General features: G+C 64.2%; 49 protein-coding genes and 1 tRNA gene (2 of these 50 cut by a window edge). 10 read left to right on the top strand and 40 right to left on the bottom strand.

The window, feature by feature from the left end; genetic code table 11:
• From metG to L284_RS28400, 5 genes are all read right to left on the bottom strand, one after another.
• Window positions 1–554, bottom strand: partial view of a methionine--tRNA ligase gene (metG, locus tag L284_RS28420; RefSeq protein ID WP_021232677.1) — the start only. It extends 1,021 nt beyond the left edge of the window; only the first 554 of its 1,575 coding nucleotides appear in the window; the start codon lies at window positions 552–554; the stop codon falls past the left edge of the window.
• Between the two features lie 30 nt (window positions 555–584).
• Window positions 585–1,559: an AAA family ATPase gene (locus L284_RS28415; protein ID WP_021232676.1), complete on the bottom strand. Its 975-nt coding sequence runs from the start codon at window positions 1,557–1,559 to the stop codon at window positions 585–587.
• The gene (gene tmk / locus L284_RS28410) at window positions 1,556–2,191 is read right to left on the bottom strand and encodes a dTMP kinase (protein ID WP_021232675.1); all 636 of its coding nucleotides are present in this window, start codon (window positions 2,189–2,191) and stop codon (window positions 1,556–1,558) included. The genes L284_RS28415 and tmk overlap by 4 nt, the downstream gene beginning before the upstream one ends.
• Window positions 2,188–3,360 carry a D-alanyl-D-alanine carboxypeptidase family protein gene (locus L284_RS28405; RefSeq protein ID WP_021232674.1) on the bottom strand — a complete coding sequence of 391 codons (1,173 nt, stop codon included), beginning with the start codon at window positions 3,358–3,360 and terminating at the stop codon, window positions 2,188–2,190. Before L284_RS28405 ends, tmk begins: the two co-directional genes overlap by 4 nt.
• A gap of 243 nt (window positions 3,361–3,603) precedes the next feature.
• Window positions 3,604–4,587 carry a lytic murein transglycosylase gene (locus L284_RS28400; RefSeq protein ID WP_407635831.1) on the bottom strand — a complete coding sequence of 328 codons (984 nt, stop codon included), beginning with the start codon at window positions 4,585–4,587 and terminating at the stop codon, window positions 3,604–3,606.
• A 292-nt stretch (window positions 4,588–4,879) separates the two neighbouring features.
• Here L284_RS28400 and L284_RS28395 point away from each other — a divergent pair.
• Window positions 4,880–4,969: transfer RNA gene (locus L284_RS28395), tRNA-Ser, on the top strand.
• Window positions 4,970–5,295: 326 nt separating this feature from the next.
• A complete protein-coding gene (locus L284_RS28390; protein WP_021232672.1) occupies window positions 5,296–6,810 on the top strand; it encodes a two-component system sensor histidine kinase NtrB in 1,515 nt (504 codons plus the stop codon).
• Between the two features lie 6 nt (window positions 6,811–6,816).
• Here the strand turns inward: L284_RS28390 and L284_RS28385 are convergent, their stop codons facing one another.
• The 7 genes from L284_RS28385 to L284_RS28355 all read right to left on the bottom strand — a co-directional run bounded on the left by L284_RS28385 (window position 6,817) and on the right by L284_RS28355 (window position 14,342).
• Entirely contained in the window at window positions 6,817–9,069 is a 2,253-nt protein-coding gene (locus L284_RS28385) for a xanthine dehydrogenase family protein molybdopterin-binding subunit (protein ID WP_021232671.1), read from the bottom strand.
• On the bottom strand, window positions 9,066–9,539 hold the full coding sequence (locus L284_RS28380) for a (2Fe-2S)-binding protein (RefSeq protein ID WP_021232670.1): 474 nt from the start codon (window positions 9,537–9,539) through the stop codon (window positions 9,066–9,068). Before L284_RS28380 ends, L284_RS28385 begins: the two co-directional genes overlap by 4 nt.
• Window positions 9,536–10,819: a c-type cytochrome gene (locus L284_RS28375; protein WP_021232669.1), complete on the bottom strand. Its 1,284-nt coding sequence runs from the start codon at window positions 10,817–10,819 to the stop codon at window positions 9,536–9,538. Before L284_RS28375 ends, L284_RS28380 begins: the two co-directional genes overlap by 4 nt.
• A 192-nt stretch (window positions 10,820–11,011) precedes the next feature.
• Entirely contained in the window at window positions 11,012–11,392 is a 381-nt protein-coding gene (locus tag L284_RS28370) for an XdhC family protein (protein ID WP_021232668.1), read from the bottom strand.
• Window positions 11,393–11,464: 72 nt separating this feature from the next.
• Complete coding sequence (locus tag L284_RS28365) at window positions 11,465–12,586, bottom strand: alkene reductase (protein ID WP_021232667.1); 1,122 nt, start codon at window positions 12,584–12,586, stop codon at window positions 11,465–11,467.
• A gap of 194 nt (window positions 12,587–12,780) precedes the next feature.
• Window positions 12,781–13,803 (bottom strand): FecR family protein, encoded by a 1,023-nt coding sequence (locus L284_RS28360; RefSeq protein WP_021232666.1) that lies wholly within the window; start codon window positions 13,801–13,803, stop codon window positions 12,781–12,783.
• On the bottom strand, window positions 13,800–14,342 hold the full coding sequence (locus L284_RS28355) for an RNA polymerase sigma factor (RefSeq protein ID WP_021232665.1): 543 nt from the start codon (window positions 14,340–14,342) through the stop codon (window positions 13,800–13,802). The genes L284_RS28360 and L284_RS28355 overlap by 4 nt, the downstream gene beginning before the upstream one ends.
• Window positions 14,343–14,598: 256 nt before the next feature.
• Between L284_RS28355 and L284_RS28350 the strand changes: the two genes are divergently transcribed.
• A complete protein-coding gene (locus L284_RS28350) occupies window positions 14,599–14,931 on the top strand; it encodes a hypothetical protein (RefSeq protein WP_021232664.1) in 333 nt (110 codons plus the stop codon).
• Between the two features lie 246 nt (window positions 14,932–15,177).
• On the opposite strand, the gene L284_RS28345 is transcribed toward L284_RS28350, so the two are convergent.
• Window positions 15,178–17,961 (bottom strand): TonB-dependent receptor plug domain-containing protein, encoded by a 2,784-nt coding sequence (locus L284_RS28345; protein ID WP_160172089.1) that lies wholly within the window; start codon window positions 17,959–17,961, stop codon window positions 15,178–15,180.
• A gap of 649 nt (window positions 17,962–18,610) precedes the next feature.
• On the opposite strand from L284_RS28345, the gene L284_RS28340 reads away from it, so the two are divergent.
• The 5 genes from L284_RS28340 to L284_RS28320 all read left to right on the top strand — a co-directional run bounded on the left by L284_RS28340 (window position 18,611) and on the right by L284_RS28320 (window position 23,322).
• On the top strand, window positions 18,611–19,456 hold the full coding sequence (locus tag L284_RS28340; RefSeq protein WP_021232662.1) for an alpha/beta fold hydrolase: 846 nt from the start codon (window positions 18,611–18,613) through the stop codon (window positions 19,454–19,456).
• A 412-nt stretch (window positions 19,457–19,868) separates the two neighbouring features.
• Window positions 19,869–20,438 carry a helix-turn-helix transcriptional regulator gene (locus L284_RS28335; RefSeq protein ID WP_021232661.1) on the top strand — a complete coding sequence of 190 codons (570 nt, stop codon included), beginning with the start codon at window positions 19,869–19,871 and terminating at the stop codon, window positions 20,436–20,438.
• Window positions 20,439–20,761: 323 nt separating this feature from the next.
• Window positions 20,762–21,412, top strand: coding sequence for a response regulator transcription factor (locus tag L284_RS28330; RefSeq protein WP_040712452.1), 651 nt, complete (start codon window positions 20,762–20,764; stop codon window positions 21,410–21,412).
• 46 nt (window positions 21,413–21,458) lie between these two features.
• A complete protein-coding gene (locus tag L284_RS28325; RefSeq protein WP_152524600.1) occupies window positions 21,459–21,854 on the top strand; it encodes a response regulator transcription factor in 396 nt (131 codons plus the stop codon).
• Window positions 21,855–21,993: 139 nt separating this feature from the next.
• Complete coding sequence (locus L284_RS28320) at window positions 21,994–23,322, top strand: sensor histidine kinase (RefSeq protein WP_081673877.1); 1,329 nt, start codon at window positions 21,994–21,996, stop codon at window positions 23,320–23,322.
• A gap of 243 nt (window positions 23,323–23,565) precedes the next feature.
• Here L284_RS28320 and L284_RS28315 read toward each other — a convergent pair whose 3' ends face one another.
• The 13 genes from L284_RS28315 to acs form a co-directional block, all read right to left on the bottom strand.
• The gene (locus tag L284_RS28315) at window positions 23,566–24,681 is read right to left on the bottom strand and encodes an FAD binding domain-containing protein (protein ID WP_021232657.1); all 1,116 of its coding nucleotides are present in this window, start codon (window positions 24,679–24,681) and stop codon (window positions 23,566–23,568) included.
• Window positions 24,678–25,373 (bottom strand): DsbA family oxidoreductase, encoded by a 696-nt coding sequence (locus L284_RS0123710; protein WP_152524599.1) that lies wholly within the window; start codon window positions 25,371–25,373, stop codon window positions 24,678–24,680. The genes L284_RS28315 and L284_RS0123710 overlap by 4 nt, the downstream gene beginning before the upstream one ends.
• A 91-nt stretch (window positions 25,374–25,464) precedes the next feature.
• Window positions 25,465–26,658: an MFS transporter gene (locus tag L284_RS28310; RefSeq protein ID WP_021232655.1), complete on the bottom strand. Its 1,194-nt coding sequence runs from the start codon at window positions 26,656–26,658 to the stop codon at window positions 25,465–25,467.
• Window positions 26,659–27,001: 343 nt separating this feature from the next.
• Entirely contained in the window at window positions 27,002–27,820 is an 819-nt protein-coding gene (locus L284_RS28305) for a TorF family putative porin (protein ID WP_031341500.1), read from the bottom strand.
• A gap of 123 nt (window positions 27,821–27,943) precedes the next feature.
• A complete protein-coding gene (locus tag L284_RS28300) occupies window positions 27,944–28,648 on the bottom strand; it encodes a response regulator (protein WP_021232653.1) in 705 nt (234 codons plus the stop codon).
• Window positions 28,645–31,338 (bottom strand): sensor histidine kinase, encoded by a 2,694-nt coding sequence (locus L284_RS28295; RefSeq protein ID WP_031341499.1) that lies wholly within the window; start codon window positions 31,336–31,338, stop codon window positions 28,645–28,647. The genes L284_RS28300 and L284_RS28295 overlap by 4 nt, the downstream gene beginning before the upstream one ends.
• 72 nt (window positions 31,339–31,410) lie before the next feature.
• On the bottom strand, window positions 31,411–32,049 hold the full coding sequence (gene kdpC / locus L284_RS28290) for a potassium-transporting ATPase subunit KdpC (protein WP_052018315.1): 639 nt from the start codon (window positions 32,047–32,049) through the stop codon (window positions 31,411–31,413).
• Window positions 32,050–32,132: 83 nt separating this feature from the next.
• A complete protein-coding gene (gene kdpB / locus L284_RS28285) occupies window positions 32,133–34,178 on the bottom strand; it encodes a potassium-transporting ATPase subunit KdpB (protein WP_021232650.1) in 2,046 nt (681 codons plus the stop codon).
• A gap of 12 nt (window positions 34,179–34,190) precedes the next feature.
• Complete coding sequence (kdpA, locus tag L284_RS28280) at window positions 34,191–35,894, bottom strand: potassium-transporting ATPase subunit KdpA (RefSeq protein WP_031341497.1); 1,704 nt, start codon at window positions 35,892–35,894, stop codon at window positions 34,191–34,193.
• 13 nt (window positions 35,895–35,907) lie between these two features.
• The gene (locus L284_RS28275) at window positions 35,908–35,997 is read right to left on the bottom strand and encodes a potassium-transporting ATPase subunit F (protein WP_021232648.1); all 90 of its coding nucleotides are present in this window, start codon (window positions 35,995–35,997) and stop codon (window positions 35,908–35,910) included.
• 405 nt (window positions 35,998–36,402) lie between these two features.
• Window positions 36,403–36,696: a hypothetical protein gene (locus L284_RS28270; protein WP_021232647.1), complete on the bottom strand. Its 294-nt coding sequence runs from the start codon at window positions 36,694–36,696 to the stop codon at window positions 36,403–36,405.
• 88 nt (window positions 36,697–36,784) lie between these two features.
• Window positions 36,785–38,413, bottom strand: coding sequence for an inorganic phosphate transporter (locus L284_RS28265; protein ID WP_021232646.1), 1,629 nt, complete (start codon window positions 38,411–38,413; stop codon window positions 36,785–36,787).
• Between the two features lie 142 nt (window positions 38,414–38,555).
• The gene (acs, locus tag L284_RS28260) at window positions 38,556–40,505 is read right to left on the bottom strand and encodes an acetate--CoA ligase (protein ID WP_021232645.1); all 1,950 of its coding nucleotides are present in this window, start codon (window positions 40,503–40,505) and stop codon (window positions 38,556–38,558) included.
• A 259-nt stretch (window positions 40,506–40,764) separates the two neighbouring features.
• On the opposite strand from acs, the gene L284_RS28255 reads away from it, so the two are divergent.
• A complete protein-coding gene (locus tag L284_RS28255; RefSeq protein ID WP_021232644.1) occupies window positions 40,765–41,274 on the top strand; it encodes a GNAT family N-acetyltransferase in 510 nt (169 codons plus the stop codon).
• A 97-nt stretch (window positions 41,275–41,371) separates the two neighbouring features.
• Here L284_RS28255 and lpdA read toward each other — a convergent pair whose 3' ends face one another.
• Genes lpdA through L284_RS28240 form a run of 3 tightly spaced genes read right to left on the bottom strand, consistent with a single transcriptional unit; the run spans window position 41,372 to window position 44,477 of the window.
• On the bottom strand, window positions 41,372–42,787 hold the full coding sequence (gene lpdA, locus L284_RS28250; protein WP_021232643.1) for a dihydrolipoyl dehydrogenase: 1,416 nt from the start codon (window positions 42,785–42,787) through the stop codon (window positions 41,372–41,374).
• A gap of 4 nt (window positions 42,788–42,791) precedes the next feature.
• The gene (locus tag L284_RS28245; RefSeq protein ID WP_081673882.1) at window positions 42,792–43,130 is read right to left on the bottom strand and encodes an acyl-CoA thioesterase; all 339 of its coding nucleotides are present in this window, start codon (window positions 43,128–43,130) and stop codon (window positions 42,792–42,794) included.
• A 42-nt stretch (window positions 43,131–43,172) separates the two neighbouring features.
• On the bottom strand, window positions 43,173–44,477 hold the full coding sequence (locus L284_RS28240) for a pyruvate dehydrogenase complex dihydrolipoamide acetyltransferase (RefSeq protein WP_031341495.1): 1,305 nt from the start codon (window positions 44,475–44,477) through the stop codon (window positions 43,173–43,175).
• Between the two features lie 165 nt (window positions 44,478–44,642).
• Between L284_RS28240 and L284_RS28235 the strand changes: the two genes are divergently transcribed.
• Entirely contained in the window at window positions 44,643–45,098 is a 456-nt protein-coding gene (locus tag L284_RS28235) for a universal stress protein (RefSeq protein ID WP_021232639.1), read from the top strand.
• 144 nt (window positions 45,099–45,242) lie between these two features.
• Here L284_RS28235 and rnr read toward each other — a convergent pair whose 3' ends face one another.
• The 11 genes from rnr to radA all read right to left on the bottom strand — a co-directional run.
• Window positions 45,243–47,495 carry a ribonuclease R gene (gene rnr / locus L284_RS28230; protein WP_031341494.1) on the bottom strand — a complete coding sequence of 751 codons (2,253 nt, stop codon included), beginning with the start codon at window positions 47,493–47,495 and terminating at the stop codon, window positions 45,243–45,245.
• A gap of 67 nt (window positions 47,496–47,562) precedes the next feature.
• Entirely contained in the window at window positions 47,563–48,438 is an 876-nt protein-coding gene (locus L284_RS28225; protein WP_021232637.1) for a sulfite exporter TauE/SafE family protein, read from the bottom strand.
• Window positions 48,439–48,616: 178 nt separating this feature from the next.
• Window positions 48,617–49,969: a M28 family peptidase gene (locus L284_RS28220; RefSeq protein WP_031341491.1), complete on the bottom strand. Its 1,353-nt coding sequence runs from the start codon at window positions 49,967–49,969 to the stop codon at window positions 48,617–48,619.
• 41 nt (window positions 49,970–50,010) lie between these two features.
• A complete protein-coding gene (locus tag L284_RS28215; RefSeq protein WP_021232635.1) occupies window positions 50,011–50,595 on the bottom strand; it encodes a DUF805 domain-containing protein in 585 nt (194 codons plus the stop codon).
• Window positions 50,596–50,615: 20 nt separating this feature from the next.
• Entirely contained in the window at window positions 50,616–52,154 is a 1,539-nt protein-coding gene (gene proS / locus L284_RS28210) for a proline--tRNA ligase (RefSeq protein WP_021232634.1), read from the bottom strand.
• Window positions 52,155–52,254: 100 nt separating this feature from the next.
• On the bottom strand, window positions 52,255–52,812 hold the full coding sequence (phaR, locus tag L284_RS28205; RefSeq protein ID WP_021232633.1) for a polyhydroxyalkanoate synthesis repressor PhaR: 558 nt from the start codon (window positions 52,810–52,812) through the stop codon (window positions 52,255–52,257).
• 123 nt (window positions 52,813–52,935) lie between these two features.
• Window positions 52,936–53,979: an alanine racemase gene (alr, locus tag L284_RS28200; RefSeq protein ID WP_021232632.1), complete on the bottom strand. Its 1,044-nt coding sequence runs from the start codon at window positions 53,977–53,979 to the stop codon at window positions 52,936–52,938.
• Complete coding sequence (locus L284_RS28195; protein ID WP_031341490.1) at window positions 53,969–55,597, bottom strand: MFS transporter; 1,629 nt, start codon at window positions 55,595–55,597, stop codon at window positions 53,969–53,971. The genes alr and L284_RS28195 overlap by 11 nt, the downstream gene beginning before the upstream one ends.
• Before the next feature lie 45 nt (window positions 55,598–55,642).
• On the bottom strand, window positions 55,643–56,074 hold the full coding sequence (locus tag L284_RS28190; protein ID WP_031341489.1) for an iron-sulfur cluster assembly scaffold protein: 432 nt from the start codon (window positions 56,072–56,074) through the stop codon (window positions 55,643–55,645).
• Window positions 56,074–56,598 carry a CvpA family protein gene (locus L284_RS28185; protein WP_021232629.1) on the bottom strand — a complete coding sequence of 175 codons (525 nt, stop codon included), beginning with the start codon at window positions 56,596–56,598 and terminating at the stop codon, window positions 56,074–56,076. Before L284_RS28185 ends, L284_RS28190 begins: the two co-directional genes overlap by 1 nt.
• 11 nt (window positions 56,599–56,609) lie before the next feature.
• Window positions 56,610–57,671: the 3' portion of a DNA repair protein RadA gene (gene radA / locus L284_RS28180; RefSeq protein ID WP_031341488.1), read on the bottom strand. The gene runs 315 nt beyond the window's last position; the window shows 1,062 of its 1,377 coding nt (coding positions 316–1,377); its start codon lies beyond the right edge, outside the window; it ends in the stop codon at window positions 56,610–56,612.

Genomic DNA, 57,671 nt, shown 5'->3' with positions numbered 1-57,671 from the left:
CGGATGAAGTCCGCCGTGGTGTAGAGTTCGACCAGCTTGTCCTGATACCTAGAAAGGCGGAAGAACCACGATTCCTCTACGGTCCACTCCACCGGCGTGCCTTGCGGCGATAGCTTTTCCCCGCCCTCGCCCGCGACCAGTTCGCCTTCGTCGTAGTAGGCTTCGTCCCGAATCGAGTACCAGCCCTCGTAACGATCGAGATAGAGATCGCCGTTCGCTTCCATGCGGCGCCACAGTTCCTGCGAAGCGACGTGGTGACGCGGCTCGGTCGTGCGGATGAAGACATCGTAGTCGATATCAAGAGCGTCGCACATCGCCTTGAAATGCGATGACATTTCGGTTGCCAGATCAGCCGGTGTAGTGCCGAGGTCACGCGCCTTCTGCGCCATCTTCAGCCCATGTTCGTCGGTGCCGGTCTGGAACCGGACGTCGAAGCCCTCGGCCTTCTTGAAGCGGGCGATGACGTCTGCGGCGATCGCTTCGTAGGCATGGCCGATATGCGGCTTGCCGTTCGGATAGCTGATCGCGGTCGTGATATAATAGGGCTCGCCCATGCGGCGTCGCGCTTTCTTTTTCTGGAGGTCCTAGCGAGCCGTCTCTCTAGGCATCGCAGCCGACGCCAGCAACCCGCCAATTTCCATTATGAGGAGGCCCGCGTCGAAATTGTAGGTCGGAGCCTGGGCTGATAGCGTGACGAGCGCACCATGGGCATCGATCAACCGCCGCTGCTGCGCAGTGCTTGCATGAGGCAGATCGTTCGCAAGCGCCGCTCGCGCCATTTCGAGGGCAGCCAACTGGCGCTCCCGAGCCGGCCTTGCACCCATCTCTTCGGCAAGGCTGCCACGCAGCCGATAGTCGGCATCCCCCTCGTGCAGGATCTGCATCATCAGTCGGTGGATGCCGCCGAGGTCATGCTGGATGAAATTGAGCGCTATCCCCGGCGATCCCTGCGCCGCTGCGATGGCGGCCCGGCGTGTCTCTGCATCCGCCTCCGGCAGATCGCGGCGGATGACTTCCTCCAGTTCAGCCTCGTCGAGAGAGGCGAAGCGCAAGACGCGGCAGCGCGACCGGATGGTCGGCAGAAGCCGCCCGGGCTGGTGCGCAAGAAGCAGAAAGTAAGTGCCGGCCGGTGGCTCTTCCAAGGCTTTCAGAAGGGCGTTGACGGCGCCTTTCTCCATATCGTCGGCAGGGTCGATGATGATGGCGCGGCGATCGCCCATGGTCGGTTTCGTCGCCAGGCGGCGGATCATCTCGCGGACCTGATCGACGGAGATGTTCCGTTTCGTCTGGAACGGTTTGCCTTCCGCCTTCTTCTTGGCCTCATCGTCGTTGGCGGGCAGGTGCTCGAGGACATGAATGTCCGGATGCATCGCCGGATCGGGCCGCTGCTCGCCGGGTGCACGCACGAGCTCCGCCGCGGCCACCCGCGCGAATGCGGCTTTGCCCAGCCCCTTCCCGCCCGCGAGAAGCCAGGCGTGATGCATGCGATCCGAGCCGATCGCGGCGAGCCACTCCTGCCACGCAGCCCTCTGACCGACGAACGGCAGATCCTCGCTCATGAAAGCGTGCCGAGCGCCGCGACGATCAGGGCGCTGGTCTCTTCCAGCGTGCCATTGCCGCAAACGCGAGCAAACCGTTCCGGCTCGGCCTGCGCGAAACTGGCGAAGGCCTGTGCGACGCGGGCATGATAGGCGGCGTCGCGGCTGCCGATGCGGTCAGTTCCGCCCAGGTCGCGCCGGGCGAGCCGGGCTGCGGCAACCTCGGGAGCGACTTCGATGAGCACCGTCAGGTCGGGCAGCATCCCGGCGCTGCCGATCTCGTGAAGCTTACGCAGTTCCTCGTCCGTCAGACCGCCGCCCCCGCCCTGGTAGGCGCGGCTCGAATCCAGGAATCGGTCGCAGATCACCCACGCGCCCCGTTCGAGCGCGGGGCGGATCAGCTTCTCGACATGATCCGAACGGGCGGCAGCAAACAGCAGGGCTTCGGCGCGCGGACTCCATCCGGCCGCGTCCTCGCCGACGCCGTGGAGCACGAGCGCGCGGATCGCCTCGGCCCCGGCCGTGCCGCCCGGCTCCCGTGTGGTGACCACCTCCAGACCGCGTTCCCGCAGCGCCGCTGCCAGAAGGCGCGATTGAGTGGACTTGCCTGCCCCCTCGCCCCCTTCGAGCGCGATGAACTTTCCTCTGGTCATGCGAAGAAGCTGATAAGGCCGTTCATCAGTCTGTCCAGCGGTCCTGCGACGCCTACGTCCTTGCCTGCGTAGAGAGGAACCCGTCCGGGTGCCAGGCCTTCGACCTTGATCTCCAGTTCGCCGACCTGATCCCCCTTGCGGATGGGCGCGACCAGCGGTCCCCTGTAATGCACGGCAAGCGCGACTTTCTCGTGCCCGCCCTTGGGCAGCGTGGCATGAACCTCGCGATTGGCGACCAGCGGAACGGATCGTGCGTCCCCGCCCTGCACCTTGGCCTGGCTGACCGGTTGCCCCTGGTCGAACAGGTGGCGAGCCTCCCAGGCGGAGAATCCCCATTCCAACAGCGCTTTGGCGGCGTCGTCCCGGACCTTCGGCTTGGGCGAAGCGGCGAGCATCATCACGAGGCGCCGGCCGCCCCGCTCTGCCGTGCCGAGGAAATTATACCCTGCCTCGCGCGTGTAGCCGGTCTTGATGCCGTCCGCTCCGGGGACGACGCCCACCGTCGGGTCGTGGCTGCGCATGGCGACATCACGCCACATGTACCGCTTCACGCCGGAAAACTCGTGGTAGAGTTGAGGATGCCGCGTGATCATGGCGTCAGCCAGCTTCACCATGTCGCTGGCGGTGATGTAGGTCTGACCGTCGTCCATCCACCCGTTCGGGGTGTGATAACGGCTTCCGGTCATCCCGATGCGGCGCGCCGCTGCGTTCATCATATCCGCCCAGGCGGCGACGCTGCCGGCATAACCCTCGGCCAGCACCACGGCGCCGTCGTTGGAGGATGCCGTCATGACACCGTGCAGCAAGTCCCGGACGGTAGGTTGATCCTTTTCCGTCAGATACATGGAGGTACCTTTGGCGAACCATTCCTTGGCCGTTTCCGGTCGGACCGGCATGCGGCGATCCAGGCTGAGGCGCCCGGCGTCGATTTCTTCGAAAGCGACGAAGGCGGTCATGACCTTCGTGACCGAAGCCGGCAGGAACGGCACGTTGGGACGCCGCTGCACGAGCACCTGACCCGAGCCGATATCGACCAGGATGCTGACGGGGATCGGCGCCAGTTCCGGCGGCGGCGCGGGTATCGCGGCTTGTACCGGGCTTGAGATCGTGGCGGCAACGAGGCTTGCCGAGGCGGCGAGCGAGAGGGCAGACTTAAGACAGGATTTCAAGACGCGGCTTCTCCCCGCGAGCCGGAACGGCTGCGTTGGTGCGCGCGAAACGACCCTTTATCTCTCCGCGCGCTGGATTCGTGCGTCGCTATACCCTGCTGTCCGGGCCTTCTCCAGCGCTGCGGCAGCTTGTGCACGATTTGCGAAGGGCGCCGTCCACGCGGGCGTGATCATGCCCTGGAGACGCTCGCATCCCAAGTCGCCCTTCCCTGCTCCGCCCGCCAGCGATCAGCAAGGGCTCGGTCAGCGAGCAATCTCGTCTGCCAACAGTCCGACGGACAAGGCATAATAGTTCGAGCAATTGTATTGAAGGATCACACGATAGTTACCGGTCAGCAGGTAGGCCGAGGTTCCAGGGCCATCGGGCTGGAACAAGGAAGTGAGCACCGAGTCTCCGATCGGCTGCTGCGCTATCACGCCCAGAGCGCGCCATTCGGAAACCGTCTTCCACTGCCCGTGACGCGCATGGACCCGGTCGCAACTGGGAGCTGCCAGCTTGGTGGCGTAGGCATTGGCGTTGAACCCGGCCGGCACGGTGGCGCGAACGCCCCAGGGCTCCCCTTGCCGCCATCCTGCATCGCGAAAGTAATTTGCGATCGAAGCGATCGTGTCGGCCGGACTGGTGAAGATGTCGCGCGTACCATTGCCGTCGCCGTCGACGGCAAGGCGCAAGTAGACGCTCGGCAAGAACTGCGGATAGCCGAAGGCGCCGGCCCAACTGCCCTTCAGGCGATAGGTCGGCACACCTTGATCCACCATTTTGAGCAGCGCGATCAACTCTCCCTCGAACAAGGCGCGGCGGCGCCCTTCCCAGGCGAGAGTCGCGAGCGAGCGGGCAAGATCGAAGTCCCCGACGTAGCTTCCGTAGTTCGTTTCGTGCCCCCAGATCGCGAAGAGCACCGGTGCCGGCACGCCGTAGCGTCGCTCGATCGCGGGAAGCATGCTGGAAAGCTCGCCATAGCGCGAGCGGCCGCGGGCGATGATGCTGGAGCCGACATGTTGGGCGATGTAGGGCGCGATCGGCGGCGGCGTGGTGGAGCGGCTCGGTTGCGCCGAATCGAGTTCGATGACGCGCTGGTTGGGAGTAAGCCCAGTCAGCACGCGCGCGATCGTCGCCTCGCTCACGCTTTCGCGGCGCGCCCGCGCGCCTACGCTTTGCAGATAGCCCTGGAACGTCTGGCCCGCCACAGTCTGCGGCGCCGAGGTCTGGGCGGTGCTCTGGACCACCGGCTGCGCCTGCACCGAGGCGGCGGGAACGGCAAGGGCAACGGCGGCGAGAGGCGCAGCGACCGTTACGGCGAGGTTCTGATGCAGGGAACGCAGCTTCAAGGAGAAAGTCATCCTTGTAAATCTTGCACAATGCGGCCTCCTTGCAAATGGCTGGCGTGCATCGGCCGTGGACAGTCGCCGCAAGCCAGTGGCTTTCCGTCCGATCTCTCGCTCGGCCCAGCGCTGTGGATCGGCAGCGACAGTCCGCGCTTGCAAGCCGCCACGATTTGTCTATGCGCTCTTCCGACAAGGACAGGTGGCCGAGTGGTTTAAGGCAGCGGTCTTGAAAACCGCCGTGGGTGGAAGCTCACCGTGGGTTCGAATCCCACCCTGTCCGCCAGTTTCTGGAATGTCGTGACGACTCGCATCCGGTACGGGCGGACGACCTGATATCAGCCTAGCGTTCAGGGTAGGCTGCAATAGAAAAGTCAAAGCCTATAGCCGGGCCTCCAGTCACACCTGCTTGGTTCGCTGGCAGAGACTTTTGCGTCACCGCTCTGAATTGCTTGTTTGCAGGGCTTTATATCTCCTTGGTATCGTAGTATTTCATCACCTGGTCAGGCGCCAGGCATCCGATAAGCGAGTGACAGGCAGCTGCTCCGCGGAAGGATCTTGGCTTGGTTAGGTGGAAGAATGGGTCGGCTTAAGGTACTAAGCTCAGCCGGATTGGCGGCCGGCGTGTTTCTTCTGGACACCTACACCAACTTGGGCAGCGCGTTCGCTACGCTGTATTGCCTGGTCATCGTGATCGCCAGCACTACCGGCAGCGGCAGGTCTTCGCTCAAAACCTGGCCGATCTTATGCGTTGCGCTGACAATTCTTTCTTTTGCGGTCGTCCATGGTCGTCACCCTGACATAGCCGCGTTGCTGAGAATGGTGATCAGCCTGGCCGCGATCGGAGTCACCACTGCCCTGATGCGTCATCGAAAGATCATGGACGATCGCCTGCGGCGGGAGGAACTACATTACGAGGCGGTTTTCAACAGTCTGTCGATGGCGATCTGGGAGCACGACTTCCGGCCGGTGGCGGCAGAACTGAAGCGCCTGCGCGACAGCGGTGTCACGGACTTGCGAACCTACCTCAGGAACAACCCCGATTTCGTGATCAGGACCCGGCGGATGGTGCGCATAACCGACGCCAACCGGTCTGCCATCAGCATGATGGGCTTCAGCGGCAAGGACTCCTTCTTCGGGCGCCTGAGCGACTTTCTTCCCGAGTCCGACGAAAGCTTCGCCGACTGCCTTCTGGCAATCGACGAGCGAAGGGAGGTCTTCGAGACGGAAACGACCGTCCGCACAGCCAGCGGTGAACCGATCGATATCATCGTCACTTTCAGTCTGGCGCCGCACTTCCCTCTCGATCGCGTACCCGGCAGTATTCTCGACATCACCAAGCGAGGGCAACTGGAAAGGATCGTCGCGAGCACCCGGGCGCAGCTCGAGCGGGCGCAGCGAAGCGCCTCGGTGGCTGCCATGTCGGCGGCCATCGCGCATGAGATCAACCAACCCCTCGCCGCGATCCAGAATTTCGTCGACACGGCGACACGCTGGCTGCAACGCACGCCCCCGAACGTCGCAGAGGCTCTGGAAGCCTTGGGCAGTCTTCGGGGCTGCGCGCAACATGCTCATGAAGTCGTCAAGCGCGTGCGGGGCCTGGTGCGGGATTCAAGCGGCGAGATGCGAGAACTGGCTCTTCGCCCACTGATCGAAGAAATCGCCAAGGTCGCCCGGCTGGGCTTGCAACCGGGAAGCCGCATCGTCGTAGGACCGCTGTCGGATGCCTGCACGATCCTCGGCGACAGGATCCTCCTCCAGCAATTGTTTCTGAACCTGATCAACAACGCTTTCCAGGCCATGGAGAGCGACGCCGATATCGAGCGAGGCGTTCACATCATGGCTGAAAACGTCGGCCCGGACAAAGTCGTCTTGCGCGTTCGAGATCATGGCCCCGGTTGGGACCGTTCCCTGCGCGAACGGGCGTTCGAAAGCTTCTATTCCACGAAAACGGACGGAATGGGCCTGGGTCTGGCTATCTGCCAATCGATCGTGGAAGCCCACGGCGGCGAAATCCGATTGGACAATGACGTGGACCGGGGTGCGATCGTCGAGATCACACTCCCCACGATATTGCGAACGGCGCAGGCCGCAGTGCTCGACAGTCCTGCCGCAGTGGAGCCCTGAACGGCCTTAGCCGGCGTTGCCGATTGCAGCCTTCACTTTCGCGGGGGTCAGCGGCATGTCGCACAATCGAACGCCTGCGGCATCGGCGATGGCGTTCGCCAGAGCCGCCGAGGTCGGCCCCTGAGCGGCTTCGCCCGCGCCGAGAAACGGCAAGCCGGCGCTCTCGACGATATCGACGTCTATCGAACCGGGAACCTGGTCGAAGCGCAGGATTGGGTAAGTTCCCCAGTCGAAGCCGGTGCGCTTCGACGTGTCATACGTCATGTCCTCGTGGATCGCCCAGCTGAGTGACTGGATGATGCCGCCTTCGATCTGGTTGCGGATCCCGTTCGGGTTCGCCGGTTGGCCCGCATCGACAGCGGCGTTGACCCGGTGGATGGTGATTGCTCCCGTTTCGCGCTCGATCTCGATTTCCAGCGCGATGGCGCAGTAGGCGCCGCGATTCTTGTACCGCGCGAAGGCCATTCCGCATCCGCGCCGCCCGTCGCCGCGCAGCCGCTTGCTCCAACCGAACGCATCGGTGGCGCGCAGCATGACCGCGCGCGCGCGTTCGTCCTGCATGTGGGCGAGGCGGAATGCCAAAGGATCCACGCCGCCGGCTTTCGCCAGTTCGTCGAGCGCCGCTTCCATCGTGAAGATGTTGAGGTGAGCGCCCAGGGATCGCAGCGCCGAGACGCGCATGGGCATTTCGGGAACGAAGTGATAGCGGATGTCCATGTTGTTGAAGACATAGAGCGGATTGGCGTTCCGGTCTCCATCGCCTTCCGGCATGGGGATCGGCGCGGGAACCTGCATCGGGAAGCCCGGCACGATCTCCTGCGCGACCGCATAGCCCCCGGCCCCTACGGCCCGGTTGTTATGCGAATTGCTCCAGACTTCGTACTTCCAATGGGCGATCTTGTTGTCCGGTCCTATGGAAGCCTCGATTTGCGTGACCATCCCGCATCCGCAGGGTTCCCATCCGAATTCCTGCTCGCGCATCCATTGCAGACGGACGGGCACGCCGGGCAACTGCATGGCGATGAGGCCGGCTTCCGCAGTCGCGTCGTCCGCGCCGTTATGGCCGTAGCACCCCGCCGAAGGGGTATGGATCACGCGTACCTTGTCCGGCGCGAGGCCGACGAGTTCAGCGGTGGCGCGGTGCATGTCGAACACGCCCTGGCTGTGGGACCAGATGGTGAGTTCGCCGCCGTGAAGATGCGCCACCGCGCAGGACGGTCCGATCGAACCATGGCTATACCATGGCCGCGAGAAGGAGCCCTTGAACGTCCTGGTCGAGGCTTTGGGGCCGTCGTCGCTCTGCTCGACGATTATCTCGCGGCTCGCGAGCGACTGCAGCCGCCGAGGCCCCTGCTCGCCGGGCAGATCCGGCCCCGTTTTCACGTAGTCGCTCGTCTGCGCCACGCGCATGGCCTGGATCGCCTGCCACTCCTTGCGGGCGACGATGGCCAGGAACTGACCGTTCTGGATGATCCTGAGCACGCCGGGCATCTTCCGCGCCGCAGCGATGTCGGGCGCGGTGAGCCGGGTTCCGTAACTCGGCCCGCGAACCACGCGGGCATGCACCATGCCGGGAAGCCGCATATCCTGGACATAGGCCTCCCCGCCCGTGAGCTTCGCGGGTATATCGACGCGGCGGAAGTCGCGGTTCATCGTCCGGTAGCTCTGCGGCGACCGGCGCGGCGCATCGGCCACGGCCTCGACGTGAAGCGACAGCGCGCGCGCCGCTTCACCGTAGCTCACACGCCGCCCATCGCGCGCGGCGATGTGCCCGTCACCGGTCGTGTCGAGCTCTCGTACCGGAATCCCCAGGCGTTTCGCCGCAGCGCCGATGAGCAGCATCCGCACATTGGCGCCGGCATTTGCCAGGGCCGTGCCGCTGTCTTGCATCGAGTGGCTCCCCGCGGTCAGGCCTTCGTCGGGAGTCCGCCCGGTATCGGCGGTGATGAACGTGATGGCTGCCGGCGGCATGTCGAGTTCTTCCGCCACCACCTGCAACAGGGCCGTGCGGATGCCCTGCCCCAGTTCGGCCTTGCCCGAACAGACGGTGGCCTGTCCCTCGGCATCGATGCGGATCCAGGCATCGAGCCAGGGGTCGGTCTTGAGGCTGCCCTCCAGGTCGGGGCGCACCACCTTGGGACCCGCGCCGCCCTCGCCTCCGCCGACCGCATCGCCGAGAAGGCGCGACGTCATCGCGAAGGCGACGACCAGGGCGCCGCCGCTCAGGACCTTGCGGCGATCGAGAACCGGCGCGTTCATGCTGCCGCTCCCGCCGGTACGGCCGCGACGCGGCGAATGGCCCGAAGGATGCGCATATGAGTGCCGCACCGGCACAAGTTCGGCTGCATATGAGAGCGGATCTCCGCTTCGGTGGGGTGAGGATTTTCATCGAGCAGCGCCTGGGCGCGCATGATCATGCCCGCGATGCAGTAGCCGCACTGGGCCGCCTGCTCGTCCGCGAAGGCCTGCTGGAGCGGGTTCATCGAGTCCACCCCGCCGAGGCCTTCCACGGTACGGACCTCACGCTCGCCCACGGTGATCAGGGGCGTAAGACACGAATAGACCGCCTTGCCGCCCAGCTGCACCGTGCAGGCGCCGCATTGACCGAGGCCGCAGCCATATTTGGGACCGTTGAGGCCCAGTTCGCCTCGCAGCACATAAAGAAGCGGGGTCTCGGCCTCCGCATCGACGATGTGGGTCTTGTCGTTTACGGTGAGTTCGAAAGTCATGGCTGACCACCTTCCTTGCGGGCCTGGCGAACGTCGTGCTCAAGGTGGTTCCAGGCCGGTTTATGCGTGTAGCGGGTGCGGACGTAGCCGAGCACCGCCGCCACCTGACCGTCGGTCAGGCTGGGCGCGAATGCGGGCATCTTGGGGCCGCGGCCTTCCACGGGGGGCTCGATGCCTTGCAGGACGGCCTGAATGGCGCTGGTCGGCTCGCTGTCCGTCAGGTCGGTCGAAAGGCCGAGCGCAGGCCGTCCCTGCGACATCATCGGCGCACCGGGACCGTGGCAGCCAGCGCATGCGCCGGCGAAGATCCTGGCGCCTTCCGGAAAGGCCGCTACCGCCTCGGCCGGACGATCGACCGGTTCCGCCTCAGCCTTCGCAGGCGCGGCCTTCCCCATCTTTGCCGCGAAGTAGACGGAAAGCGCGCGCACTTCCTCCTCGGGGACGGAGGAAAGGCTTTCCACCACCGGTCCCATCGGACCGCCGGCGGCGCTGTGGTCCGGGGAAACGCCGGTGCGCAGGAACGTGTAGAGGCTATCGGCCGTCCATTTGCGGGCCGCCGGATTCTCTGCGTTCAGCGGGGGAGCCCGCCAGCCCTCGGCGATGCCGCCGGCATAGGCCTTCGAGGCCACTTCCGCACCCATGAGGTTTCGCGGCGTATGGCAACCGCCGCAGTGGCCCAGACCTTCTGCCAGATAGGCCCCCCGGTTGTATCGGGCCGACTGCCCGCTGTCGTAAGGGACGTCGCCGTGGCGAAGATAGAGAAACTTCCATCCGGCCAGAAGCGGGCGGAATCCCAGGGGGAAGATGAGCTTGTTGTCAGGCTTCGGTGCATGGACCGGGCGGCGCGTCATCAGATAGGCATAGATGGCCTGCAAGTCGCCTTCGGTGACATGGGTATAATGGTCGTAGGGAAGCGCTGGATAGAGATGGGATCCCGTTCGCGACACCCCGTCCCGCATCGCCCGCCGGAACGCCTCGTAGGACCAGTTGCCAATCCCGGTTTCCGCATCCGGGGTGATGTTGCTGGCGAACAGCGTCCCGAAGGGCGTCGCCAGCGGCCTGCCGCCGGCCAGCGCGCGTCCACCGGTAGCGGTATGGCACACCGCGCAATCGCCCAGCTTGGCAAGAATGGCGCCCTGGTTCACCTGAGCGGCCGGGAAGGAGCCAGCCTGCGGCCGATCGATCGCCGAAATCGTCGGCCTCCAGGTCAGGCCGAGCGCCAGGACACCTGCTGCCATGGCGGCCAGCATCGCCGTGCCTGCGAGACGTTTCCGGTTCATCGTACCTTGTCTTCCGATTGAGGGCGACCGGAGAATGTCCCCCGTCAGCATAACCACCGGCTACCGGACGGTTGCCGTCGTTCCAATAATATGAAGATATAGCTTGGAAGAACGCCGGGCTTATACTTCGGTATGGGGTGCGGCTTGACTGGTCAGAACTGCGCCCCCTAAGTTCAGCCTCGTGCGGTGAACTTAAAACGCCGCGCGCGCGAAGCGATTGTCGGCCTGTGGCGTCCGCGCCATCCTCACGGCCGGCGTGCGCCTGAAGTCCAGCATGCGTGCGCTCCCGAGCTTCTTCTGATAAGCCTCCGCCACTTCGGCAAGGACCGGGAGCGCGAGGGTCTCTGGGTCGCGCGATGCGACAATGAGGCCGATGGGCCGACGGATCCGCCCGATCTGCGCCGCCGTCACGCCCCGAGCCTGGAGACTTTCGGACCGTTCAAAATGGGTGCGACGGCTACCTATCGCCCCGATGTACAAGCAGTCCTGGTGAACGGCCTCGAGCAGGAGCGACGTTTCCCAATCGTGCTGGTGGAAGAGCAGGATCAGCGCAGAGTGGGGATCGAGTGCCACAGCGATGCCGGCGGACTGGATGAAGTCGAGCGGCGCCGCGGAGAGGTCGGCCGCGGCGCCGCCGAGGACTGTTCAGGCGTTTGCCGGCTCGAGGCTCGGATAGTCGATATAGCCAAGCTCGGTGCCGCCGAAGAATGTGGCCCTTTCAGGCTCATTGAGCGGGGCGCTTTCCAGGAACCGTCGCGGCAGGTCGGGATTGGCGATGAAGAGCTTGCCGAAGGCAATGAGGTCGCCCCGGCCGTTTTCGAGAGCGGCTTCAGCCGACCGGGCATCGTATCCGCCCGCCAGCATCAGCGTTCCCTTGAAGGTATTGCGGATCTTCCAGACGATCTCGTCCCACCGGGGATCGGCCTCGGCATCCAGTTCCGTTCCCAGCGTCGAAGGTTCCACGACATGGAGATAGGCGATGGAGCGGCGGTCGAGTTCCGCCGCGATGTACCTGATCGTCTCTTCGGGAGTGTCGTCCGACATTCCGAACAGTCGTCCGAGCGGCGTAAGACGGACCGCGACGCGGCCCATGCCGATGGCCTCCGCAATTCCGTCCACGACTTCCAGCAGCAGTCTCACCCGGTTTTCGATCGAGCCGCCGTAGCGGTCGCTCCGCAGGTTGCTGCCGCTGTTGATGAACTGGTCGATGAGGTAGCCGTTGGCGGCGTGGATCTCGACGCCATCCATGCCGGCTTCGATCGCATGGCGCGCGGCGCGAACATAGTCGGCGATGACCGCTTCGATGCCGGGGATGTCGAGTTCCTGGGGCACGGGAATATCGGCCCAGACGCCGCTGCCCTCCTCATCCGCGATGAAGGCCTTTCCGGGCACCGGCAGGGCGCTGGGCGCGACCGGAAGCTGGCCGCCGGGCTGGAAGACCTGGTGGGACACGCGCCCGACGTGCCACAGCTGCATGAAGATCTTGCCGCCTTCCGCATGGACTGCCTCCGCAACGCGCCGCCATCCGGCGACTTGCTCCTTAGTGTAGATGCCGGGGGTCCAGGCATACCCCTGCCCCTGCTGCGAGATCTGGGTCGCTTCCGTGATGATCAGGCCTGCGCTGGCGCGCTGGCGGTAATACTCGACGTTCATGACTCCCGGCACGCCTTCCACACCGGCCCTGGAGCGGGTCAGCGGGGCCATGACGATACGATTGCGCAGCAGCATATCGCCCAGGACTATGGGTTCGAACAGGACATTGCTCATGGCTTCTCACTCAGACTTGGAAGATACTGCCAGCATGACTGCCGGATACCGACAGGAAGGCCGCGCGCTTCGGACCGAACGTCCTCCGTCCGATCCGATATAAAAGGACGGCGCGCAGATCGGTACACCTGCGAAAGGTTAGGCCGGCATATCACTGAGTGTGGTACTGCCCACTGCGCAGCGTCCAAACGGCCTCAACGCAGCGATCGAATCTCGATCTTCTCGGCGTCCACGCGCGACACCCTGACCGGAAGGAGCTGCGACAGCAGCGCCGAGAACCGGGCGGGATCGCGGAGACGGAACAGCCCGGTGATGCGCAGATTCGTAGCCCGCCGGTCGGCGATCACCAGTTGGACCTCGTTCACGGCATTGAAGCGCTGTACCGCTTCGCCGAGCGTGGCGTTCTCGAATTGCGCCATGCCATCCGCATCCTGCGATCCGTCCGCAGCGCCGATATCCGAAATCCTGTCCGACGCGCCTGCCTGGGCGATGAGTTGCTTGCCCGGCTGCAGCCGCGTGGGAGCATTGCCGTTGCCGGTCACCTCCACTGAACCTTCGAACAGGGCGACGCGTAGCCCGTCCTTCTGGACCTCCACGTCGAACCGTGTGCCGTAGTCCACGATCGACCAGGCCCCGGCGACGACTTCAAATCGGTGTTCCCGATCATGGCGGACGGAAAAGCGCGCCCGACCTTCATCGAGGAGCACGCGGCGGGTGCCGTCCGCAAAGGCAGTGCGCGCACGCGCGCCCTTGGCCAGGATCATTTCCGTGCCATCGGCCAGCTCGATCCGCTGGCTGGCGTCCTGCGCAAAATAGCTCTGCTCTGCGGGCCCGCCATCGTTATGCGCCAACGTCGCGGATCGCCCCCCGCGCCCATCACCATCGGCGCGAACGAAGGCCAGCGTCCCGACCAATGCCAGAATGAGGCATGCGGCGAGCGCGAGCAGCCCGTTCCTGCGGTGGGTGCTGCGCGCCGGACCGGCGGCCAGCGCGTCCTGGCGCAAGGCGGCGAAGACAGGATCGTCGGCATCGTCGAACAGCGACCAGGCGTGATTCAGGCTGTCCCAGGCCGCCGCGTTTGCCGCGCTTTCATCGCGCCATCGCTCGAACAGATGCACATCGTAAGGCGCGCCGCTATCGCGCTTAATTTTCCACAGTGCCGCCGCATCGCCCGGCGAGAGTTCAGCGAGCGCCGCTCTCGTGACCTTCACCGTCATGGAAGGTCTCCCAGGCTTGCCAGCCGTTCCGCCGCGCGGACCATATGCTTCTCCACCGCGCTGACCGAAAGGCCGAGGCGCTTGGCGATCTCCTTGTAGGACATCTGCTCCAGTCGCCGCAGTACGAAGACGCTCCGCGTTCGCTCCGGCATTTGTTCGACGGCAAACATCAGCATTCTCAACGCTTCGCGTCCGGCGACGATGCGATCGGGGCCGATATCCGCCTCTGCGGAGCGCTGAGGATCGAATTGCACGTGATCGTCATGATGCCGAACGCTTCGCCGCCGGCTACGATCGACCAGAACGCTGGCGGCGATCTGCAGGACGTAGCTGTTCAGGTGCTCGATATTCGCTTCGCCTCCGCGCCCGAGCAGGCGAACGAAAACGTCCTGGATGAGGTCTGGAATGTCCTCGCGTTCCTTGACGCGCCTCTGGAAAAAACGCTCGAGCGTGTAGCGTAAGTTCTCGAGCTGGGCCGCCCGCAGACCTTCCTCTCTGGACGGAATCTCTTCGTCGGCCATGACGGGCGTCTGCGTCATCTCGATCCTAAAATCCAGTCCCACCTGACACATAGTTTCTTACGCCTGTTGGAAGTTCTTGCAGGACCGGTAATGTGTTGAACGCACGCGCTGTCCGGATCCGCACTTTCTCACCCGAGTTTTTCGAGGATTGCAGACTTTCTTCGAGGCAGCTTCAGCGGAGACCTTGGTGTGCCTCAAAAAAACGTGGGTGCGGGATGTGGATTTTCGGAAGAGGTGCGTTTCTTCTCAACGATGTCCAAATTCCATAAGCAAGGTGGCCAAGGTGGTTGAACGTGTCCGGCGCACAGCGAAGCCCCAAAGGAACCTGCACGGAGACGAAATCCCTTTCGGCGGCGCGGGACCGGATGGGCTTGACCGGCTGCGGGAACCGGTGATCGGCATGGTCACGATCGCCCGCGCATGCCATCACTGGATCGAGCGCGGCACGCCGGACCTTGACGAAGTCTGCAAGCTGCTCGGGATGCTCGACGCCTGCGGCCAGGAGATCCTGCAGATTATCCATCGGACGAAGAGCGCAGCGGAGATGCAGAACATCAACCCGTCCGAAAGAGCTGCACTGCGAAGCGACCAGGGCGTAAACTCATAAATGCCACCCTCGAGGTTTGAGGCATGATGGTTCAGCGCCACGACGGAAGCGGCCGGAATACGTCCGTATTTTTGAAGGTTTCCTGACGAAGCGATGGACCATTTTGCGTTGATCCGAAGGATGCCCAAATCGCGTCCATCTCGAACCTAAGCAACCTTGAACGGGCAACCGGCCCGCGCGGCGGCCGCTTCGGCCCAAGCCGTTCGCCATTTGCACGCCTCAATGGTGCATTCATGAGTTTACGCCCTAGACCCCGAGCGTGAGGGCTAGTTCGAAGCGGCGGCGATAGGGATTTGCATAAATGCTGTAACCGGGCTCTCCCACCACATCGATGGCCGGCCGATGGTCGAAGATGTCGGAAATGCCGAAACGCAAATCCATGGAACGGGGCTGCAAGCCGCCGCTACGCTGCAGCTCCCATCGATAAGCGGCCGCGAGATCGAACGTCAGCTGGGAAGAGACCCAAACCCGCCCTTGCTGCGCGAGGACGCTTTCAGCGTAGGACGGGCTTCCTGTTGCACTCGTGACGCGATAGGGACCGTAGTACTGGCCGCTGAGCGAGATGCTTGCCGGACCGCTGACCCAGTCGATGCCGCCGTTTCCGCGCCATTTCAACACCCCGTCCGAATGATCCACATAGCTTGCGGCAGGTGCGTCCAAACCGATGTAGCGCGTAAACCGCGGCTGCCAGGTCAGGCTGCCGCGCACGACGAAATCGCCGAATGTTGCAGTGCCGATCGGGAACGAGAGGTGAGCGTCGACGGCATCGACCTTGGTCCAACCCGTGTTCAGGTAGGAAGTGTCGATTTGCGTGATCACACCTCCGGTATAGCCCAGAGCCGCATCCTCAACCGAGAGCGGCAAGCGCGTCACCCGCCCGGGAAAAGCGGCTTCGTTATAAACGAAGTAATTTGCATCGCCGATCACGCGGCCATCGACCTCCCGCGTGCGATGGATGTGTGTGTAATCCAGGCTGAAGACCGCGCCATCGGCGCCGAGCGGGGTCAGTACGAGGCCGGCAGAAAAGGACTTGGCGCGTTCTGGCGTGATCTTGCCCTTGCCGTATACCGATAGGTCGACAGGGGTGGTGGTGACTTTGTTTCCCCGTCTGGGATCGAATATGGGAGAGATCAGCACGCCGGTTTGGCCAAGCTCGCTGAGAGGAGGAGTTTGTTCGCCTGTCGCGACGCTGGCGCGGACTAAGAGCCATGGAACCGGCAGGGCCTTGGCACCGACGGTGTAGGTGATAGCGGCGCGGCCTGCACTGTCGAACCCGTCGGGCGCGCCGATTACATTGCGAAGATACCCGCTTTGCAGCCTCGCCCGAGTCGCGTCACGTCTGGCGGCAAGCTGCAGTTCGAGCCCGCGAAAGGGAACGATAGCGCTGCTCCGGTCGATGAGCGGGGCGTGCAACTCCGCATAAGCCGACCGTATTCTTTCAGAGAACCCCGGAACGGCGCTGCCGTATGGCATGCCGAACGGCTCGGAGAGCGCATCGTAGCGACTTGGCCGGACCTTCTCCAGGCGCTGCTCGAGCAGAAAGGTCGCCGTGACCGGACCCCCTCCAAGCCTGGCCAGCGGGCCAGCGATTCGCAGGGCACCATCGGACATGCGGTTGACTTGCGCAAACCGGAAGCTGGACTGCACCTGGTAATCGGCAAGAGCGGCGTTGAAGTCTGCCGCGCTCGAAAACGGATCCAGCGCCGGGCGTCCCGCAAGCGGAACTCCGTAAAGAGCGTATAACGCATCAAGCCCATACGTCCGGCCCGCCACGGCATAGAGCTGACGGACTTGCCCCAGGCTGACATCCAGATTCGCTTTCCACTCGTCGGCAAGCGACACGATCAGGCCGGCGTTCACCCGCGTGGTCCTCGTCTCGGTTCCTCCTTTCGTTCCAAGCCCTGGAGCCGGCATGACGAAGCCGATGTCCTGCTCGAAGGGATTGCGCGGATCGTCTGCGGACAGAGTTCCCGTCAAAGACGATCGCGAGTAGTTGATGATCCCTTTGTCGCTGAGCCTGATCAGGTCCAGGTAGGCCTCCAGTCGGCTTCCGAAGCGATGACGCAGGTTGGCCAGGAGCATGCTCGATCGCTGCGCGGCCACCAAGGTACTGCCGGTTCCGCCCTCGCCTGATGGCAGCCCCGTATCCAACCCACCCGCACGGCTGCTCAATGCCGCTCCCAGGTCGCCCGGCGATCGCCCGTCCTGAGGGGCCAGATAGGTGATGCTGCTGCCGAGTGCCTGTCCGCCGTAAGCGGCCCTCAGCGTCAACGGCGTACCGCCGATGCTGGCGATATTGACGGAGCTGGATAACGGCAACTCAACATAGAGAGACGGAAGACCGCCGGCGTATTTGCGCGCACGGGTGCGATCGGCATAGTCCCGTTCGCCATTCGAAAGCCCGTCGCTCATGATCCGGCTGTAGGCGATCATCACATCGGTGGCGCCGCCGTCCGGCGTAAAGCCCGCCCGAGCGTCCCATCGCCGGTAGGCGCCGTCGCCGCGCGAGGTCAGTCCGCTGGTGGCGGTGACCTCTGCGCCGCGATAATCCCGGCGAAGAACCAAGTTGATGACGCCGCCCATGGCTCCAGGCCCATAGATCCCGCCAGCCGTCGAGGTGAGCACTTCGGCACGTTCCAAAGCTCCGGTCGAGAGTGCGTTCACGTCGGCTTGCGCAAGGGCGAACTTCATCCCCGGCACGCGAGGCATGGGCCGCCCGTCGATCAACACCAGAGTCTCGTCCATGCCCAGGCCTCTCAAGTTGAAGTTCGAGCGAACGGACCCTTGGGAGCCTTGGGGCTTCTGGGCGGAGGAAAGACCGGCGGTGTTTTGCGACACGCGTTTGCCAAGAAGTTCATCGACCGTCCCCGCTTGCGCCATGCGGATGTCGCGCCGGGCCAGCACTTGGTAAGGCTGCACGTCGTTCGAGCGCCGCCGGATGTCCGCATTCTGGGTCTTGTGGCCGACGACCAGAATGTCCGGCATCCCTGCCGCGGGCGGAATGTCGCTTTGCGGCGCACGAACGATCATGAAGCCGCTTTCGCGAGAGCCTCGCACGGCAAGGCCGGAGCCGGTTAGCAGTGCGCTGAGAGCTTCCTGCGCCGTGAACGTTCCGGAAATCGCCAGCGCCCGGAAAGAACGCACAGTGTCGTTCGAGAAAAGAATCTCGACCTTGTAGCGGCGGGCGACTTCCAGCAGGGCCGACTTTAGCGGCTTCGATCGCATGGTCAGCCGCTGTGCAGCAGGTTCGGCCGCGGCCGACGTGGCCGCAAAAGGCGTGATGAGAATGGCAGCCGTCATCAGAGGACCGAAATCGCGCATGTGTGCCCCATCACACATTTCGCTCTTGCAGCATAGAGCAGCGCGCCCTGTCATGCGTGGAATACCCTGAGCCCTCCCTTGCCATGATCTATATCGTCCCTGGCTCATACATTGGTATGATCGGCATAGTGCCTATCAACGGATAGTTATGCCGCGTCTTCTCTGCGATCTCTCAATCCCGCGCTGCTCGGATCGTTCCATTTTCCGAGAGCGGGTTTCAGTAAACGGATGTCGATAGCGAACGGATTGCAGTGAACCGGCCCGGCAGTGGTAACCGACTGGCAGGTACGATCTCTTTTCTGCCTTCTGCAATCAGCCACTCTTCATCCGACCGTGACACATTTATGGAGATTCGATCATGACCAGCGGCTTTGTGAAGACTGCAGACGGCGCCGAAATTTTCTACAAGGACTGGGGTTCCAAGGGCGCTCAGCCGATCGTGTTCCACCATGGCTGGCCGCTGTCATCCGACGACTGGGATGCCCAGATGCTGCTCTTCCTGGCCCACGGCTACCGCGTGGTCGCGCATGACCGTCGCGGCCACGGCCGTTCGTCGCAGATCGATGTCGGCCATGACATGGACCACTACGCAGCCGACGCTTCGGCGGTCGCCGAACACCTCGACTTGCGCAACGCCGTCCATATCGGCCACTCGACCGGCGGCGGCGAAGTGGCGCGCTACGTCGCTCGCTTCGGTCAGCCGCAGGGCCGCGTCGCCAAGGCCGTGCTCGTCAGCGCCGTCCCGCCACTGATGGTCAAGACCGACAGCAATCCCGAAGGCACCCCGCTAGAGGTCTTCGACGGCTTCCGCGAAGCACTGGCCGCCAACCGCGCGCAGTTCTTCCGCGACGTTGCAGCCGGCCCGTTCTACGGTTTCAACCGCGAAGGCGCCAAAGTCTCGCAAGGCGTGATCGACAACTGGTGGCGTCAGGGCATGAACGGCAGCGCACTCGCACACCTGCAGGGTATCAAGGCCTTCTCGGAGACCGATCAGACGGACGATCTCAAGGCCATCACCGTCCCCACCCTCGTCCTTCAGGGGGATGACGACCAGATCGTTCCCTACAAGGACGCCGCGCTGCTCCAGGCCAAGCTGCTCCAGAATAGCGAGCTGAAGATCTATCCCGGCTTCCCCCACGGCATGCTGACCACAGAGGCCGAGACGATCAACGCCGATCTGCTCGCCTTTGTGAAGGGCGCTTGATCACGGCCACGTGAAGGCTCCGCCGCACCGAACTCCACCATGAGCTAAGGTCCGGCGGAAGCCCGCCGTTCTTGAAAGCCGGGGCCGATGACGATCGTCGACTCCGGCTTTTACGGTTCTGGGTCAGGCGCATCCTCATTGACAACTCGGTTGCTGACCGCTGGCCGTCGACGGACATTCCTGCCACCGGCCGGTGAAGGTCCGTCAGAACGTCGCTATCTGATCTCCTCGGACGCGTAGGCCGTTCCGCGCTTTGAGGGGACTCGATCCCGATCCGCCGGACTGCCACCCCATACCTTGGTATGAGATGGCTATGCTCCACGGTGCTCTGGCTGAACCAGCGTGCGATAGATGCAACCCTGGAGAGGCCGTAGATCCTCGAGAAACGCCCATCAGCACCAGGACGACGAAGATGCAGATGCAACAGCTTAGGCCGATCGTGCATGCGAGCCCATTCACTACAGCCCTTCCCCTGGCCGAGCGGCTGCTCCACCAGGCGGAAGGTGTGATCGAGAAGGATCCGGTGCTGGCCCGGCAGTACATCCGGCAGATCTCGGCCCTGCTTGGCTCGCAGGACGAGGCCACAGCCGCCGTTCAAGAAGAAACGTCCAGTGATCCGGCCGGCGTTTCAACCAAGAGCCAGTTCGCGCGCGGCGGCCTTGCCTCCTGGCAGTTGCGGGTAACCAAGGACCACATCCAGCGTCATCTCGCCGATTCCATTCTCATCCGCGACCTGGCCGCGCTGACCCGGCTAAGTGCCAGCCACTTCTGCCGTGCGTTCAAGGCGACGACCGGCGAGACACCCCATCGCCACATCATTCGGTGCCGACTTGAGCGAGCGCAGACCCTGATGCTGACGACCGAGGAGAACCTCAGCCAGGTCGCTTGTGCTTGCGGCTTTACCGATCATGCCCATCTCACTCGCCTGTTCCGGCAGCATTTCGGCGCGACCCCGTTCCTGTGGCGGCAGGCCTCGAAGTGAACCACGGACCAGCGCTTTTCCTCGCGGCCTTGCTGCCGGCAGCCAACAACCTGACCCGGCTGGCGTCAGTACCACCGGCACGGATCGCCCCTTGTGCGACTTGTATAATCTCGCCGAATTGCACGAGTTTCCCGCAAGATTGAGCGTCGGCACTCCTTATCGCGCGGCAAGAGTTTGACCCCTGGCGCTATTTCGGTCAGAGCCCATCAGATGGGCGGCTCAGGCGGGCCCATGACGCGAACGTCCCACATGCCAGAATGCCGCCCTCCAAGCTTGCTTGCGAACTGGCGGCAGATTGGCCGACGATCACACCGGTACGGAAGATGATTGGAACCAACTCCCCTCAGCCAGACGGTTCTCTCGAGCGGCAGCCCCTCGTCCTGATCGTCGACGACGATGAGATCGTGCGGCGAACGCTCGACAGCCTGTTGCGCTCCACGGGCCTTCGGACGGCAACCTATGCTTCCGCCCAGGAACTGCTGGACATGGAGGTTACCGATGACATCGGCTGCATCATCCTGGATGTGCGCCTTCCTCGCCTGAGCGGGCTCGAATTGCAGACCCGTCTGCGCGACAAGGGCGACGAGCGCCCGCTGATCTTCATCACCGGCCATGCCGATGTGCCCATGAGCGTGCGTGCCATGAAAGCCGGCGCAGTCGATTTCCTGCAGAAGCCGTTTCGCGATCAGGACCTTCTCGACGCTGTCGACGCCGCGCTTGCTCGGGATCGGGTGAACCGGGAACAACGCGCCACGATATCCAGCCTGCGTGCACGGTACGACTTGCTAACCCCCCGGGAGCGCCAAGTCATGGAACTCGTGTCATCCGGCCTGCTCAACAAACAGGCCGCCAACGAACTGGGTCTCAGCGAAATCACCGTCAAACTCCATCGTGCGAGCGTCATGAAGAAGATGGAGGCGAAAACGGTCGCCCAACTCGTCCGAATGGCCGAGATGCTGGAACGCTCGCTCTGACATTCCCGTTTCGCGCGCCGGGGCATGACAGGTCGCGACGATTGCATTGATTGAAAGGCCCGGAAATACAATGACTGGCGGGAAGCGCGTAGCCATCATCGATGACGATCCTCTGGTGAGATCTTCGGCGGCCAGTCTTCTGCGCTCCTATGGTGTCGTGCCAGAAACCTTCGAATCCGCGGAAAATTTTCTGAAGTCCGATCTGCTTTCGTTCGACTGCCTGATCTCCGACGTTCAGATGGGCGAGATGTCGGGGCTGGCTCTGCTGGAAAGGCTTCGTTCCCTGGATATCCAACTGCCGGTGATCCTCGTGACCGCCTACGCCAACGAGAAGATCGAAGGCCGTGCGCAAGCCGCGGGGGTAGAGGCGTTCCTGGAAAAACCATGGAACATCGACGATCTCGTGACGAGCCTGGAACGCGTTCTGGGCCCGCTGGACTGATCGATAAGCCGAGCCCCCTGCGGCAGAGGCGATATACTGAAGTCTGATTGGATCCGCTCCGGTCGTCCGGCAGAGACCTACCAAGTACCCAGGTCTGCCGCTATGAACCCGGCAGGCGAACGACGAAGGGCCGAGCATCATGGTTCCGATCACCGAGGCGAAACCTACCAGCGCACCCCACCGTACCGAGCGTCTAGATCCAGCCGTGACGGACGATGGCGCCGGTCGCGCGATGATAGCGCCAGATTTCGGGCTGTGTCTCGATATCCTCGAAAAGATCGCGCTGGAAACGAGTGTCGAGCGTGTCTCTTCTGCGATAGCGGAAAATCTGATCGCCTTGGGAAGTTTCACGCTAGGCCATGTGCTCCTGCACCGGGACGGAACTTTACAGCCCGCCGCCTTCGCGCGGCGCGGCGAGCCGGCTATTACGGATGCGGCTGAGATCCCCCGTCTATCCGCCGCGATACTCCGCAAGGCCGCGGAATTCCTCGCCACGAGGCAAGCCGGTGCCGATCTTGGGCGCGGCGACGGGGAAGGCGACATGTACCTGTGTCAGCCGCTCTACAAGGGCGACAATGCCGTGGGTGTCCTTGTGCTTCAGGAGGGCACCGCTCGCTCGGCGATGACGTCGTCGGACTTTGCGCTTGTTCACACCCTTGCTCCGCACCTCGCGAGCGCGCTGGCCGCTGCGATGGACTTCGACGAACTGGTCGAAGGAAATTCGCGGCGACGTGAAAGCGAAGAGCAGCTTCAATCCGCGCGTGCGGCCCTGACGCGCGCGTCTCAGCGGTCGGTGATGGAAGGCCTGGCCGCTTCAATCGCGCACGAAACCAACCAGCCTCTGCTCGGTATCGCCTCCTCCGCCGCCGCGAGCCTTCGCTGGCTCCGGCGACCTACGCCGAACATCGAGGAAGTGGTCGCCAATATCGAGGATATCAAGGCCGCTGCCGCGCGAATGGAAGAGATCATCCGTGCCGTGCGCGCACTGGCCAAACAGGTCCCGCCAATCTCGGGCCGCATCGATATCGACGATCTCATCAGCGAAGTCCTGCGCCTGACAGGACCGGAACTCGCGCTAGCGGGCGTCCTGGTCACCAAGCATCTCGCGGCATCCGGCCGGACTTTCGCGGGCGACCGGACACAGCTCCAGCAACTCGTCGTAAACCTGATCTACAATGCCATTCATGCTATGGCCTCGCGACCCGAGGATCGCCGACGCCTAGAGATCACTTCCTGGATCGTCGACGATGTAGCCTATGTCACCATTCGCGATACCGGCTCCGGCATCCCCGACGAGATCGCCGACAGGATTTTCGAGCCATTTTTCACCACGCGCCCGGAGGGCATGGGAATCGGCCTTTCCATTTCCCGGACCGTCGCAGAGCAACATGGTGGAAGCCTGGCGATCCGGCAAACCGGCCCCGAGGGCACCGAGTTCCTCTTCACCATTCCTGATGGCCCGAGATGATGAGCACTTGCTCCGTTAAGGCATGATCTTCGACTTTCAGCGCAGCCTGGCCGCCAGACACGCCAGAACGGCATGGGCTCTCGGGGCATTCCTCGCAGCCGCGCCTTACCATCCTCTCCGCATTCTTATCGTGCGGAAGCTCTCGCTTCTTTGCGGCTTCAGTAGACGCAGCACCACCTCGGGATGCACGCGCCTTATCGCCTGGTCGATCTCCGTAACCGCCTTCTCGCCGTTGCGCATCGCTCACAGTCTGGCCCACTGCCTGCCGAGCCTGATGCCGTAGTCCAGAAGGTCGCGGCCATAAGTCAGCTGCTCGCGCTCGAACCGCGCCAGCGCTTCATCGGTCGGGACGCGGGGGTCGGCGAGCAGGTCCGCGAGGGCCATCGCATCGCGCGCGGCCTTGGCTGCCCCGCCGGCAGTATGGGGCCGGACGATGACGGCGGCATCGCCGATCAGGACGGTTCGCCCGAAAACCGAGCGGGGAACGTCCAGGTCGACGATCGACTGAAGGAACGGCGCGTCCGTCGCCTCGACCAGGCGGGCGAACATGGGATGCAGTTCGCGCGGCGCGCGCCCCTTCAGATCTTCCACCACTGCGCCGCGCGCCATGCCCCGCTGAAGAGAGGCGCGGCGTCGGTGACCGTCCTTCGTGACGAGCAGGTCGTCCCGCTCCGCCGCGTCGGCGCCGACATACCACACCCAGTTCATGCGCCGCTCGCCGCGTGCGGTCGCCAGGCCCTCGCCCGGTATGAAGTAGGCCAAGGCATGGCCCCCGGAACGGGCGTCGGTAAAGGTGAAGGTATCGTCGAAGAACTCCGCGACCTGCGGCGGGAGATCGCGTTCGGGCACCGTTCCGCGCCATGCCACATATCCGGCGTAGCGCGCTTTGAGGTCAGGCAGCAGCGCGCGGCGGGTGGGCGATTGCGCTCCGTCCGCCGCGATCAGTAGGTCCGCGGGAAAGGTCCCCAGACCCTCGACAAGTATCTCGATGCCGTCGGCGCGGTTGTCGGCCTTCAGCACGGAAGCCCCGGCATGATAACGATCGCTCGGGAAGCTCCTGAGAAGCGTGGAATGCACCGCCTCCCAGGACGTGAACTGCTGCGGCATGGGCTGAAGATGGCCCACCCGGCCGTCGAACCCGAGATAGCGGCGCCCGCTGCACGCGGTCATCGGCAGGGTTCGACCGCCGACGGCTTCCGCGAGCCTGGAAAGCTCCGGCTGAACGACGAGGCCTGCTCCGGCGGCACTCAGGGAGCCGGCGTCGCGTTCGAAGACATGGACGTCGATGCCGGCAGCATGCAGCGCGACACCCGCGCCTAACCCGGCGATCGATCCGCCGGCCACGACGACGCTCGTCATGCGTCCCAACCCGAGAACGGCGCGTCGAAGGCGCCTGCCGCTGCCGCGCGGCGCAGCGCCTCGACGTGTGCCAGGGTCGGCTGCGCCCCGTTCAGGAGATAGCGGCCGTTGAACAGAAAGGTCGGGACACTGTTGAGGCCCGACTGGCGCAGGACATTCTCCTCCTCCTGCACGAACTCCCATAGTTCGGCGGTGACGTCGGGTCCGTGGTCGACGCCGGCCTCGAAGGAAATCTCGCGCAGCACGTCTGCCCGGCCGATGTCGCGCCCTTGCGTGAAATAGGCGGCGAACAGCGCATCGACGGCCTTGTTCTGCATCACCAGCCCGCCGGCGCGGCGGGCGTCGGCGATCAGGACGTGAGAAGCCAGGGTGTTCGGCGTCCGCTCGATCAGATCGAAACGAAAGTCGATGCCGGACTGGAGCCCGACCTGCTGGACATGTCGATCCAGTGCTTCGCTTTGGGCCGAACCGAACTTGGCCGCGCGGTAATCCCGCCGGTTCATGCCGCGATCGGGCAGGTCCGGATTGAGCTGGAAGGGCCGCCATTCGACGTCGAAGTCCAATCCTTCTTCGGACAGTATCTTCAGGGCGCCTTCAAGACGGCGCTTGCCGACATAGCACCAAGGGCAGATCGTGTCGGAGACTACGGTGATCAAACCCGCGGGGCGGGTCGTTTTCGGTTTTTCGTCCATGATGAAGGCGTCCTCCGGCGTTGGGTTTCGAAGCCCCATCCTGCCGCGATCATTCGGATGCGGCAGGAAAGGCGAGTATCGGCGGCCGTGCTCAGCGGCGACGCAAGGTGGCTGCGATCTGGATGAGCGTGGCGACCAGGGCCAGGCCCACACCGAAATAGGCGACACTGCTCCACCCGCCATGGTTCCAGGCGGCCGTGGCCCCTGCGGCGCCGGCGGCGCCGCCCAGGAACATCGAGCCCATGAAGATCGTGTTGAGCCGGGCGCGGGCCTCCGGGCGAAGCGCGTAGACGATGTGCTGGTTGGACACCAAGGCGCTCTGCACCGCGAAGTCGAGCAGGATGCAGCCCACGATCAGGCCCCCGATCGAGGACCAGATATCGAAGAGCGCCCAGGAGGCGACAGTCAGAATGGCACCGGCCAGGATTACCTTGTGCGGCCCGCTGCGGTCGGCGATGCGGCCGGCGATGGGCGCCGCGAAGATGCCCACGGCGCCGACGATCCCGAAGAGACCGGCGATCTCGGAACCGAGGGCGAACTTCGGCTCTTGCAGATGGAGCGCGAGAATGGTCCAGAACGCGGTGAAGGCCGCGAAGATCAGCGCCTGGGTGATGGCTGCCACGCGCAGTTCGTGGAACGCCTTCCAGAGATGGACCAGCGAACCCATGAGGCTGCCGTAAGTATGCTCGGTATCAGGCGCGCTCCTGGGCAGCGTCGCGGCCATCAAACCGCCAGCTCCCAGCGCGAGTGGCACGCCGAGCCAGAACATCTCGCGCCAACCGGCGTGGGCCGCGACGAACCCGGACAGGGTACGGCTGAGCAGGATGCCGCACAGGACGCCGGACATCACGGTGCCGACCACGGCACCTCGCCGCTCGGGCGAAGAAAGATGCACTGCGAAAGGCACGATCTGCTGCGCGACCGTGGAAGCCACGCCCAGAAGCAGCGATGCCGCCAGCAGCGTCACCGCACTTGGCGCCACCGCGGCGGCCGCCAGGGCCAGCGTCAGGATGAAGAACTGGGTGATGATGAGCCGGCGGCGTTCAACCAGGTCACCGAGCGGCACCAGGGCGAAGAGGCCCAGCGCGTAGCCCAGCTGGGTGGCGGTCGGTACCAGGCCGGTCAGGGTGCCGGGGAAATCGCGTTCGATCACGCCGAGCATGGGCTGGTTGTAATAGATATTCGCGACGGCAAGTCCGGCGGAGACCGCCATCGCGAAAGTAAGTCCGCCGCTGATGTGCGACGGTTCGGACGTCTTTCCCTGAAGAACAGATGCGTGGTTCATATTCCACCTTTGCAAGAATGGCCTCTGGAACACCCGGTCTCAGGATTTCAGGTAGCCAATGTATGCTGGCGGATATGGACCCATGTCGCGGCGAGCTGTAGACATACGATCGGTTATGCCGGCCTAACGCGAAGCACGACGATTCCGGCGCGCATGGGGCGATGAGTGTAACGGGGTCCGGCTTGAAATCGCGCACTTCGTGGGCCAGACGGCGAATGCCTGGCCCCATACGTTGGTATGGGATTTCCAGGCACATTCCCGAAGTTGTCCTGCGCCTAGGCAGACACCTCGGTATTCATGCCTGGCACAGGAGCCCGGCGTGCGCGGCCGGGCTCCGGGTCCATCAGAATGCCGCAGTGATAGAGGCAAGCACGGCGCCGTCCGCGATCGACCCCCGCCCGTCCTGTCCCGTGCTGAAGTTGGGTTGCAGGCGGGCCGCTTCGGCGGTCGTGATATCGGTGTCGACATAGGACAGGTTCAAGGTCAGGTTTCGCCAGGCAGCGTCGATGCCCAGCGACCAGTCCCAATAGCGTCCAGTCGGTGCGACACTGGTGCCATTGGGGCCGAGGCCGGGATTGCCGTCCGAATAGCCGACGTGAGCCTTGGCGGTCAGCGGCGTCCCGGAGATCGCCGCAGCACCGTCCGTCCAGATATAGAGATTGTCCTGCTTCTGTCCTCGGCTGTTCGGCGCGTTGGAGACGTTGGCGAGGGCATATTGTTTCGGAGCGTAGGCTGCCCCTACCGTCACGGTGAACGGGCCGCTCGTGCCAGAGAGCTTGGCGTAAGGCTCGGCAAAATCGGTGTCGTTGGCGCCGCTTGGGTACATGTACCAAGTGAGGCCGACATCGAGCGCCGCGTTGTCGCTCAGCTTCGCCTTGTAGCCGGCAAGGAGATCCAGTTCCATGTTGGCGCCGCCGAAGGTGCCCCAACCGGCGAGGTTGGAGGCCCAGGCGCCCAGGTAAGGCCCGCTCGCATGGCTGACGGTGAGGCCGCCCTGCACCGCCATGTTCTTGTCCGACTGGGAGACGCCGCGAAAGCGGTAGTCAGAGGTCAGGGTCGCGGAGCCGGAAACGGTGAGGTCCGCAGTGCCGGTCTCGCCGGCATGGGCCGCGAAAGGAGCCGATGCGGCAATCAGGGCGGCGGCGATGGCGATGGTCTTCATGATGTCCTCTTCTATGCGCACGTTCCGGCGTGACGGAGCGTATCGAGGACCTCGAATTAGAGGCGCGCCGCGTTCTGTATCGAGAGTAAGCCTCCTGGGTTCGCATAAGGATTTCGTATGTTTTCAAGCGGCCGGGTTGCTATCCATCTTTAGCCGGTAGCCGATGCCCATCTCGTTCCCGATCACCTGTGGCCGCTGGGGATCCGTTTCCAGCTTCTGACGCAAGGCGCGCACCAGTACCCGTAGATACTCGACGTGGCGCTCCGCCTCGTTGGGCCAGACCTGAGCCATGATCTGCTGATGCGTGATCACCCGGCCGGGGAACTTCGCGAGTTGGGAGAGAACGGCGAATTCCCTCCGGGTCAGGTGGACTTCCCGGCCGCCTTTGGTGATTTTCCTCTCCGGCAGATCGATCGACACATCTCCGACGTTCACCACCGGATCCCCGCTGCCCCGTGCGCTCCGGTTCCGCAAAGCGACACGAACCCGCGCGAGCAGTTCGTCGGTATCGAAAGGCTTGGTAATATAGTCGTCCGCTCCCAGATCGAGCGCCGCGACTTTCTCCTCGCTGGCTTCTCTTGCGGAAAGGACGATCAGCGCCGCACTCGTATTCCGCTTGATGATCGGCACGAGTTCCAGGCCGTCGCGGTCGGGGAGACCCAGGTCGAGCACCACGACATCGGGCTGATCCTTGCGCAGCCGCTCCAGTGCCTCATGCGCGGTTCCGGCTTCACTGGTCGCATGGCCGGTACGCGCCATGGCTATCTGAATGAGGCTGCGGATCTGCGGCTCATCCTCGACGACGAGCACCTTGTTGCGAATGGTCATGACAGTTCGCCATCCTCGATAGGCATAATGATGCGGCGTGCCGGAATGCGAATGGTGAAGCAGGCGCCTTGCGGGTCATCCCTGTTGGCGGCTTCGACGGTGAGATCCATCGCTTCGGCGAACGCCCGGACGATGGCAAGCCCCAGCCCGGTGCCCTGCCGTGCCCTGTCGGACCCCTCCAGTCTGGTGAAGGTCTCGAAGACGCGCCTTTCCTGGCCGCGCGGAATTCCGGGCCCTTGGTCGATCACCGAAAGCAGAAGCGCATCGGGCGAGCGGAGGCAGCGGATCGTGATCGGCGTTCCCGGATGGGCATAGCGACCGGCATTGTCGAGCAGATTGATGAGGCAATGATGGAGGAGCACCGGATCCAGCCGGACCAGCGGGGTGTCGGGGGCGACCTCCATCTCGATCGCATGGCCTTGAAGCGAGGCTCGGGTATCGTCGACGGCTCCAGCAGCGGCGTCCAAGAGATCGATCGCCTCGTCCTTGATCGGCAGGGCGCCCGCCTCGATCCGCGCCATGTCCAGCAGGTTGGCGATGAAGCGGTTCAGGCGCAGGGCTTCGGTTTCGATGGTCGTGGCCAGATCCAGGGACAGGTTCCGCTTCATCTCGTGCGCGGCCGAGAGAATAGTCGTCAATGGCGTGCGCAGATCGTGGCTGACGGAAGACAACAGGGCGGAGCGCAGCCGATCCCGCTCCCCTGCGGCCAAGGTCTTGAGGTGTTCTTCCTCCAGCGCCATGCGGTCCAGGGCGATGGACGCCTGATCCAGCAGGCTCATCAGCAGCGGCAGCAGGTCCGAGCGGAGCGGCGCGCCCGCATCCTCGCGCGCTATGCCAAGCACCCCCAGCACGCCGCGCTCGGATGAGGAGGACGCACGCAGAGGATGGAACAGCCAGTCGGATGCCGTGAGCGTGGCGGATCCGCGTCCCGCCGGCTGCTCGTTGTCGATGGCCCATTGCGCCGCGGCGATCTCTATCTGGTCGAGGCGATCTTCGGGCGGGAAGGCCGCGCTCAGATAAGGTCCGGCCGAGGACGGCACGAGGAGAACGGTGCGGACATCCAGCAGCCGCGCGACTTCTGCGCAGATCGCCTGCATGAGTTCGTCCCGGGAAGCTGCGGCGGTCAGTTGGCGCGAGAAGCTGGCAAGCGCGGCGTTCTGCCGCGAACTGGTTCGGGCAAGATCGGCCTGGGCACGAACCCGCGCGCCAAACTGGCTGGTGACCACCGCTACCCCCAGCAGGACAAGGATGGAAATGACGTTTTCCGGGTTGTTGACCGTCAGGGTGCCGGTAGGCGGAAGGAAGAAGAAGTTGTAGCCGAGGCTCGCCGCCAGCCCTGCGAACAGGCCGGCGCGCAGGCCGAACGTGGCGGCGGCGAACATTACCGGGACGAGATAGAGCAAGGCGATGTTGCCGAGTTCGATGGCCTCCAGCAGCAGGCGGCCGGAAACAGTTACGGCAGCTACCGCCAGCAGCGACCACACATAGTCCGCCGGTTTTCCCCAACGACTTGAGGTTCGCGGCGGATGGCGCGCAGGCTGCCCTGCCCTGCGTACAGACGAGCCGCCCGCCGGCAGCACATGAACCGCCACGTCGCCGATGGTCCGCACCAGCCGGTCGACAACGGAGCCGTGCCGTTTCTCGAACCACCAGGAGCGGCTCGACTTGCCGATGATGATCTGCGTGGCGCGAGCCTCGACGGAAAATGCGTGCAGCCCTTCGACGACACTCGCCGCCGGAATACTGGTCGTCGAGCCTCCCAGGCGCGAAGCCAGCGCCAGGGTGTCGGCAAGCTGAAGACGCTCGGCATCACGAAAATTGCTGTCGCGCTGGGTTTCGATATGGACCGCCGTCCAGGGCGCGCGCAGCGCATCGGCCATCCGCTTGGCCGCGCGGACCAGCCCTTCGGCATGATCCTGCTCGCTGACGGCCACGACGATACGCTCTCCGGCTGCGAACGTGCCGGCCAGGGCATGGGCGCGCAGATGCTCCAGCATCTGGGCATCGACTGCCTGGGCCGCACGGCGCAATGCCAATTCGCGCAGGGCGGTGAGGTTGGATTTCGAGAAGAAGTGCGCAAGCGCCCGCGTCGCCTCGTGCGGGATATAGACCTTGCCGTCCTTGAGCCGGTCGATCAGTTCGTCGGGCGGTATGTCGACGACTTCGATCTCGGCCTGTTCGAGGATTCCGTCGGGCACCGTCTCGCGCACGCGGACCCGAGTGAACGAGGCGACGACATCGTTCAAGCTTTCCACATGCTGGATATTGAGCGTCGAATAGACGTCGATCCCGGTAGCGAGAAGTTCCTCGACGTCCTGGTATCGCTTCGGGTGCCGACTGCCGGAAGCGTTGGAATGCGCCAGTTCGTCTACCAGGACGAGCTGCGGCCGACGCTCCAGAATGGCGTCGATGTCCATTTCGCCTGCCCCCTGCCCCCCGCCCGGCACGGCGCGGCGAGAGACAATCTCGTGCCCGACGACCAACGCCTCGGTTTCCTGGCGGCCATGGGTTTCCACCACGCCGATCACGACATCCACGCCGGCCTCGCGCCGCTGGCGACCTTCGGTGAGCATCTCCCAGGTCTTGCCCACGCCAGGCGCAGCCCCGAGGAAGATCTTCAAACGGCCTCGGCCCTCCTGCGCAGCGGAGCGCAGGAGAGCTTCGGGCGAAGGTCTGGACGGTTCGTTCATGCGCCTGCCGCTCATCCGGCCGCCGGATAGACCGGAGCATATCTCGTTCGGACCGAAACCATCATGCTCGCATCACTTCCTGTTCGCCGCACTTTCCGATGGGGTGGCCGTTGCCTCCCGCCCCGCAAGCGCTTTAGCGCCGATCGCGTCCAGACGTCGATTGAGTTCGAACGCATTCACGCGGGGCTCGCCCAGAAAGCCGAGGATGGGAAGCTTCACGCTACCTTCGACCAGGCGTCGGACTTCCGAACGATCGAGGTTGCGCAGGCGCGCAATCCGGTCGACCTGATAGAAGGCGGCTTTGGGCGTGATGTCGGGGTCGAGGCCGGAGCCGGAGGCCGTGACGAGGTCGGCGGGGACCGCCCTGCCCGGCGCAGCGGCCTTCATGACCGAGACCTGCTCCTTGACGCGATCGGCCAGCACTTGCGACGTCGGGCCGAGGTTCGATCCTGAGGACGCCAGCCCGTCATAGCCTTTGCCGGCGGCGGAGGGCCGCGTCTGGAAATAACGCTCGGACGTGAAGGCCTGTCCGATCACGGTGGAGCCGATCACGCGGCCGTTCTCCTCCACCAGGCTGCCGTTAGCCTGGCTTGGAAACAGGAGCTGACCCAGGCCGGTGATCGCCAGGGGGTAAGCCAGGCCCAGCAATGCAGCGAAAAGCACCGTCATGACCATGGCCGGACGAAGGGATGAAAGTACGTCATTGTTCATTGTCTATCTCCTGGAGGGGCTGCGTCTGGACGAGAGGGCTTCGGCCGGTCCTTTCCGCGACCCGCGCGAAACCCTTTCGAACCTCACGCCAGTCCCAGGCCCCCGACGGCCAGATCGATGAGCTTGATGCCGATGAACGGAGCGATCAGTCCGCCCAGGCCGTAGACCGCAAGGTTGCGCGCCAGGAGCGGCCCTGCACCCATCGGCTTGTATTTCACGCCCTTCAGCGCCAGCGGCACGAGCAGAGGAATGATGAGCGCGTTGAAGATGATGGCGGAAAGGATCGCGCTTTCCGGTGTAGCCAGCTTCATGACGTTGAGCACGCCGAGCCCGGGATAGAGCGCCACGAACATGGCCGGGATGATCGCGAAGTACTTGGCCACGTCGTTGGCGACCGAAAACGTGGTCAGCGCCCCGCGAGTCATCAGCAACTGCTTGCCGAGGCCGACGATTTCGATCAGCTTGGTCGGATCGCTGTCGAGATCGACCATGTTGCCGGCCTCGCGCGCCGCCTGCGTGCCGGTGTTCATGGCCACGCCCACATCCGCCTGCGCCAAGGCGGGCGCGTCGTTGGTGCCGTCTCCGCACATGGCGACGAGCCTGCCGCCCTGCTGCTCCTTGCGGATCAGCGCGAGCTTGTCTTCCGGCGTAGCTTCCGCGAGGAAATCGTCGACACCCGCCTCCGCCGCGATCGAGGCCGCCGTCAGTGGATTGTCGCCGGTGATCATCACGGTGCGGATGCCCATCGTCCGCAGCTCTCCGAAACGCTCGCGGATGCCGGCCTTGACGATGTCCTTGAGGAAGATCGCGCCGAGCAGCCTGCCGTCCACCGCTACGGCCAGAGGCGTGCCGCCGGCGCGGGCGATCTCATCGGTCAGGCGGCGCAGTTCCGTGGCTGCTGCGGTTTCACCGGCACCGGGGTTGGCCCTGAGAATGGCCTGGACCGCGCCTTTCTGGATAGTGCGGCCGCCGGTGTCGACTCCCGAGATCCGGGTTTGCGCCGTGAACGGGATGATCCGGGCTTCTTCGGGCAGCGTGACTCTCGTGAACCCGAACTTCTCACGCGCCAGGACGACTATGGAGCGGCCTTCCGGCGTTTCGTCGGCAAGGCTGGCGAGCAAGGCCGCTTCGGCCAGTTCGGTAACGTCGATGCCGCCGACCGGGCGGAACTCGGTGGCCTGCCGGTCGCCCACGGTGATGGTGCCGGTCTTGTCGAGCAGCAGCACGTCGATGTCACCCGCCGCCTCGACCGCGCGGCCCGATTTTGCAAGCACGTTGAACCGGACAAGGCGGTCCATTCCGGCAATACCGATGGCCGAGAGCAGCGCGGCGATGGTCGTTGGGATCAGGGTGATCAGCAGCGCCGCAAGGATCGACACCGGCACCGATCCGCCGGCGTAGGTCGCGAACGCGGGGATGGTGCTGACCGCGATCAGAAAGATCACCGTGAGGCCTACCAGCAGCAGGGTCAGGGCGATCTCGTTCGGCGTCTTCTGCCGCTCGGCGCCTTCCACCAGCGCGATCATCCGGTCGAGGAAGCCCTGCCCCGGATCGACGGTGACGCGCACCCGGATTTCGTCCGAAATGACGCGGGTGCCGGCCGTCACGGCCGAGCGGTCGCCGCCTGCCTCGCGGATCACCGGGGCGCTCTCACCGGTGATGGCGGCCTCGTTGACGGAGGCGACGCCCAGGATGACCTCGCCGTCAGAGGGAATCAGGTCGCCGGTCTGCACCAGCACGACATCGCCGCGCTTGAGCGCGCTGGCGGGAACCTCGTGGTAGCGGTCGCTGCCGAGACCGTCGCCCTTCAGTCGCTTGGCGGTCAGTTCCGCCTTGGCGGCCCGCAGCGAAGCGGCCTGCGCCTTGCCGCGACCTTCGGCCAGGGCCTCCGCGAAAGTGCCGAACAGCACCGTCAGCCACAGCCAGAGCACGAGCTGGATCTTGAAACCGGCCGCCAGCCCGTCGCTGCCGACGATCAGCAGGACGGTGAGCAGCACCGCGACGACGGCGGTCGTGAACATCACCGGATTGCGGATCAGTTCGCGGGGATTGAGCTTGCGGAACGCGTCGCCGATCGCGGGAAAGATCAGGTCGGCGGTGAAAAGAGACTTGGATTCGGATCGGGCCATTTCGGGAGATCCTCAGAAGAGCTGGCCGCGGATCATCGCAAGATGATCGGCGATAGGGCCAAGCGCGAGGCTGGGCAGGAACGTGAGACCGCCGACGATCAGGACGATGCCGATCAGCAGGGCGGTCCAGAGCGGACCCGTCGTGGGGAAGCTGCCGGACGTCGCGGGGGTGTACCTCTTGGCGGCCAGGCTCCCTGCCACGGCCAGCATCGGCACGATGATGAAGAAGCGCCCGATCCACATGGCAACGCCCAGCATACCGTTGTAGAACGGCGTGTTGGCGGTAAGCCCGGCGAAGGCAGAGCCGTTGTTGGCGACGGCGCTGGTGAAGGCGTAGAGGATCTCGGAAAAGCCGTGCGGGCCCTTGTTGAGCGGTCCCGCAAGCCCGGCCGAGAGTACGCAAGCCAGTGCGCTGAAGCCCAGGATGACCAGCGGCAGGACGGCGATCGCCAGAACCGACAGTTTAACTTCGCGGCTCTCGATCTTCTTGCCGACATATTCAGGGGTTCGGCCGACCATCAGGCCCGCCACGAAGACGGCGAGGATGGCGAACAGCAGGAACCCGTAGATGCCGGCCCCCACGCCGCCGATCACGACTTCGCCCAGTTGCATGTTGAACAGCGGGATCAGGCCGCCAAGGGCCGTGAAACTGTCATGCATGGCATTCACTGCGCCGCAGCTTGCCGCTGTCGTCACCACCGAGAACAGGGCCGAAGCGGCAATGCCGAAGCGGACTTCCTTGCCCTCCATATTGCCGCCAGCGGCGCCCAGATCATGCAGCACCGGATTGCCCGCGGCTTCCTGCCAGTAGGTGACGGCCGTGCCTGCGAGGAACAGCGCCATCATGGCCGCCAGGATCGCCCAGCCCTGGCGCGTGTTGCCCACAGCCTTGCCGAACGTATAGGTAAGCCCGATACCGATCAGGAAGATCGAGAGCATCTGCACCAGATTGGTCAGGGCCGTCGGGTTCTCGAAGGGGTGGGCCGAATTGGCGTTGAAGAAACCGCCACCATTGGTGCCCAGCATCTTGATCGCTTCCTGCGAAGCGACCGGGCCGAGAGCGAGCGTTTGTTTCGCGCCTTCGAGCGTGTGAACGTCCACCGATCCGGCCAGCGTCTGCGGTACGCCGCTCGCGACGTAGAACAGAGCCAGCACCATGCAGAGCGGAAGCAGCAGGTAAAGCGTCACCCGCGTCATGTCCGTCCAGAAATTGCCGATCCCGGCGGCGCTGCGCCGTGCGAAGCCGCGAAACAGCGCAAAGGCCAGCGCGATGCCGGTCGCTGCCGAGAGGAAGTTGTGAATGGTGAGCGCCAGCATCTGGCTGAGGTTCGACATCGTCGATTCCCCGCCATAGCTCTGCCAATTGGTGTTGGCGCCGAAGCTGATCGCCGTGTTGAACGCGAGATGCTCGCTCACCGCACCGAAACTCAGCGGATTGAGCGGCAGCAGCGATTGCGCCCGCAGCAGGACGTAAGTGAGCAGCATGAGCGCCGCATTGAAGATCAGCATATGGACGGCGTAGCGCCGCCAGGATTGGTCTTCCTGCGGGTCGATGCCGGAAAGGCGATAGAAGCCGCGCTCCACCGGACCGAACACGGCATGAAGCGGTGTTCGGCGGCCCTCGTAGAGCGCGAAGAGCCAGAGGCCCACCGGCTTGGCGAGGGCGAGCAACAGGCCCACGAAGGCCGCGATGAGCAGCCATCCCTGCATTGTCATGGAAGCGCTCCTTCTAGAAGCGTTCAGGCCGCGCAAGCACGGCTAAGAGATAGATGAGAAGGCCGAGAGCGCTGAAACCCGCCAGCCCGAGGTCGATGGTCATGGTCGCCTGTTCCTCACGCGCGGTCGCACAAAGCCGCGTAGCAGAGGCTGGCGACAAGTAGGATGAGGAAGAGGCCCACCCAGAGGATGTCCTGCATGCAAATGCTCCTGCAAGCCCGCGCCGGAAGAGGCGCCGGTCGATTGCAGCAGAGCCGTTAGGCCCATCCGCCAGGGCAATTCGAGACGAACTGCCGGGATGAAGCATATGATTTTCGTATGAATTGAGAGCCGGTCGCAATTGCCGGGCACGAATCACGACCTCTGCTCGCCAGAGCGTCAGGGTCGATTCAAATCCGTCAGGAGGTGCCCCCCCCTCGGCTCCTCTTTATTCGGGTGCTTTACCGTTTCAGGAACAACGTCGGGGAAGCGTTTCCGCACGCTTCCCCAACGTTTCCGTCACGACCACTCAGTCGCTGCGGACATCCACTGCGCTTTTGCTAGCGAAAGCGCCAATGGCGGCGTCAACCATGATCTGCCATGCGTCATGCGCATCGCTATTGCCCACGGAATGGCCGCGATCCTGTTCCAAAAGCTTGTGCCCGGCCTCGCACATTCCCGGCGTGGGCACACGCAGCGCGCGAATGACCGCCCGGACGTTCTCTCTCAATTGCTCCTGGGCATCCGGCGCAAGACGGTGGAAGTCGTCCTGGCCATGTTGCGACTTGGCCAGGGCCTGCGCGGCCCGTTCGATCAGCGGCATCCAGCTCTCCCTTCTGGTTTGTCCGCGCAGGCTATCACGACAGGCGGATCTCACAACAGGGTTTGCTACGAGAGAGGGCGCGCGAGCGCTAGAACATGCGCGCGAAGATCATGTAGAGGCCGCCCGCGATGACGATCGACACCGGAAGCGTCAGCACCCAGGCCATGAGCAGGTTGCGGATCGTGCTCATCTGCAAGCCTGAACGATTGGCCGCCATGGTCCCCGCTACGCCCGAGGACAGCACATGGGTGGTCGATACCGGCAAGCCGAGGTGGTCGGCCCCGAGGATCGTGCCCATGGCGACGAGTTCGGCTGCGGCGCCCTGGGCATAGGTCAGGTGGGTCTTGCCGATCTTCTCGCCCACGGTCACGACGATACGGCGCCAGCCGACCATGGTTCCCAGACCCAGCGCGAAAGCCACGGCGATCTTCACCCAGGTCGGAATGAAGCGCGTTCCGGCATCCAGCGACTCCTTGTAGGTGGCGAGCGTTTCTTGTCCGTTTTCCGAAAGCACAGTGGGTTTCTGCTTGCCCAGCCCCTTGATCGCTTCCGAAGCGAGGTACATGTCATTGCGGATATTGCTGACCGCCGCCGCAGGGACCTTCGCGAGCGACCCATAGGCGGTGACTTGCGCATCTACATCATGGACCAGCACCGAGAGCGCGGGCAAAGTCTCCGGCGTGAAATTCCGTTCGGCAATATAGGCCGTGACGTGTCGGCGAGCGTCAGCCGGTGCTATGTTCGCGCCGGCACCGTCACTACGCAATACCATCTCGGCGGCCACCGACTGGCTGTGGAACTCGGCCATGTAGCGTTCCGGCACGGCGCGGTTGAGAGCGTAAGCGGTGGGGACCGTACCGATCAGGATCAGCATGATGAGACCCATGCCCTTCTGGCCATCGTTGGAGCCATGGGCGAAGCTCACCCCGGTGCAGGTGAAGATCAGCAGCGCGCGGATCCAGAGCGGCGGCGGCAGCCCTTCCTTGGGTTCTTCGTAAAGCTCCCGCTTGCGAATGAGCACCTTCATCGCCAGGAACAGCAAGGCGGCCACGCCGAAGCCGATCAATGGCGAGAAGAGCAGCGCCTTGCCGATGTCGGTCGCCTTGCTCCAGTCCACACCGGACGTGCCGCTCTTGCCGTGCATGAGCGCGTTCGCGACGCCGACTCCGATGATCGAGCCGATCAGGGTATGGGAACTCGAGGAGGGAATACCGAGCCACCACGTCGCGAGGTTCCACAGGATCGCCGCCAGGAGCAAGGCGAAGACCATGGCGAAGCCGGCATTGGAGCCCACCTGCAGGATCAGTTCCACCGGCAGCAGGGAAACGATCCCGAACGCCACTACCCCGGTCGAGAGCAATACGCCCAGGAAATTGAAGAACCCCGACCACACGACCGCGATATTGGCAGGCATGGCGTTGGTGTAGATCACCGTCGCAACGGCGTTGGCGGTGTCGTGGAAGCCGTTCACGAATTCGAAGCCCAGCGCGATCAGCAGTGCGATGAACAGCAGGACGAACGGCAGGTAGGTCGTGGGCTCGATGCCGACAGCCGAGGCGTCCGAATAGACGCTGTAGGCCACATAGCCGATGGCGGCCACGATGGCCGCGCCGAACCCGATCTTTCCTGCGGTGCCCAAACCCTGATCGAGATCCGGCCGAGTGACCTCGATCGCCGACGGAGTGTGGGGCGGTGTTGCCGCAAGGGTTGCGTTCATGGATTCGCCTCTGTTTACCAGAGGGAAACCTTACGTACCTTCCATGACACAATTGCTGCGCGCAGAGTCCGCCTGATTGCTTGACGATGGAAAGAACGCCGGCAGCGCCGACCCGGCGGCCAACCGGCGTTCCGTCCAGGTTTCAAGCTGCCGCGGGTTGCGGCCGGCCAGCGATCAGGTTGTCGACGACCGATGGATCGGCCAGTGTCGATGTGTCGCCCAGGTTCGAGAAGTCGTTCTCACCGATCTTTCGCAAGATGCGGCGCATGATCTTGCCCGAGCGGGTCTTCGGCAGGCTTGGCGTGAATTGGATCACGTCCGGCGTGGCGATGGGGCCGATCTCGTGACGGACCCATTTGATAAGGTCTCGGCGCAGCTCTTCATCCGGCTCGATTTCAGCATTGCAGGTGACGAAGGCGTAGATGCCCTGCCCCTTGATCTCGTGCGGCATGCCGACGACCGCGGCTTCGGCCACGGCCGGGTGAGCGACGAGTGCGGATTCGACTTCCGCTGTACCCATGCGGTGGCCCGAGACGTTGATGACGTCATCGATGCGGCCGGTGATCCAGAAGTAGCCGTCCTCATCGCGGCGGCAGCCGTCACCGGTGAAGTAATAGCCTGGGAAAGTCGTGAAATAGGTCTGGAAGAAGCGTTCGTGATCGCCCCAGACAGTCCGCATCTGGCCTGGCCAGCTGTCGGCGATGACCAGGCAGCCGTCCGTAGAGCCATCCAGCACGGTGCCGTCGTTGTCGAGCAGCATGGGCTTCACGCCGAACAGCGGCTTGCTGGCGGAGCCGGGCTTCAGCGCGGTGGCGCCGGGCAGCGGGGTGATCATGGCGCCGCCGGTCTCGGTCTGCCACCAGGTGTCGACGATCGGGCAGCGCCCCTCGCCCACCACTTCGTGATACCAGGACCAGGCCTCGGGATTGATCGGCTCTCCCACCGAGCCGAGCAGGCGCAGGCTCTGGCGCGAGGTCTTCTTCACCCAGTCGTCGCCCTCGCGCATCAGCGCGCGCAGAGCCGTGGGGGCACCGTAGAAGATCTCGACCTGGAACTTGTCGACGACTTGCCAGAACCGGCTGGGATCGGGGAAATTCGGGACGCCTTCGAACATGACCGTCGTCGCCCCGTTCATCAGCGGGCCGTAGACGACGTAGGAGTGCCCGGTCACCCAGCCGATATCCGCCGCGCACCAGTAGATCTGGCCGGGGCGGTAGTCGAAGACGTATTCGTGCGTCATCGAGGCCCAGACGGAATAGCCACCGGTCGTGTGGAGCACGCCCTTCGGCTTGCCCGTGGAGCCCGAGGTGTAGAGGATGAACAGCGGATCTTCCGCGTTCATTTCCTCCGGTGGGCAGTGGGCCGACTGTTCCGAAACGGCCGAAGCCCAGTCGATGTCGCGGCCCTTAACCATCGGCACGTCGGCGCCGGTGTGGCCCAGCACAATGACGGTGTCGACACCCGGACAGGCCTTGAGCGCTTCGTCCACATTGGCCTTGAGCGCGATCTTCTTGCCCCCGCGCAGACCCTCGTCCGAAGTGAGGACAATGCGGCTGTCGCAGTCCTGGATACGCCCTCCCAGCGCGTCCGGAGAGAAGCCGGCGAAAACGATGGAGTGGATCGCACCGATCCGCGCGCAGGCGAGCATGGCCACAGCCGCTTCTGGCACCATCGGCAGGTAGATCGTCACTCGCTCGCCGCGCTTGACGCCCCTGGCTTTCAGCAGGTTGGCGAAGCGGCAGACCGCTTCGTGGAGCTCGCGGTAAGTGATGCGGCGCTCGGGGTTCTTCGGATCATCCGGCTCCCAGAGAATAGCCACGGCATCGCCGCGCTCGGCAAGGTGACGGTCAAGGCAGTTGGCCGAAAGATTGAGCGTGCCGTCGGTAAACCACGAAATCCCGAAGTCCGCTTCGTGAAAGCTGGTCTGCTTGACCACGCTGAACGGCTTGATCCAGTCGATCCGCTGGGCTTCCCCGCGCCAGAAGCCCTCGGGATCTTCCAGCGAACGCGCATACATGTCCTCATAGCGCGCCGCGTCGATCAGGGCGTTCTTCGCCCATTCGCTGGGCACGGGATAGATGGCCTCGGCCATGATGTCCTTCTCCTCTTGCCGGTATCCTTCCGGCCGCCTTCGTTCCGGGCGCGCTTGGGAGCCGCCGCTTCCTCGCCACCTTAACCGATCGATCGCCAAGCGCCACTGTCTTCGGCCGCCTTGTTTCGGCAGTGGAACATAACCGACCGGCCGTGTCAGCCTTGCCGTTTCCGCACGCCTGGGCGATGATCCCGATCAAAGACTTCCGTCTTGGGAAGGCTTATCCCTCGAACGCATGGAACTAGCGGAGACCTGACTCATGTCGCTCAACGACGCCATCACGCTACCGACCCGATCCGGCACCAGGCTTGACGTTCGGCCAGCGCGGGAAACCGACGCCGAAGCGCTCTCGCAGTTCTTCGAACAAGTCACCGACGACGACCGCCGCTTCCGTTTCTTCGCCGCGGCCGACCGGGTCAGCCCGCAGCAGATTGCGCCCATCGTCAAGGCGGATCATTACCAGACCGAATCGTGGCTGGGCTTTTCGGATCGCGGCGAGATCATCGCTTCGGGCGTGCTGGCCTACGACGACGAGGGCGATACGGGCGAAGTGGCCATTTCCGTGCGCGCCGACCACAAGGGCCAGGGCGTCGGCTGGGCCATGCTCGATTTCCTCGGCAGGCAAGCCGAGCAGCGCGGCTGCAAGCGGGTGATCGCCATCGAGAGCCGTGAGAACAGCGCCGCCATCGAAGTGGAGCGCGACAAGGGCTTCATTCCGGAGCCGTTTATCGGCGATCCCGCGCTGGTCATTCTCTCGCGGACGTTCTGAAGCGAATATCCACCCGAGCGCCGATAAGAGAAGGGCGGGCCCATGCGGACCCGCCCTTCTCTTTTGCGTCTGATCTGTCGGCTCTCTGGCCGAAGGCTCAGATGTGGATCGCGCGACCGTAGGCGGCCAGAACCGATTCGTGCATCGCTTCCGAGATCGTCGGATGCGGGAACACGGTCTGCATCAGTTCCGCCTCGGTGGTTTCCAGCGTCTTGCCGACGACGTAGCCCTGGATCATCTCGGTGACTTCCGCGCCGATCATGTGGGCGCCGAGCAGTTCGCCGGTCTTGGCGTCGAACACGGTCTTCACGAAGCCTTCCGGCTCGCCCAGCGCGATCGCCTTGCCGTTGCCGATGAACGGGAAAGTGCCGGCCTTGACGGTGTAGCCCGCTTCCTTGGCCTTTTCCTCGGTCATGCCGACCGAAGCGATCTGCGGGTGGCAGTAGGTGCAGCCCGGGATATTGTTACGGTCGAGACCGTGCGGGTGGACGTCCTTGTTGCCCAGTTCCTTGGCGATCGATTCGGCAGCGGTCACGCCTTCATGGCTGGCCTTGTGGGCGAGCCAGGGTCCGGGCGTGCAGTCGCCGATGGCCCAGATGCCGGCGGCATTGGTGCGGCCATAGTCGTCGATCTGGATGAAGCCGCGGTCGGCCTTTATGCCGAGTGCTTCCAGTCCGATCTCCTCGGTGTTGGGCACGATGCCCACGGCCGAGATGACATGGCTGAAGTCGTGCTCGACGACCTTGCCGTCCTTGCCCTTGATCTTGGCCTTCACGCCCTTGTCGTTGGCGGTGATCGCCTCGACGCCGGCGCCGGTCATGATTTTCATGCCCTGCTTGGTGAGGGCCTTTTCGAGGAACGCGGAAACGTCCTTGTCCTCAACCGGCACGATCCGGTCGAGCATCTCCACGACCGTGACATCCACGCCCATGTCGTTGTAGAAGCTGGCGAATTCGATGCCGATCGCGCCCGAGCCCATGACCAGCAGCTTGGTCGGCATCTCGGACGGGGTCATTGCGTGGCGATAGGTCCAGATGCGCTTGCCGTCGGCCTTGGCGAAGGGCAGCTCGCGGGCACGCGCGCCGGTGGCGACGATGATGTGCTTCGCGCCCAGTTCGGCGGTCTTGCCGTCCTTGTCGGTCACCGCCAGCTTGCCCTTGGCGACCAGCTTGCCGGTGCCCATGTGGACGGTGATCTTGTTCTTCTTCATCAGGTGCGTGACACCTGCGTTGAGCTGGGCTGCAACGCCGCGCGAACGCTTGACGATGGCGGCAAGGTCGGCGGTGATGTTGTCCGCGGCCAGGCCGTAGTTCTTGGCATGCTGCATCTGGTGGAACACCTCGGCCGAGCGCAGCAGCGCCTTGGTCGGGATGCAGCCCCAGTTGAGGCAGATGCCGCCGAGCAGCTCGCGCTCGACGATGGCGGTCTTCAGGCCCAGCTGGGCGGCGCGGATGGCCGCGACATAACCGCCGGGGCCCGAACCGAGGACGATGACGTCGTAGGTATCAGCCACTGTCTTACTTCTCCTGATCGATGGCGCGCGGTTTGCCGAATTCGTTCACCGCGACGAAGGTGAACACGGCCTGCGTCACCTTCACTTCTTCCTCTTCATGCCGGTGGCGGCGCCAGGCCTCGATGGCGATGGTCAGCGAAGTGCGGCCCACGCGCTGGATTTCGCCGTAGACCGAGACTTCGTCACCTACCTTTACGGGCAGGTGGAACTGCATGCCGTCCATCGCCACCGTCACCGCGCGTCCGCGCGAGCGACGGGCGGCGACGAGGCCGGCACCCATGTCCATCTGGCTCATCAGCCAGCCGCCGAAGATGTCTCCGTAGGCATTGGCGTCGGCCGGCATGGCCGTGACCCGGATCACCGGGTCACGTCGTGCTTCGGGCACTTAGGCGACCATGCTCAGCGGCGCTTCCACGTATTCGCGGAAAGCGGCCATGAGACGGGCACCGTCCGCACCGTCCACCGCGCGGTGGTCGAAGCTGCCGGTGGCAGTCATCACGCTGGCCACGCCGAGCGTGCCGTCAGGCATGACCCAGGGACGCTTGTCGCCCGCGCCGATCGCCATGATCGTCGACTGCGGCGGGTTGATCACGGCCGAGAACTGCTTGATGCCCATCATGCCCATGTTCGAGATCGAGGCGGTGCCGCCCTGGTACTCGGTGGGCTGGAGCTTGCCTTCGCGGGCGCGAGAGCCGAGGTCCTTCATGTCCTTGGCGATCTGCGAGAACGACTTGCCGCTGGCGTCGGTGACGATCGGCGTGATCAGGCCGCCGGGGATCGACACGGCGACCGAAACGTCGGCGCGGGCATACTTGATCAGCTCGTTCCCGGCGAAGGTCACGTTGCATTCCGGCACATCGATCAGGGCGCGGCCAAGGGCCTTGACCAGCATGTCGTTGACCGAAACCTTCACGCCCTGCTTTTCGAGCATGGCGTTGATCTCGCCGCGCAGGGCCAGCAGCTTGTCGAGGTTGACATCGACCGAGAGGTAGATGTGCGGCGCTTCCTGCTTGGACTGGGTCAGGCGCTTGGCGATCGTCTTGCGCATGCCCGAAAGCTTCTCGACCGAATGCGGGACGCGGTCGTCGAGCAGTGCGCGGGTTTCCGGTGCCATGTCGACGGCCGGGGCCTTGGCTTCGCCAGCGGCGGCGGACGCCGGAGCGGCGGCTGCGGGCTTGGACGGAGCGGCCTTGGCGCCTTCAACGTCCGCGCGGACGATCCGGCCGTTCGGGCCGGAGCCGGTAACGGTCGCGAGGTCGATGCCCTTGTCGGCAGCGACGCGCTTGGCGAGCGGCGAGGCTGCGATGCGGCCTTCCTTCGAGGCAGGCGCCTTGGATGCGGGAGCCGGTGCGCTTGCTGCGGGCGCCGGAGCGGCTTCGACGGCCTTGGGGGCAGCCTTGGGCGCTTCGGTCTTGGCAGGCGCGGCGGAAACGGCGCTGGCGTCTTCGCCTTCTCCGGCAAGGACGGCGATTACGGTGCCGACCTTCACGCCGTCGGTGCCCTCGGCCACGAGAATCTTGCCGATGACGCCTTCGTCCACGGCTTCGAATTCCATGGTGGCCTTGTCAGTCTCGATCTCGGCCATGATGTCGCCGGAGCTGACGGTGTCGCCTTCCTTAACCAGCCATTTTGCCAGTTTTCCCTCTTCCATAGTGGGGGACAGGGCGGGCATCTTGATGTCGATGGGCATGGAAGCTTGTGTGTCCCTTGTTTTCCTTGGGGAGGTATGCGGGGTCCGCCTTTCCTTGGACAAGTTGAAGCCCGCGCACAAGCGCCTTCGCACGGCTTTTTTCGCAATCGTGATGGCTTGCACCGCGACCTGAATAGCCCGATAAGCCGCCTCGAGAGGAAACCTATGCGCATCTACCTGGTCATCGTGGACGAAACGGAAGAAGCGCTGGTGGCGTTGCAATTCGCCGCGCGCCGCGCCGCGAAAACCGACGGCGCGCTGCATCTTCTGGCCATCGTTCCACCCCAGCCGTTCAATGCCTTCGGAGGGGTTCAGGCAACCATCGAGGAAGAAGCTCGCGCCCGGGCCGAAACGCTGGTGACGGCCGCTGCCGGAAACCTTTTATCACAAGGCGCCAAGATGCCGGTCATCTCCGTTCGCATGGGAGAAGACATCAAGATCGTGCGCGAGTACCTGAAGGAGAACGCAGAGGTCTCCGCGCTCGTGCTCGGTGCTGCCAAGGAAGGCGGGCCGGGGCCGCTGGTGACGCACTTCACCGGTGCCGGCCTGGGACAGATGCCCTGCCCGGTCTTCGTCATTCCAGGCACGCTCGATGCGGAGGCGATCGAGCGGCTGAGCTAGAGGCCGCCGTCCCGCACTTGATCCGGGGCCGCTGGCCGAGGGTCGCACAACGATCGGCAGGGCGCTGACCCGAGAGCGTGGCTCCTAAAGACCGCCACCGGTCCCGGATCAAGTCCGGGACGACGAGGCTTCTTCTTCCGCGCCTTACTTCTTCTTCCGACCCTGATGCCGGATATTCCCCGGCCTGCCGCGCGGCGAAACGAAGTGCTTGCCCTTTTTCTTGAGGGGGGCCGGCTTGCCGCGCTGCTCGATGCGGCCCCCGCCTTCCTCCAGCTCGAACTTGAGGGCGCCGGTCAGCGGATTGGCCTCGGCCAGGCGCAGGCGCAGGATCTGGCCCATGCCGAAGGTGGTGCCGGTGCTTTCGCCCTCCAGCACTTGCGCCTTCTCGTCATAGGCGAAGCGTTCGTCGCCCAACGTCGAAACCGGGACCAGTCCGTCGCCACCAAGACCGATGATGGTCGCGAAGAAGCCGAATTTCTGCACGCCGGTGATGCGGGTGTCGAAGACCTGTCCGACGCGGCCGGAAAGCCAGGCGGCGACGTAGCGGTCGATGGTCTCGCGCTCGGCTTCCATGGCGCGGCGCTCGTAATTGCTGATCGCTTCGCTGACCCGGCCAAGGTCGTCGCGATCCCGGTCGGACAGGCCCGAAGCGGCCGGGATGTCGCTTTCCGGCTTCGGCTGTTCCAGGCCGTAGGCATCGACGAGCGCGCGGTGCACCAGAAGGTCGGCATAGCGGCGGATCGGCGACGTGAAGTGCGCGTAGGACCCCAGCGCGAGACCGAAGTGGCCCTCGTTGCGAGGGCCGTAATAGGCCTGGGTCTGGCTGCGCAGCACGGCTTCCATGATCAGCGCCTTCTCGCTCTCGTCCGCGATATCCTTGAGCATGCGGTTGAACAGGCCGGGCGTTATGACCTGCCCCAGCGAGAGCTTGCGGCCGAAGGTCGCGAGATAGTCCTTGAGCGACGTCAGCTTTTCGCGGCTCGGCGTTTCGTGAACGCGGTAGACCACTGGAGCCACTTTGGCCTCGAGAGCCTTCGCTGCTGCCACGTTGGCGGAAATCATGAAATCCTCCACAACGCGGTGGGCATCAAGCCGCTCGCGAATGGCGATTTCAGTGATTCGGCCCTGCTCGTCCAGCTTAACCCGGCGTTCGGGAAGTTCCAGTTCGAGCGGGTCACGGTCCGCGCGGGCCTTGGCAAGCAATTTCCAGCATGCCCACAAGTCTTGCAGATGCTGCTGAGCCCGGCCTTCGTCGATGCGGGCCTGGGCCTCTTCATAGGCGATGACTTCGTCGATGCGGACGAGGGCGCGGGTGAAGCGCCATTCGGTCACCTTGCCCTGTCCGTCGATCTTCAGGTGACAGGCCATGGCCGCGCGGTCCTCGCCCGAGCGCAGCGAGCAGACGTCGGCGCTGAGCACTTCGGGCAGCATCGGCACGACCCGGTCGGGGAAATAGACCGAATTGCCGCGCCGCCGCGCCTCGCGGTCGATATGGCCGCCGGGACGGACGTAGAAAGAGACGTCGGCGATCGCGACGAGGGCGTCGAAACCGCCCTCCTCGTTCGGCTTGGCCCAGATCGCGTCGTCGTGATCGCGCGCGTCCGAGGGATCGATCGCGACGATGGGAAGATGCCGCAAGTCCTCGCGCTTGTCGTGGCTGAGCGGCATTTTCGCGGCTCGCTCGGCCTCGGAAATGGTCTCGTCGTCGAAGTGGTTGGGAATGCCGTGCTTGTGGATGGCGATCAGGCTGAAGGCTTTGGGCGCCAAAGGCTCGCCAAGCACCTCGGTGACCTTGACAGAAGGACGCGCGGAGCGGCCGATCGGCTCGGCCAGCACCAGCTCGCCCTTTTCGGCGCCGCCGAGGTCCGAGATGGGCGAGGAATTGCGGATGCGCTTGTCGACCGGGGCGAGCCACGGCTTGCCCGCGCCGTCGATCTCGACGACGCCGAGCATCTGCTCCGACCGCAGCATCAGCTTCTTCATCGGATAAGCGCGCCATCCGGTTACCGTCTCTTCCGTACGCGCCAGCACGCGGTCGCCCTTGCGCAGCGCCGAGCGTCCCTTCTCGATCAGGCGGATGCGCGGCGGCGGCGTGGCATCGTCGGGAGTCCAGGTGTCGGGAATGGCGACGGGCTCGCCTTCGTCCACTTCCACGACGCGCAGCACGGTGACCTTGGGCAGTCCGCCCATGCGGTGGAAAGCAGTGCGCTTGCCGTCGATCAAGCCTTCCTCGGCCATGTCCTTGAGCAGCGCCTTGAGCTCTATCTTCTCATGGCCTTTGAGCCCGAACTCCCGCGCGATTTCGCGTTTGCCGATGGGTTCGGCCGAGTTCTGGATGAGGTCGAGGATCTGCTTGCGCGACGGCAGGCCATGTGCGGGCCGGTTTTTGGAAGGCATGGTTTCCGCCATGCGCCCGAATGGCCGTCATTGCAATGGCGCTACTCATGCTCCGACTGGCGCGGGTTCACGGCTGGCTGGCCGTCGCGGAACCGGCGATCGATATCGCCTCAGCCGGTTCAGGCCGGGCATCGTGCTTTTCGCCGGCGCCGGCCTTGAGGAACAGCTGCCAGGAGGACACCGCCAGCACGCAAGCCAGCAAAGGCTGGAGTATGCGGTCGGACGCGTGGGACGAGAGATAGCTGCCGATCACCACCCCCGGTATCGAGCCGACCAGCAGGACCGCCAATAGAGCGAAATCAACATCGCCGATCATCCAGTGTCCGAAGCCGGCTATCAGCGCCAGCGGAACGGCATGGGCGATGTCGGAACCGACGATCCGCGCCACAGGGAGCTTCGGATAGAGCACCAGCAGCACCGTCATGCCGATCGCGCCCGCCCCTACGGAGGAGATCGATACGGCCACTCCGATGGCCGCGCCCAGCAGAACGGTCCCTGCCAGCACGCGCGAGCGAGGCTGGGCCGGATCGACATTCTGCGCGAGCCGCAGCAGCCACTTGCGGCAGATCACGGCAAGGGCGGTGATCCCCAACAGCACCGACAGCGAGATCATGATAAAGTGCTCGGTGGACTGGCCGACTTTGCCGAACCAGGACAGCATGACCAGCGTCAGGATGGCCGCCGGAACACTGCCGCAGGCCATGCGCCGCACGATCCGCCAGTCCACCGTCTCGCGCTTGCCGTGGACCACCGAGCCCGCGATCTTGGTCGTCGCGGCGAACAGAAGATCGGTGCCGACCGCCGTCTGCGGGCTTACGCCGAACAGCAGCACCAGCAACGGCGTCATCAGCGAGCCGCCGCCCACCCCGGTCAGTCCGACCAATACGCCGACCAGCATGCCTGCGAAGACGTGCAGATAATCGAAATGCTGCGTCAACGCCATGCTCGCTCACCGTCGCCTGAAATCACCCGTCCCCCGAAATCGCAGTCCAAGACTGCCGCCACGCGCCGAGTGTCACGACGACCTTCGCCCCACAACATAGTTTTCCTTGGCCCCATCCGAGCACGTCTCGCGCCCTGCACTGCGATTACCCGCCAATGAGGTTCGATCATCGGAAGGATCAAGGCAATTGGGAAAGCGGAGTAAACCCTCCGCCCGGAACCGCCGCGGCGATCGGGCTGACGCTGCCGTCCGCCGCGATCGAGCGGACGCCCAGTATCCAATCGTCGCCGCGAAGACCATCGAGCTTCACACTCGTTTGCGTCGTGCGAGCGACCATCGGCTGCGTTTCCCATTCCGGCGCATCGGTGCGGCGGCGCCAGACCGAGTAAGCCGCAGCACCGGCAACCGGCTTCCAGCTGACGTCGGTCCAGGTCTTCACGGCAGCATCCGCCGTGGCCGTTGGCGGCATCGGAGCGGCCGCCAGGGCAGCGAGCGCAGCGATGTTGAGGCGTGTCACCTTGGCGAGGTAGGGGAAATCCATCTCCTCGATCGTGTCGCCGTACCGGATGCCGTTCTCGGTGCGCAGGTCCTGATGCTGGTGCTCGTAATCTTCGATCGCCACCGAAAATCGCACCGCCGGGTTGCCCTGTTCGAGGAACGGCAACTGGTCCCCGCCGCGGCCCATGCGGTCGGCCCGCCAGACCTGCCTGACGGCAAGATCACCCTGCACGCCGCTCGCCAGTTCCGCGATGAACCGCGAGATATTGCGACCAGGGCTGTCGTTTTCCCCACCGAAACGGCGGGCGTCGGCACGGGTCTTGTCGGTCGCGTCGGCACGGGGACCTTCCGAGAAAAGGCGCACGTTCCTGTCGTCCACCAGGCCGTCGGAGCCGCGGGTTCCGCCGACGATATCGTTGTTGAGCACAGCCTTCACCGTCCAGCCCTGCTGCTTCGCATAATCTGCCAGGAGCTTGCCGCCGTAGAGCCCCTGCTCCTCGCCGGAGAGCGCGGCATAGACGATGGTCCCGGCGAACTTCTGCTTCGAGAGGACGCGGGCGGATTCGAGAACGAGCGAAACGCCCGAACCGTCGTCGTTGGCGCCTGGGGCATCGCTGCTGGCATCCATCACGTCGGTCACGCGGCTGTCGATGTGCGCCTGCACGATCACGACTTCATCGGGGCGCTCGGTGCCGCGCTGGATGGCGACCACATCGACCATCTTCACGGGGGTCGGAATGCGCGTGCCGCTCACCATCGCTTCGGGCAGGACCACCTCCAGGCAGCCGCCGCAGCCTTTCGAGGTCTTGCGCAGTTCATCGGCGGCCCAGCGCCGGGCGGCGCCGATGCCGCGCTTCGGGTCGATGTCGGAGGAGAGCGTGTGGCGCGTGCCGAAGGATACCAGCTTTTCCACGTCCGCACGCATCCGGGCCTCGGACACGGCGCGTGAGGCCTGCGGCTTGTCAGCCGTAGCGACAGCGAAATTGGGGAACAACGTAGCGGATAGCGCGCTCGCGACCAGAATCCTCTTCATGCCAGTGCTTGTCACGAAGGCGGACGCGATTGGCAAGAGCGTCAGAAGCGAACCGGGGCCTCGCCGTAGCGATTCCGTCCCGGACTGGATGGCCAGACGCCGAAGATTATGACGATGAGAATGGCGAGATATCCCAGCAGACTGGCCGCCACCATCTTCGACTGCATCGCGAAAGCCGTCTCGAGATTATCCGCCGACACGCGCTGCATGGTCGAGACGATCTCATCCATTCTGGACCAGACAATCGCCTTGGACGAAAGCGAAAGCAGAAACGTCACCGCCGAGATCCAGCCCGGTCTTCCGGAGTCGTGAAGTCGCCGCGCGAAAGCCGCCAGCAAGAGCAGTCCGGCGGTTAGCGAAACGAGGGTGGAAAGCGTCATCGACGTGCGCATGTATCCGGCCATCTGGCTCATGACCTGGGCATTCATGTCGTCGCCGGTAACGCCTTGCTGGGCGGCGATGAAGGCGCTCTTCATGATGCCGCCCATCATGGGCATCGCGATGACCATACCCACCGCGTATTGGATGACGATGAGGAAGAGGACGTAGAACCAGAAAGTCTGCCGCGCGTCGCGGCCCTTGAAGTTCAGCAGGTTCGTCAGGTTGTACTTGATCGATCCCAGCACGCCCTCTTGCTCCTTTCAGATCAGTAGGATCTTGCCACGTAGATGCGTTCCACTGCCGGATCGCCGGTGAACACACAGTTACCGGTCACCGGAGCGGAATCCAGCGGCGTGTTGCGGATGGTCAGCTTGAGCGCCTTCAGCTTCTGGACAACGGCTTCGAGTGCGGCACCGGTAGGACGCGACCATTCGACTTCCACCCAGCCCGGATAGCGCTTGTCTTCCGAGAAGAAGGCGGCGAGTCCGTCGAAGCTGTCAGCGCGGGAAATGTTGGCGTCCAGCTTGGCCTTGGCTTCTGCGAAAAGCGCGCTCTGAATGTCTTCGATCTCGGCTGCAGCGCGGGAAACGAAATCTTCCTTGGCCAGCCCGACGAAGTTCGCCTTGGCAGCCTCGTTCCAGAGCTTGTCGCGGCGCAGCATGGAAACCTGGCCGCCGGCAGCATCGCGGCCGCCGATCTCGAGGATGAGCGGAACGCCCTTCTTGACCCAGGCCCAGCGCTTCTGCGTGGCCTTGCCCGGACGCTTGTCGAGCAGGACGCGCAGCGGCTCGCCGAGCGCGAACTGGGTGACGAGCGCCTTGCGCAGTTCTTCGCAATAAGCGAGCAGCGCTTCGTCCTCGTCATTGTCCCGCAGCATCGGCAGAATCACGATCTGCTGCGGGGCGATCATCGGCGGCACGCGCAGGCCGTCATCGTCGCCATGCGTCATGATGACGCCCCCGACCATGCGGGTGGATGTGCCCCAGCTGGTCGTGTGGGCGTATTGCTGGGTACCGTCCTTGTCCTGGTACTGGATGCCGGCCGCTTCGGCGAAACCGGTGCCGAGGTAATGCGAAGTACCCGCCTGAAGCGCCTTGCCATCCTGCATCATGGCTTCGATCGAATAGGTCGCGACCGCGCCGGGGAAGCGTTCGTTCTCCGGCTTTTCGCCGGCGACGACCGGCATGGCCAGCTCGGTTTCGGCAAAGTCGCGGTACATTTCGAGCGCGCGCAGGGTCTCGGTCATGGCGTCGTCGCGATCGGCGTGGGCGGTGTGGCCCTCCTGCCAGAGGAACTCGCTGGTGCGCAGGAACATGCGGGTGCGCATTTCCCAGCGCACCACATTGGCCCATTGATTGACCATGAGCGGCAGATCGCGCCACGACTGCACCCAGCGCGCCATGGCGGCGCCGATCACCGTTTCCGAAGTCGGGCGGACGATCAGCGGCTCTTCCAGCTTCGCTTCGGGGTCGGGAACGAGGCTGCCCTTGCCGTCACCGACCAGCCGGTGATGAGTGACGACAGCCATTTCCTTCGCGAAGCCTTCGACGTGCTCGGCTTCCTTGGCGAAGTAGGACAGCGGGATGAACAGAGGGAAGTAGCAGTTCGTCACACCGGCCGCCTTGATGCGGTCGTCCATGAGGCGCTGGATGCGCTCCCAGATGCCGTAGCCCCACGGCTTGATGACCATGCACCCGCGAACACCCGATTCCTCGGCCATTTCGGCTTCGGAAATGACTTCCTGGTACCACTGGGCGAAGTCGTCCTCGCGCTTGGTGGAGAGGGCGTGGCGAATGGCAGACACGGGTGCTTCTTCCTGAACTGAGCGACGCGACGGACCATCCGTTGCGATCTAGGCAAGTCGCGGCGCGTCTTACGCGCCGCGAGAGCACCTGCGCAGACCCTTATTTGCCCAGCGCGTCAAGCCTCTTCTGGATTTCCGCCATCTGATCGCGCAGCGCCGCGAGATCGCCGGCATCTTCGGCGGGCGGCGCTTTAGGCTCCGGCTTTTCCGCTCCAGGCATAAAGGCGGAAGCGGCGGCCTTGAACATGGCCATGTTCTGTTCCGCCAGCTTGGCCAGCGGATTGTTGCCCAGGCTGTCCTCGAAAGCCTTGTGCAGCTTGGTCTGGTTGGCCCGGAAATTGTCCATCGAGGCTTCGAGATAGTGCGGCACAAGCGACTGCATCGAATTGCCGTACATGCTGATCAGTTCGCGCAGGAAGTTCACCGGGAGCATCTGCTCTCCGTTGGATTCTTCCTCCATGATGATCTGCGTCAGGATCGTATGCGTGATGTCGGTGCCGGTCTTCGCATCGAGCACTTTGTAGTCGACCCCTTCCCGCGTCATTTTCGCGAGATGATCAAGCGTAATGTAGCTCGAAGAACGCGTATTGTAGAGGCGACGGTTCGCGTATTTTTTTATGATTACCGTGTTGTCGTCCTGCGACGCCGTTTCAGCCATTGCCTATCCCCGTTCTGCTTCGTTCCCGACCTGTATGCCAAGAGGTTACCACCCCCGGTTGTCGCAACGCAACACAATTTGCTGCGCAGCAAAACCGACGATCGATACCCTGGGGAATTAACCCTAGCGGCCGAACCGTCGGCCTAGCAGGGTAAGCAATTCGTATTGCGAGAGGCCGGATGCCGCAGCCGCTGCCGGAAGCGCGTAGTCCGCGGCGATCCAGTCGCCCTCGCCCACATCCGGCGCATGGGTGAGATCCACCACCGTGAGATCCATGCTGACGCGGCCGAGCACTGGCAGGTCATGTCCCCTGGCCTGGAACCGTCCCTTGTCCGACCAGCAACGCAGATAGCCGTCGGCATAGCCCAGCGCGATCGCGCCCACCCGCATGGGCGCAGTTGCAGTGAAAGTGGCGTTGTACCCAATGGTCTCACCCGCTGGCACTTCGCGAACCTGGAGGATCGCTGCCTCGGGCCGGACGACCTGCTGCAAGTCCGCCTCCATGCCTGAACGCGGAACCCCGCCGTAGAGCGCAATGCCGGGTCGGGTGAGGTCGCCGTGATAGTCGCGGCCAAGCGCGATGCCGGCGCTGTTGGCGAGGCTGGCCCGGGCATGGCGTATCTGCTTGCGGGCTTCCTGCCAGCGCCCGCACTGCACGGCATTGAGGTCGGTTTCTTCCTCAGCCGAGGCGAGATGGGAGATCAGCACATCGATATCGAGAGCCGCGATCGCCTCATCCCCGAGTTCCTCGAGGCGGATGCCGAGGCGGTTCATGCCGGTGTCGACCATGAGATGGCAGCGGCCGCCGCCTGCCTCGGTCCAGCGGCGCGCCTGTGCCAGTGAATTGATCACCGGGGTCACGCCCGTTTCGCGCGCGAAGGCGGCATCCTGCGCTGTCAACGGGCCATGCAGCACGGAAAGCGCAGCTGGGCTCACGCAGTCGAGCAGGTCCTGCGCCTCGCCCCAATGAGCGACGAAGAAGTCATGGCATCCGGCGGCGTGCAGCACCGGAACCACCTGCCTGGCACCCAAGCCATAGCCGTTCGCCTTTACCGCCGCTCCGGCGCGGGCACTTCCCGAGAGGCGATCGAGCGCCAGCCAGTTGGAGCGAAGAGCATCGCGATCGAAAGCGAGACGCAGGGCGGAAGCGGGAAACTCAGGAAACATCTTCACCATAATCGCGCGGGAGGCCGCCCCGCAGCCCCCATAGCGAGACGACGAGGGCAACCGCGACAACGCCCCAGGTGTACCAAAGGCCCTGGTAGGGATTGCCGCTGCTCGCGACCATGTAGCTGGAAATCAGCGGAAGGAAACCGCCAAAGTAGCCGGTGCCGATGTGATAGGGGATCGACATCGAGCTATAGCGGATGCGCGGGGGGAACATCTCGGAAAGAAGCGCCGCCACTGGGCCGTATGTCGCGCCGGACAGCGCCATCAGAAGCAGCAGCGTCACTCCGATGGCGAAAGCGTCTCGGATAGCAGGCCGTACTTTGGTGAAATTGTAGCCGGCTTCGCCAAGCCATTGCTGCAGCTGCATGCTCCGGGCCTTGCGATCGTCCCATGGATGTGTTTCGAGCGGCAAGGCACGTCCACCCACCTGAAGAACCAGTACGGGCGCTTTCGAAAGACGATAGGAAACGCCCGCCCCCGCAAGATCGCTCAGGAGCTTGCCGCAGCGGGTCGCCTGCTCAGAATCGAGGGGGTTGTAGTCGCAGTCCGGCCCTACCACGAAGATAGGCGCCCGCTCGGCAGCGCGCGAAAGGTGCGGGTTCGCATGGTCTCCGATAATCCAGAAGGCCGGGAACAGCAGGGCGAGCGTAAGGGCATAGCCCCAGACGATCGGCTTCTTGCGTCCGATCCGGTCGGAAAGGCTGCCGAAGATCACGAAGAACACCATGCCGAGCGCCGCAGCGCTTCCGACGATGATCTCCGCCGCGGTGTCCTCCATGCGCATCGCGCCCTTGAGGAAGCTCAGCGCAGAGAACATCGCCGTATACCAGATCACCGTCAGCCCTGCGGCAATGCCGAACAGCGCGATGAAGATGCGCTTGCGGTTCCCGGGGTAAGTGAAACTTTCGACGAAGGGATTACCCGCGATCTCACCCTCTTCGCGCATGGCCCTGAACACCGGGCTTTCGGAAAGCTTGAGGCGCATCCACAGGGAGACCGCCAGCAGCACGATGCTGAGAATGAACGGAACGCGCCAGCCCCATGCCTCCCACACGGCGGCGCTCATCGCCGCCTTGCAGCCCAGGACGACAACCAGGCTAAGTACGAACCCGCCGACGACACTGGCCTGGATGAAGCCGGTATGGAAACCGCGCCGACCAGGCGGCGAGTGTTCGGAAACGTAGATAGCCGCTCCGCCGTATTCACCGCCAAGAGCCAACCCCTGAAGCACCCGAAGCAGCAGCACCAGCGCCGGCGCGGCGTATCCGATGGCCTCGGCCGAAGGCGTCAGCCCCACGCCCGCGGTCGCCATGCCCATCAGCGTCACCGTGACGAGGAAGGTGTACTTGCGGCCGAGCCGGTCACCCAGGTAGCCGAAGAGCACCGCGCCCAGCGGGCGAAAGCCGAAGCCCACTGCGAAGCCCGCCCAGACCAGCAGCGTCTCCAGCGTGGCATTACCAGAGGGGAAGAAGGTCTTGCCGATGATTCCCGCAAGCGTTCCGTAGATGAAGAAATCGTACCACTCGAACACCGTGCCCATCGAGGACGCGGCGATCACCAGTCTGATGTCCGACGCGCTCGGCTCTGCCGAATGTTCCGCAGCAATTCCTGCCATGCCAGTCCCCCCTACGGCCCCGGCTTCGAGGTCCTCCGGAGAGATCTAGCGCGGGGTTCTTGCCATGGAAAGCGCCTGCGCAGCCGCACGCCACGGAAGCAGGACGGCGCCATGGCGAGCGGGGTAATCGCGTGCTCTGGCGATCGTGTCGAAGGCCGGCCAATCGGGAGTTTCGCCTTCTCCGGCAAGCCAGCGGGCGACAGCTTCGCCCGCATCGTGCAACGCCTGCGAGCTGCGTCCGATGGCGGCGTCGGCAAAAATCGCGGCCGCAGCCTGTCCGATCGCGCAAGCCTGGCTGCGAACACCGATGCGTTCCACAATCCCGTTCTCGTCCAACGCCAGTCCAAGCGCAATCGTCGAACCGCAGCTTTGCGAGCGTGCTTCGCCTTTGAGTGGAAGACTTTCGTCCCAGGGATAGGCCGCAAGCCGGATCGTCAGGCCAAGCACGTCCGGCGTGTAGAGAACCTCTGCGGACATCAGCTCGCTTCCGCCGCTTCGGCTGCCCGTGCTTCGCGCCGCCGTTCGGAGATCATCTTCACGAGCGCCTCGCTACTGGCATTGACGAAGGGATAAGTCCGCGCCTCCTTCATCCACTCCGGACGGCCGCCCGGCCCCCAGACGGTGTCGTAGCCGAGCACCAGGACCGAGAAGCCCAGGATCACGATGATGACCCCCTTCACGCCGCCGAAGCCGAATCCCAGCACCCGGTCGATCGGTCCGAGAACCGAAGCACGGCTTTGTTTTCCTGCCCACTTGGCGACGAGCTTCACGACGATGAACGGCACCAGCAGCAGGATCGCGAAAGCGATCACCGGCGTCGCCGTACCCGAGCCGCTATAGGGCTCCAGCCAGGCGGACAGCGGCGTGTGCAGTGTACGGATTGCGAACACCGCCAAGATCCACGCGCCCAGCGCGAGGATCTCCTGCACGAAACCTCTCAGAAATCCGATGGCGGCGCCTACGCCGACGAACACCAGGACAGCAATATCGAAACCGGTCATAAGGCCTCGAACTAGGCATCCGTCAGGATACGGTCAACGAGATTGGGCAACATGGTCAGACCGGTGAACTGGATGCCCTTTGCCGGGCCCTCACCATTGGCTCCGCCCGCCGGTCCGATCGCACGCCCGAAACCGAGCTTCGCCGATTCCCGCTGACGGATCGATGAATGCGAAACCGGGCGAATTTCACCCGCCAGCGAGACTTCGCCGAACCAGACCGCGTTCTTGGGGAGCGGCTTGTCGCCCAGCGCCGAAATCAAGGCCGCCGCCACGGCCAGATCGGCGGCGGGGTCGGCCAGACGATAGCCTCCAGCCACGTTCAGATAGACTTCGGCGCTGGAGAAATTGAGGCCGCAGCGCGCCTCCAGCACTGCCAGCAGCATGGCCATGCGGCCGGAATCCCACCCGACCACGGCGCGGCGCGGCGTCGCTCCACTCTGGAGGCGGACGATCAGCGCCTGGATCTCCACCAGCACCGGACGCGTGCCCTCCATGGCCGCGAAGACGGCGCTTCCCGCCATTTCCTCGTCACGGCCCGACAAAAACAGCATCGAGGGATTGCCGACTTCCGCCAGTCCCGCACCCTCCATTGCAAAGACGCCGATCTCGTCGACGGGTCCGAAACGGTTCTTCAGGCTGCGCAGGATGCGATATTGATGGCTGCGCTCGCCTTCGAAGGCCATGACGACGTCCACCATGTGCTCCAACACGCGCGGCCCGGCGATCGTGCCGTCCTTGGTGACGTGGCCGACCAGGACCAGGGTGACGTCGTTCTCCTTGGCGTAGCGGATCAATTCGAAGGCGCAGCCGCGCACCTGGCTGACGGTGCCCGGCGCCCCCTCGATCGTGTCGGAATGCATGGTCTGGATCGAATCGATCACCAGCAGCGTCGGCGCTTCCATCATGCCCAGCGTCGTCAGAATATCCCGCACGGATGTGGCCGAAGCGAGCTGGATCGGCGCCTTGGAAAGTCCGAGACGTTCCGCGCGCAAACGCACCTGCCCCGCCGCTTCTTCACCGCTGACATAGACGACGCTGCCGCCAGCCATGGCGATATGGGCCGAAGCCTGAAG

Source organism: Novosphingobium lindaniclasticum LE124 (genome assembly GCF_000445125.1).
Classification (GTDB): domain Bacteria; phylum Pseudomonadota; class Alphaproteobacteria; order Sphingomonadales; family Sphingomonadaceae; genus Novosphingobium; species Novosphingobium lindaniclasticum.
Note: the sequence above shows the minus strand (reverse complement) of the source record. Positions and strands in the feature narration are given on the sequence as shown.

Bases quoted from the DNA above. Each gene is read 5' to 3' on its own strand.
- L284_RS28415 (WP_021232676.1), bottom strand. From the start codon at position 1,559: ATGAGCGAGGATCTGCCGTTCGTCGGTCAGAGGGCTGCGTGGCAGGAG.
- tmk (WP_021232675.1), bottom strand. From the start codon at position 2,191: ATGACCAGAGGAAAGTTCATCGCGCTCGAAGGGGGCGAGGGGGCAGGC.
- L284_RS28385 (WP_021232671.1), bottom strand. From the start codon at position 9,069: ATGAACGCGCCGGTTCTCGATCGCCGCAAGGTCCTGAGCGGCGGCGCC.
- L284_RS28380 (WP_021232670.1), bottom strand. From the start codon at position 9,539: ATGACTTTCGAACTCACCGTAAACGACAAGACCCACATCGTCGATGCG.
- L284_RS28375 (WP_021232669.1), bottom strand. From the start codon at position 10,819: ATGAACCGGAAACGTCTCGCAGGCACGGCGATGCTGGCCGCCATGGCA.
- L284_RS28365 (WP_021232667.1), bottom strand. From the start codon at position 12,586: ATGAGCAATGTCCTGTTCGAACCCATAGTCCTGGGCGATATGCTGCTG.
- L284_RS28360 (WP_021232666.1), bottom strand. From the start codon at position 13,803: ATGACGGTGAAGGTCACGAGAGCGGCGCTCGCTGAACTCTCGCCGGGC.
- L284_RS28355 (WP_021232665.1), bottom strand. From the start codon at position 14,342: ATGACGCAGACGCCCGTCATGGCCGACGAAGAGATTCCGTCCAGAGAG.
- L284_RS28345 (WP_160172089.1), bottom strand. From the start codon at position 17,961: ATGATCGTTCGTGCGCCGCAAAGCGACATTCCGCCCGCGGCAGGGATG.
- L284_RS28340 (WP_021232662.1), top strand. From the start codon at position 18,611: ATGACCAGCGGCTTTGTGAAGACTGCAGACGGCGCCGAAATTTTCTAC.
- L284_RS28335 (WP_021232661.1), top strand. From the start codon at position 19,869: ATGCAGATGCAACAGCTTAGGCCGATCGTGCATGCGAGCCCATTCACT.
- L284_RS28330 (WP_040712452.1), top strand. From the start codon at position 20,762: ATGATTGGAACCAACTCCCCTCAGCCAGACGGTTCTCTCGAGCGGCAG.
- L284_RS28320 (WP_081673877.1), top strand. From the start codon at position 21,994: ATGGTTCCGATCACCGAGGCGAAACCTACCAGCGCACCCCACCGTACC.
- L284_RS28315 (WP_021232657.1), bottom strand. From the start codon at position 24,681: ATGACGAGCGTCGTCGTGGCCGGCGGATCGATCGCCGGGTTAGGCGCG.
- L284_RS0123710 (WP_152524599.1), bottom strand. From the start codon at position 25,373: ATGGACGAAAAACCGAAAACGACCCGCCCCGCGGGTTTGATCACCGTA.
- L284_RS28310 (WP_021232655.1), bottom strand. From the start codon at position 26,658: ATGAACCACGCATCTGTTCTTCAGGGAAAGACGTCCGAACCGTCGCAC.
- L284_RS28305 (WP_031341500.1), bottom strand. From the start codon at position 27,820: ATGAAGACCATCGCCATCGCCGCCGCCCTGATTGCCGCATCGGCTCCT.
- L284_RS28300 (WP_021232653.1), bottom strand. From the start codon at position 28,648: ATGACCATTCGCAACAAGGTGCTCGTCGTCGAGGATGAGCCGCAGATC.
- L284_RS28295 (WP_031341499.1), bottom strand. From the start codon at position 31,338: ATGAACGAACCGTCCAGACCTTCGCCCGAAGCTCTCCTGCGCTCCGCT.
- kdpC (WP_052018315.1), bottom strand. From the start codon at position 32,049: ATGAACAATGACGTACTTTCATCCCTTCGTCCGGCCATGGTCATGACG.
- kdpB (WP_021232650.1), bottom strand. From the start codon at position 34,178: ATGGCCCGATCCGAATCCAAGTCTCTTTTCACCGCCGACCTGATCTTT.
- kdpA (WP_031341497.1), bottom strand. From the start codon at position 35,894: ATGACAATGCAGGGATGGCTGCTCATCGCGGCCTTCGTGGGCCTGTTG.
- L284_RS28275 (WP_021232648.1), bottom strand. From the start codon at position 35,997: ATGACCATCGACCTCGGGCTGGCGGGTTTCAGCGCTCTCGGCCTTCTC.
- L284_RS28270 (WP_021232647.1), bottom strand. From the start codon at position 36,696: ATGCCGCTGATCGAACGGGCCGCGCAGGCCCTGGCCAAGTCGCAACAT.
- L284_RS28265 (WP_021232646.1), bottom strand. From the start codon at position 38,413: ATGAACGCAACCCTTGCGGCAACACCGCCCCACACTCCGTCGGCGATC.
- acs (WP_021232645.1), bottom strand. From the start codon at position 40,505: ATGGCCGAGGCCATCTATCCCGTGCCCAGCGAATGGGCGAAGAACGCC.
- L284_RS28255 (WP_021232644.1), top strand. From the start codon at position 40,765: ATGTCGCTCAACGACGCCATCACGCTACCGACCCGATCCGGCACCAGG.
- L284_RS28245 (WP_081673882.1), bottom strand. From the start codon at position 43,130: ATGCCGGCCGACGCCAATGCCTACGGAGACATCTTCGGCGGCTGGCTG.
- L284_RS28240 (WP_031341495.1), bottom strand. From the start codon at position 44,477: ATGCCCATCGACATCAAGATGCCCGCCCTGTCCCCCACTATGGAAGAG.
- L284_RS28235 (WP_021232639.1), top strand. From the start codon at position 44,643: ATGCGCATCTACCTGGTCATCGTGGACGAAACGGAAGAAGCGCTGGTG.
- rnr (WP_031341494.1), bottom strand. From the start codon at position 47,495: ATGCCTTCCAAAAACCGGCCCGCACATGGCCTGCCGTCGCGCAAGCAG.
- L284_RS28225 (WP_021232637.1), bottom strand. From the start codon at position 48,438: ATGGCGTTGACGCAGCATTTCGATTATCTGCACGTCTTCGCAGGCATG.
- L284_RS28220 (WP_031341491.1), bottom strand. From the start codon at position 49,969: ATGAAGAGGATTCTGGTCGCGAGCGCGCTATCCGCTACGTTGTTCCCC.
- phaR (WP_021232633.1), bottom strand. From the start codon at position 52,812: ATGGCTGAAACGGCGTCGCAGGACGACAACACGGTAATCATAAAAAAA.
- alr (WP_021232632.1), bottom strand. From the start codon at position 53,979: ATGTTTCCTGAGTTTCCCGCTTCCGCCCTGCGTCTCGCTTTCGATCGC.
- L284_RS28195 (WP_031341490.1), bottom strand. From the start codon at position 55,597: ATGGCAGGAATTGCTGCGGAACATTCGGCAGAGCCGAGCGCGTCGGAC.
- L284_RS28190 (WP_031341489.1), bottom strand. From the start codon at position 56,074: ATGTCCGCAGAGGTTCTCTACACGCCGGACGTGCTTGGCCTGACGATC.
- L284_RS28185 (WP_021232629.1), bottom strand. From the start codon at position 56,598: ATGACCGGTTTCGATATTGCTGTCCTGGTGTTCGTCGGCGTAGGCGCC.